The 56,889-nt window shown below is 66.5% G+C and carries 48 protein-coding genes, 5 tRNA genes and 1 pseudogene (1 of these 54 running past the window's edge); 26 read left to right on the forward strand and 28 right to left on the reverse strand.

Going from position 1 to position 56,889, the window contains the following annotated elements:
* The first annotated feature begins 214 nt into the window (after positions 1-214).
* The 6 genes from lexA to ACM0PY_RS05475 all read left to right on the forward strand — a co-directional run bounded on the left by lexA (position 215) and on the right by ACM0PY_RS05475 (position 5,974).
* Positions 215-850 (forward strand): transcriptional repressor LexA, encoded by a 636-nt coding sequence (lexA, locus tag ACM0PY_RS05450; RefSeq protein WP_005416045.1) that lies wholly within the window; start codon positions 215-217, stop codon positions 848-850.
* Positions 851-1,054: 204 nt separating this feature from the next.
* Positions 1,055-2,092 carry a recombinase RecA gene (gene recA / locus ACM0PY_RS05455; RefSeq protein WP_005416046.1) on the forward strand — a complete coding sequence of 346 codons (1,038 nt, stop codon included), beginning with the start codon at positions 1,055-1,057 and terminating at the stop codon, positions 2,090-2,092.
* Positions 2,093-2,202: 110 nt separating this feature from the next.
* Positions 2,203-2,694: a recombination regulator RecX gene (gene recX / locus ACM0PY_RS05460; protein ID WP_061480154.1), complete on the forward strand. Its 492-nt coding sequence runs from the start codon at positions 2,203-2,205 to the stop codon at positions 2,692-2,694.
* 109 nt (positions 2,695-2,803) lie between these two features.
* Positions 2,804-5,452: an alanine--tRNA ligase gene (gene alaS, locus ACM0PY_RS05465; protein WP_180885894.1), complete on the forward strand. Its 2,649-nt coding sequence runs from the start codon at positions 2,804-2,806 to the stop codon at positions 5,450-5,452.
* 147 nt (positions 5,453-5,599) lie between these two features.
* A complete protein-coding gene (gene csrA, locus ACM0PY_RS05470; RefSeq protein ID WP_004152909.1) occupies positions 5,600-5,803 on the forward strand; it encodes a carbon storage regulator CsrA in 204 nt (67 codons plus the stop codon).
* A 78-nt stretch (positions 5,804-5,881) separates the two neighbouring features.
* Positions 5,882-5,974, forward strand: a tRNA-Ser gene (locus tag ACM0PY_RS05475).
* A gap of 119 nt (positions 5,975-6,093) precedes the next feature.
* On the opposite strand, the gene ACM0PY_RS05480 is transcribed toward ACM0PY_RS05475, so the two are convergent.
* On the reverse strand, positions 6,094-8,424 hold the full coding sequence (locus tag ACM0PY_RS05480; RefSeq protein ID WP_180885892.1) for a TonB-dependent receptor: 2,331 nt from the start codon (positions 8,422-8,424) through the stop codon (positions 6,094-6,096).
* Positions 8,425-8,647: 223 nt separating this feature from the next.
* On the opposite strand from ACM0PY_RS05480, the gene ACM0PY_RS05485 reads away from it, so the two are divergent.
* Positions 8,648-9,130 carry a LuxR family transcriptional regulator gene (locus ACM0PY_RS05485; RefSeq protein WP_414609422.1) on the forward strand — a complete coding sequence of 161 codons (483 nt, stop codon included), beginning with the start codon at positions 8,648-8,650 and terminating at the stop codon, positions 9,128-9,130.
* Positions 9,131-9,198: 68 nt separating this feature from the next.
* On the opposite strand, the pseudogene ACM0PY_RS05490 reads toward ACM0PY_RS05485, so the two are convergent.
* Positions 9,199-9,536 (reverse strand): annotated as a pseudogene (locus ACM0PY_RS05490) (pyruvate dehydrogenase E1 component-related protein); the annotation flags it as partial.
* A gap of 328 nt (positions 9,537-9,864) precedes the next feature.
* Between ACM0PY_RS05490 and ACM0PY_RS05495 the strand changes: the two are divergent.
* From ACM0PY_RS05495 to ACM0PY_RS05510, 4 genes are all read left to right on the forward strand, one after another.
* Entirely contained in the window at positions 9,865-10,380 is a 516-nt protein-coding gene (locus ACM0PY_RS05495) for an RNA polymerase sigma factor (protein ID WP_134970145.1), read from the forward strand.
* Positions 10,377-11,399 carry a FecR family protein gene (locus ACM0PY_RS05500; protein ID WP_134970146.1) on the forward strand — a complete coding sequence of 341 codons (1,023 nt, stop codon included), beginning with the start codon at positions 10,377-10,379 and terminating at the stop codon, positions 11,397-11,399. The genes ACM0PY_RS05495 and ACM0PY_RS05500 overlap by 4 nt, the downstream gene beginning before the upstream one ends.
* Positions 11,400-11,539: 140 nt before the next feature.
* Positions 11,540-14,473, forward strand: coding sequence for a TonB-dependent receptor (locus ACM0PY_RS05505; protein ID WP_180885886.1), 2,934 nt, complete (start codon positions 11,540-11,542; stop codon positions 14,471-14,473).
* Positions 14,474-14,483: 10 nt separating this feature from the next.
* A complete protein-coding gene (locus tag ACM0PY_RS05510; protein WP_180885885.1) occupies positions 14,484-16,079 on the forward strand; it encodes an alkaline phosphatase D family protein in 1,596 nt (531 codons plus the stop codon).
* Positions 16,080-16,188: 109 nt separating this feature from the next.
* On the opposite strand, the gene ACM0PY_RS05515 is transcribed toward ACM0PY_RS05510, so the two are convergent.
* From ACM0PY_RS05515 to ACM0PY_RS05530, 4 genes are all read right to left on the reverse strand, one after another.
* Positions 16,189-18,297: a phosphocholine-specific phospholipase C gene (locus ACM0PY_RS05515; protein ID WP_414609423.1), complete on the reverse strand. Its 2,109-nt coding sequence runs from the start codon at positions 18,295-18,297 to the stop codon at positions 16,189-16,191.
* An 8-nt stretch (positions 18,298-18,305) separates the two neighbouring features.
* Positions 18,306-20,684 carry a TonB-dependent receptor domain-containing protein gene (locus tag ACM0PY_RS05520; protein WP_134970150.1) on the reverse strand — a complete coding sequence of 793 codons (2,379 nt, stop codon included), beginning with the start codon at positions 20,682-20,684 and terminating at the stop codon, positions 18,306-18,308.
* A gap of 115 nt (positions 20,685-20,799) precedes the next feature.
* A complete protein-coding gene (locus ACM0PY_RS05525) occupies positions 20,800-21,726 on the reverse strand; it encodes a c-type cytochrome (RefSeq protein WP_111202121.1) in 927 nt (308 codons plus the stop codon).
* Positions 21,723-23,069 (reverse strand): c-type cytochrome, encoded by a 1,347-nt coding sequence (locus ACM0PY_RS05530; protein ID WP_235646679.1) that lies wholly within the window; start codon positions 23,067-23,069, stop codon positions 21,723-21,725. The genes ACM0PY_RS05525 and ACM0PY_RS05530 overlap by 4 nt, the downstream gene beginning before the upstream one ends.
* A gap of 182 nt (positions 23,070-23,251) precedes the next feature.
* On the opposite strand from ACM0PY_RS05530, the gene ACM0PY_RS05535 reads away from it, so the two are divergent.
* A complete protein-coding gene (locus ACM0PY_RS05535) occupies positions 23,252-24,370 on the forward strand; it encodes an alpha/beta hydrolase (RefSeq protein ID WP_180885882.1) in 1,119 nt (372 codons plus the stop codon).
* Positions 24,371-24,451: 81 nt separating this feature from the next.
* On the opposite strand, the gene ACM0PY_RS05540 is transcribed toward ACM0PY_RS05535, so the two are convergent.
* Both ACM0PY_RS05540 and ACM0PY_RS05545 read right to left on the reverse strand, forming a co-directional pair.
* Positions 24,452-25,591, reverse strand: a complete 1,140-nt coding sequence (locus ACM0PY_RS05540) for an MFS transporter (RefSeq protein ID WP_134970152.1) — start codon at positions 25,589-25,591, stop codon at positions 24,452-24,454.
* A 169-nt stretch (positions 25,592-25,760) separates the two neighbouring features.
* Positions 25,761-26,462, reverse strand: coding sequence for a pirin family protein (locus tag ACM0PY_RS05545; protein WP_134970153.1), 702 nt, complete (start codon positions 26,460-26,462; stop codon positions 25,761-25,763).
* A 140-nt stretch (positions 26,463-26,602) separates the two neighbouring features.
* On the opposite strand from ACM0PY_RS05545, the gene ACM0PY_RS05550 reads away from it, so the two are divergent.
* Positions 26,603-27,523, forward strand: a complete 921-nt coding sequence (locus ACM0PY_RS05550) for a LysR family transcriptional regulator (RefSeq protein WP_134970154.1) — start codon at positions 26,603-26,605, stop codon at positions 27,521-27,523.
* 578 nt (positions 27,524-28,101) lie between these two features.
* Here ACM0PY_RS05550 and ACM0PY_RS05555 read toward each other — a convergent pair.
* The 10 genes from ACM0PY_RS05555 to ACM0PY_RS05600 all read right to left on the reverse strand — a co-directional run bounded on the left by ACM0PY_RS05555 (position 28,102) and on the right by ACM0PY_RS05600 (position 34,041).
* Positions 28,102-28,178 (reverse strand) — tRNA-Arg (locus tag ACM0PY_RS05555).
* 32 nt (positions 28,179-28,210) lie between these two features.
* Positions 28,211-28,287 (reverse strand) — tRNA-Arg (locus tag ACM0PY_RS05560).
* A gap of 58 nt (positions 28,288-28,345) precedes the next feature.
* Positions 28,346-28,422, reverse strand: a tRNA-Arg gene (locus tag ACM0PY_RS05565).
* Entirely contained in the window at positions 28,413-29,339 is a 927-nt protein-coding gene (locus ACM0PY_RS05570; protein WP_088496464.1) for an alpha/beta hydrolase family protein, read from the reverse strand. Before ACM0PY_RS05570 ends, ACM0PY_RS05565 begins: the two co-directional genes overlap by 10 nt.
* Complete coding sequence (gene thiD / locus ACM0PY_RS05575) at positions 29,336-30,145, reverse strand: bifunctional hydroxymethylpyrimidine kinase/phosphomethylpyrimidine kinase (RefSeq protein ID WP_111201581.1); 810 nt, start codon at positions 30,143-30,145, stop codon at positions 29,336-29,338. The genes ACM0PY_RS05570 and thiD overlap by 4 nt, the downstream gene beginning before the upstream one ends.
* A 107-nt stretch (positions 30,146-30,252) precedes the next feature.
* Positions 30,253-30,921: a YoaK family protein gene (locus ACM0PY_RS05580; RefSeq protein WP_111201580.1), complete on the reverse strand. Its 669-nt coding sequence runs from the start codon at positions 30,919-30,921 to the stop codon at positions 30,253-30,255.
* Between the two features lie 12 nt (positions 30,922-30,933).
* Positions 30,934-31,440 (reverse strand): hypothetical protein, encoded by a 507-nt coding sequence (locus tag ACM0PY_RS05585; protein WP_180885880.1) that lies wholly within the window; start codon positions 31,438-31,440, stop codon positions 30,934-30,936.
* Positions 31,437-32,837, reverse strand: coding sequence for a PhoH family protein (locus ACM0PY_RS05590; RefSeq protein WP_005409049.1), 1,401 nt, complete (start codon positions 32,835-32,837; stop codon positions 31,437-31,439). Before ACM0PY_RS05590 ends, ACM0PY_RS05585 begins: the two co-directional genes overlap by 4 nt.
* An 84-nt stretch (positions 32,838-32,921) precedes the next feature.
* Positions 32,922-33,401, reverse strand: a complete 480-nt coding sequence (locus ACM0PY_RS05595; RefSeq protein WP_049411307.1) for a peroxiredoxin — start codon at positions 33,399-33,401, stop codon at positions 32,922-32,924.
* A gap of 79 nt (positions 33,402-33,480) precedes the next feature.
* Positions 33,481-34,041, reverse strand: coding sequence for a glycine cleavage system transcriptional repressor (locus tag ACM0PY_RS05600; RefSeq protein ID WP_005409051.1), 561 nt, complete (start codon positions 34,039-34,041; stop codon positions 33,481-33,483).
* 164 nt (positions 34,042-34,205) lie between these two features.
* Here ACM0PY_RS05600 and dapA point away from each other — a divergent pair, with 164 nt between their 5' ends.
* On the forward strand, positions 34,206-35,099 hold the full coding sequence (gene dapA, locus ACM0PY_RS05605) for a 4-hydroxy-tetrahydrodipicolinate synthase (RefSeq protein WP_180885878.1): 894 nt from the start codon (positions 34,206-34,208) through the stop codon (positions 35,097-35,099).
* Positions 35,100-35,131: 32 nt separating this feature from the next.
* Positions 35,132-35,647 carry a hypothetical protein gene (locus ACM0PY_RS05610; RefSeq protein WP_005416115.1) on the forward strand — a complete coding sequence of 172 codons (516 nt, stop codon included), beginning with the start codon at positions 35,132-35,134 and terminating at the stop codon, positions 35,645-35,647.
* 198 nt (positions 35,648-35,845) lie between these two features.
* Here the strand turns inward: ACM0PY_RS05610 and fdxA are convergent, their stop codons facing one another.
* Positions 35,846-36,169, reverse strand: a complete 324-nt coding sequence (gene fdxA / locus ACM0PY_RS05615) for a ferredoxin FdxA (RefSeq protein ID WP_005409054.1) — start codon at positions 36,167-36,169, stop codon at positions 35,846-35,848.
* 194 nt (positions 36,170-36,363) lie between these two features.
* On the opposite strand from fdxA, the gene ACM0PY_RS05620 reads away from it, so the two are divergent.
* Positions 36,364-37,788 carry a sugar porter family MFS transporter gene (locus ACM0PY_RS05620; RefSeq protein ID WP_235646616.1) on the forward strand — a complete coding sequence of 475 codons (1,425 nt, stop codon included), beginning with the start codon at positions 36,364-36,366 and terminating at the stop codon, positions 37,786-37,788.
* A 261-nt stretch (positions 37,789-38,049) separates the two neighbouring features.
* On the opposite strand, the gene ACM0PY_RS05625 is transcribed toward ACM0PY_RS05620, so the two are convergent.
* Positions 38,050-38,124: transfer RNA gene (locus tag ACM0PY_RS05625), tRNA-Glu, on the reverse strand.
* A 52-nt stretch (positions 38,125-38,176) separates the two neighbouring features.
* Here ACM0PY_RS05625 and pcnB point away from each other — a divergent pair.
* The 6 genes from pcnB to pgi all read left to right on the forward strand — a co-directional run bounded on the left by pcnB (position 38,177) and on the right by pgi (position 43,778).
* A complete protein-coding gene (pcnB, locus tag ACM0PY_RS05630) occupies positions 38,177-39,550 on the forward strand; it encodes a polynucleotide adenylyltransferase PcnB (protein ID WP_095377484.1) in 1,374 nt (457 codons plus the stop codon).
* Positions 39,551-39,553: 3 nt separating this feature from the next.
* Positions 39,554-40,039 (forward strand): 2-amino-4-hydroxy-6-hydroxymethyldihydropteridine diphosphokinase, encoded by a 486-nt coding sequence (gene folK / locus ACM0PY_RS05635; RefSeq protein WP_180885874.1) that lies wholly within the window; start codon positions 39,554-39,556, stop codon positions 40,037-40,039.
* Positions 40,040-40,073: 34 nt separating this feature from the next.
* Positions 40,074-40,889, forward strand: a complete 816-nt coding sequence (panB, locus tag ACM0PY_RS05640; protein WP_014646749.1) for a 3-methyl-2-oxobutanoate hydroxymethyltransferase — start codon at positions 40,074-40,076, stop codon at positions 40,887-40,889.
* Positions 40,886-41,725 (forward strand): pantoate--beta-alanine ligase, encoded by an 840-nt coding sequence (panC, locus tag ACM0PY_RS05645; protein WP_134970159.1) that lies wholly within the window; start codon positions 40,886-40,888, stop codon positions 41,723-41,725. The genes panB and panC overlap by 4 nt, the downstream gene beginning before the upstream one ends.
* Positions 41,726-41,886: 161 nt before the next feature.
* Entirely contained in the window at positions 41,887-42,267 is a 381-nt protein-coding gene (panD, locus tag ACM0PY_RS05650) for an aspartate 1-decarboxylase (RefSeq protein ID WP_006432456.1), read from the forward strand.
* Positions 42,264-43,778 (forward strand): glucose-6-phosphate isomerase, encoded by a 1,515-nt coding sequence (gene pgi, locus ACM0PY_RS05655; protein ID WP_134970160.1) that lies wholly within the window; start codon positions 42,264-42,266, stop codon positions 43,776-43,778. Before panD ends, pgi begins: the two co-directional genes overlap by 4 nt.
* Positions 43,779-43,880: 102 nt before the next feature.
* Here pgi and ACM0PY_RS05660 read toward each other — a convergent pair whose 3' ends face one another.
* Together ACM0PY_RS05660 and ACM0PY_RS05665 are read right to left on the reverse strand one after the other, a co-directional pair.
* Complete coding sequence (locus ACM0PY_RS05660; RefSeq protein ID WP_005409063.1) at positions 43,881-44,444, reverse strand: response regulator transcription factor; 564 nt, start codon at positions 44,442-44,444, stop codon at positions 43,881-43,883.
* The gene (locus ACM0PY_RS05665) at positions 44,441-45,667 is read right to left on the reverse strand and encodes an ATP-binding protein (RefSeq protein ID WP_180885872.1); all 1,227 of its coding nucleotides are present in this window, start codon (positions 45,665-45,667) and stop codon (positions 44,441-44,443) included. The genes ACM0PY_RS05660 and ACM0PY_RS05665 overlap by 4 nt, the downstream gene beginning before the upstream one ends.
* A gap of 114 nt (positions 45,668-45,781) precedes the next feature.
* Between ACM0PY_RS05665 and ispG the strand changes: the two genes are divergently transcribed.
* The 3 genes from ispG to ACM0PY_RS05680 all read left to right on the forward strand — a co-directional run bounded on the left by ispG (position 45,782) and on the right by ACM0PY_RS05680 (position 48,625).
* Positions 45,782-47,047, forward strand: a complete 1,266-nt coding sequence (gene ispG / locus ACM0PY_RS05670; RefSeq protein WP_134970161.1) for a flavodoxin-dependent (E)-4-hydroxy-3-methylbut-2-enyl-diphosphate synthase — start codon at positions 45,782-45,784, stop codon at positions 47,045-47,047.
* Positions 47,028-47,807 carry a phosphatase PAP2 family protein gene (locus tag ACM0PY_RS05675; RefSeq protein ID WP_134970162.1) on the forward strand — a complete coding sequence of 260 codons (780 nt, stop codon included), beginning with the start codon at positions 47,028-47,030 and terminating at the stop codon, positions 47,805-47,807. The genes ispG and ACM0PY_RS05675 overlap by 20 nt, the downstream gene beginning before the upstream one ends.
* A gap of 170 nt (positions 47,808-47,977) precedes the next feature.
* The gene (locus ACM0PY_RS05680; protein ID WP_005416124.1) at positions 47,978-48,625 is read left to right on the forward strand and encodes a response regulator; all 648 of its coding nucleotides are present in this window, start codon (positions 47,978-47,980) and stop codon (positions 48,623-48,625) included.
* A 117-nt stretch (positions 48,626-48,742) separates the two neighbouring features.
* Here the strand turns inward: ACM0PY_RS05680 and eda are convergent, their stop codons facing one another.
* From eda to zwf, 5 genes are all read right to left on the reverse strand, one after another.
* Positions 48,743-49,402, reverse strand: a complete 660-nt coding sequence (eda, locus tag ACM0PY_RS05685; RefSeq protein WP_134970163.1) for a bifunctional 4-hydroxy-2-oxoglutarate aldolase/2-dehydro-3-deoxy-phosphogluconate aldolase — start codon at positions 49,400-49,402, stop codon at positions 48,743-48,745.
* Positions 49,403-49,685: 283 nt separating this feature from the next.
* Positions 49,686-51,602, reverse strand: coding sequence for a phosphogluconate dehydratase (gene edd / locus ACM0PY_RS05690; RefSeq protein WP_111201953.1), 1,917 nt, complete (start codon positions 51,600-51,602; stop codon positions 49,686-49,688).
* 58 nt (positions 51,603-51,660) lie between these two features.
* Positions 51,661-52,383, reverse strand: a complete 723-nt coding sequence (gene pgl, locus ACM0PY_RS05695; RefSeq protein WP_049413491.1) for a 6-phosphogluconolactonase — start codon at positions 52,381-52,383, stop codon at positions 51,661-51,663.
* Positions 52,380-53,387: a glucokinase gene (glk, locus tag ACM0PY_RS05700; protein WP_061480283.1), complete on the reverse strand. Its 1,008-nt coding sequence runs from the start codon at positions 53,385-53,387 to the stop codon at positions 52,380-52,382. The genes pgl and glk overlap by 4 nt, the downstream gene beginning before the upstream one ends.
* Complete coding sequence (gene zwf, locus ACM0PY_RS05705) at positions 53,384-54,820, reverse strand: glucose-6-phosphate dehydrogenase (RefSeq protein WP_005416129.1); 1,437 nt, start codon at positions 54,818-54,820, stop codon at positions 53,384-53,386. Before zwf ends, glk begins: the two co-directional genes overlap by 4 nt.
* A 352-nt stretch (positions 54,821-55,172) precedes the next feature.
* Here zwf and ACM0PY_RS05710 point away from each other — a divergent pair, with 352 nt between their 5' ends.
* Complete coding sequence (locus ACM0PY_RS05710) at positions 55,173-56,255, forward strand: ABC transporter ATP-binding protein (protein ID WP_072168333.1); 1,083 nt, start codon at positions 55,173-55,175, stop codon at positions 56,253-56,255.
* A gap of 74 nt (positions 56,256-56,329) precedes the next feature.
* Here the strand turns inward: ACM0PY_RS05710 and ygfZ are convergent, their stop codons facing one another.
* Positions 56,330-56,889, reverse strand: the 3' portion of a protein-coding gene (gene ygfZ, locus ACM0PY_RS05715) for a CAF17-like 4Fe-4S cluster assembly/insertion protein YgfZ (RefSeq protein ID WP_180884522.1). The gene runs 316 nt beyond the window's last position; only the last 560 of its 876 coding nucleotides appear in the window; the start codon falls outside the window, past its right edge; the stop codon is at positions 56,330-56,332.

A 56,889-nucleotide genomic window follows, 5' to 3' on the forward strand; every position in this document is an offset into this window, starting at 1 on the left:
CCCCCCCCCCCCCCCCCCCCCCCCCCCCCCCCCCCCCCCCCGCCGGTTCCCCCACGGAAAAACCGCGGAATCGCTGCGCGATTCCTGTAGGGCCAATCGCTGGTCGGCTGCTTTTTGCCTTTGCCGCCCGGCCATTGGCCCAACTGCCGAGCATGGCGCGGCACTACAGACCCGGCACTTGCAGTTGTGTGAGTTAGTAGTAATACTACTAACCATGGACCTGACCGACACCCAGCAGGCGATCCTGCAGTTGATCGCCGAGCGTATCGAGAGCGAGGGCGCACCGCCGTCGCAGACTGAAATCGCACGCGCGTTCGGCTTCAAGGGCGTGCGCGCGGCCCAGTACCACCTGGAAGCCCTGGAGCAGGCCGGTGCGATCCGTCGCATCCCGGGCCAGGCTCGCGGCATCCGCCTGGTGCAGGCACCGCCGGTCGAAAAGCTCGCCGAGCCGGGCCTTCCGGACAGCGTGCTGCGCTTGCCGGTGCTGGGCCGGGTCGCTGCTGGCCTGCCGATCGGTGCCGACATCGGCTCCGACGATTTCGTGGTGCTGGACCGGGTGTTCTTCTCGCCGGCGCCGGACTACCTGCTGAAAGTGCAGGGCGACTCGATGATCGATGAGGGCATCTTCGACGGTGACCTGATCGGCGTGCACCGTACCCGCGACGCCCGTTCCGGGCAGATCGTGGTGGCCCGCATCGATGACGAGATCACCGTCAAGCTGCTGAAGATCGCCAAGGACCGCATCCGCCTGCTGCCGCGCAATCCCGATTACAAGCCGATCGAGGTGCTGCCGGACCAGGATTTTGCGATTGAAGGCCTCTATTGCGGCCTGCTTCGGCCCAATCGTTGACCCGCTCCATAGTGCATTACCCCGCGGTCTTTTGTGGCGATTCTCTGGTTCCACTGAGGTTGGTACGGATGTCCGATAATTCTTTTCAGAGCGCCGGGCAGAATCTCAGCCTGTGCGATACGTCCGACTTAAAGTGAACCCATGGCAAAGAAGACCCCCAAAGACAGCACCCCCAACGACATGACCTCTGCAAGGACCAATACGATGGACGAGAACAAGAAGCGCGCCTTGGCTGCTGCTCTGGGCCAGATCGAGAAGCAGTTCGGCAAGGGCTCGGTGATGCGCATGGGCGACCGCGTGGTCGAGCCCGTCGAAGCCATCCCGACCGGTTCGCTGATGCTCGACATCGCACTGGGCATTGGCGGTCTGCCGAAGGGCCGTGTCGTTGAGATCTACGGCCCGGAATCCTCGGGCAAGACCACCCTGACCCTGCAGGCCATCGCCGAATGCCAGAAGATGGGCGGTACCGCAGCTTTCATCGACGCCGAGCACGCGCTTGACCCGATCTACGCCGCGAAGCTGGGCGTTAACGTGGACGACCTGCTGCTGTCGCAGCCGGACACCGGTGAGCAGGCGCTGGAAATCGCCGACATGCTGGTCCGTTCGGGCTCGGTCGACATCCTGGTGGTCGACTCGGTCGCCGCGCTGACCCCGAAGGCCGAAATCGAAGGCGAAATGGGTGACCAGCTGCCGGGTCTGCAGGCCCGCCTGATGAGCCAGGCGCTGCGCAAGCTGACCGGCAACATCAAGCGTTCGAACACCCTGGTGATCTTCATCAACCAGCTGCGCATGAAGATCGGCGTGATGATGCCGGGCCAGAGCCCGGAAACCACCACCGGTGGCAACGCGCTGAAGTTCTATGCCTCGGTCCGCCTGGACATCCGCCGTATCGGTGCGATCAAGAAGGGCGATGAGATCATCGGCAACCAGACCAAGATCAAGGTCGTCAAGAACAAGCTGGCGCCTCCGTTCAAGCAGGTGATCACCGAGATCCTGTACGGCGAAGGCATCAGCCGCGAGGGCGAACTGATCGACATGGGCGTGGATGCCAAGCTGGTCGAGAAGGCCGGCGCCTGGTACAGCTACGGTGAAGAGCGCATTGGCCAGGGCAAGGACAATGCCCGCGGCTACCTGCGCGACAACCCGACCGTCGCCGCCAAGCTCGAGGCCGAGCTGCGTGAGAAATTCCAGCCGGCCGAAGCGGCCCGCGAGGAAGGCGACGACGAAGGCGACGACGAGTAAGGCTTGCTGTGGGGCAGGGCGGCGCCGTCAGTGACGTCGCCCTGTCCCGCAGGTTCGAATCGCCCAGGGATGGGCAGGGCGCCAAGGACGGCGCCACCCTTGGAGCACCGATGTCCGACGCCGAAGACATTCCCACCGGCCGCAAGCGCCGGCAGCGTGAGCAGACTCCCGTCCAACGGGCGCTGGGCCTGCTGGTCCGCCGCGAGCACTCGCGCAAGGAACTCACCCGCAAGCTGACCGCCCGTGGCATCGAAGACGAAGCCGCGCAGGCCGCTGTCGCCAAGCTGACCGAGGCGGGCTGGCAGGACGACACCCGTTTTGCCGAGAACCTGGTGAGGATGCGCGCCAACACCGGTTATGGGCCGATCCATGTCCGCGCCGAGCTGGGGACCCACGGCCTGGACAGTGCCGCGATTGCTGCAGCGATGGACAGCTACGAAGGCGACTGGCAGGAGAACGCCCGTGATCTGGTCCGCCGACGCTTTGGCGAGGCCGGTCCGCAGGACCTGACGCAGCGGCGCAAGGCCGCCGATCTGCTGGCCCGACGGGGCTTCGACGGCGACAGCATCCGCCGTGCGACCCGCTACGACCCGGATGACTGAGACTGGCGGCGCCGGGCCTGATACCCTTTAGGTTTTCGGCGGTCCCTCGCGACTATGGCCAACACGGCCAGTGGTCCGGGTCCGCCGGCCCGCAGACTGCCAGCCCCCAATGAACGCATCCGCCAAATTCACGACATCCCAGATCCGCAGCGACTTCCTTGAATTCTTCAAGGGCAAAGGCCACACCATCGTGCCCTCGGCGCCGCTGGTGCCGGGCAATGATCCGACCCTGCTGTTCACCAACTCCGGCATGGTGCAGTTCAAGGACGTGTTCCTCGGCGCGGAGAAGCGTAGCTACGTGCGCGCGGCCGACGTGCAGCGCTGCCTGCGCGCGGGCGGCAAGCACAACGATCTCGACCAGGTCGGCTACACCGCACGCCACCACACCTTCTTCGAAATGCTGGGCAACTGGTCGTTCGGCGACTACTTCAAGAAGGACGCGATTGCCTGGGCCTGGGAACTGCTGACCCAGGTCTGGAAGCTGCCGGCCGAACGCCTGCTGGTCACCGTCTACCAGACCGATGACGAAGCCTATGCGCTGTGGCGCGACATGGTCGGCGTGCCGGAAGAGCGCATCGTGCGCATCGGCGACAACAAGGGTGCGTCGTTCGCTTCGGACAACTTCTGGCAGATGGCCGACACCGGTCCGTGTGGTCCGTGCACCGAGATCTTCTACGACCACGGCGACCATATCGCAGGCGGCCCCCCGGGTTCGCCGGATGAAGACGGCGACCGCTTCATCGAAATCTGGAACCTGGTGTTCATGCAGTTCGACCGCCAGCCCGACGGCACCCTGGTGCCGCTGCCGGCGCCGTGCGTGGATACCGGCATGGGCCTGGAGCGCCTGGCTGCGATCCTGCAGCACGTGCACACCAACTACGAGATCGACCTGTTCCAGGCGCTGATCCGCAAGGCCTCCGAGCTGACCGGCACCGCCGACCTGGAGAACAAGTCGCTGCGCGTGATTGCCGACCACATCCGCGCCTGCTCGTTCCTGATCGTTGACGGCGTGCTGCCGTCCAACGAAGGCCGGGGTTACGTGCTGCGCCGTATCATCCGCCGCGCCCTGCGCCACGGCTGGATGCTGGGCGTACGCCAGCCGTTCTTCAGCAAGCTGGTGCCGACGCTGGTCGAGCAGATGGGCGAGGCCTATCCGGAACTGCCGGCGGCGGTGGACACGGTCACCCGTGCGCTGCAGGCCGAGGAAGAGCGTTTCGCCGAAACCCTCGATGCAGGCATGAAGATCTTCGAAGACGTGGCCGGCAAGGCCAGCAATGGCGTTATCCCGGGCGTTGACGCCTTCCGTCTGTATGACACCTATGGCTTCCCGCTCGACCTGACCCAGGACATCGCCCGCGAGCGCGACCTGACCGTCGACATCGCCGGCTTCGATGGCGCGATGGAGCAGCAGCGCGAGACCGCGCGCGCGGCCGGTAAGTTCGGTGGCGGCGTGACCCTGCCAGCCGAGCTGGTGGCGACCCTCAGCCCGACCCAGTTCCTGGGCTACGACCGCCTGCAGGCCGACGGCCTGAGCGTGCTGGCCCTGCTCAAGGACGGTCGTCCGGTGCAGTCGGCCGATGCGGGTGACGCAGTTATCGTCATCACCAACCAGACCCCGTTCTACGCCGAGTCCGGCGGCCAGGTCGGCGACACCGGCGTGCTGACCGGCAACGGCGTGCGCATGGTGGTGGAAGACACCCAGAAGTTCGCCGGCCAGTTCCATGGCCACGTCGGCACCCTGTCCGACGGCGGCCTGAAGGTCGGCGACGTGCTCTCCGGCCAGGTTGATGGCGACCGCCGCAGCGCCACCATCCTCAACCATTCGGCTACCCACCTGCTGCACGCCGCCCTGCGCGAAGTGCTGGGCACCCACGTGCAGCAGAAGGGCTCGCTGGTCGCCCCGGACCGCCTGCGTTTCGATTTCTCGCACTTCCAGCCGATCAGTGCCGACGAACTGGCGGTGATCGAGCGCAAGGTCAACCAGCAGGTGCGCGCCAACAACGCCGCCGAAGTGCACACCATGGGCATGCAGGAAGCGCTGGACTTCGGCGCGATGGCCCTGTTCGGCGAGAAGTACGGCGAGCACGTGCGCGTGCTGAAGATGGGTGACTACTCCACCGAGCTGTGCGGTGGTACCCACGTCAACCGTACCGGCGACATCGGCCTGTTCAAGATCACCTCCGAGGGCGGCGTCTCCGCGGGCGTGCGCCGCATTGAGGCCGTGACCGGCCAGGGCGCGCTGGACTACGTGGACGCCGAAGAGGCCCGCCTGGCCGAGGCCGCTGAGCTGCTCGGCGGCAGCGCCGCCGACGTGGTCGAGAAGATCCGTGCCCTTGGCCAGCGCCAGAAGCAGCTGGAGCGCGAACTGGAGGCCGTGAAGGCCAAGGTTGCTGCGGGTGCCACGGCCGACCTGTCCGGCCAGGCCGTCGAGGTCGCTGGCGTGAAGGTGCTGGCTGCCCGCCTGGAGGGCTTCGACGCCAAGGCCCTGCGTGACGCCATGGATCGCCTCAAGCAGCAGCTGGGCGACGCGGTGATCGTGCTGGCCGGCGCCCAGGACGGCAAGGCGGCCCTGGTCGCAGGCGTGAACGGCAGCGCAATGGGCAAGGTCAAGGCCGGGGAACTGTTGTCCCATATCGCCGGTCAGATCGGGGGCAAGGGCGGCGGACGCCCGGACCTCGCCCAGGGTGGTGGCGAGGACGGGCCCGCCCTTGCCACTGCGCTGGCTGCAGTCGTCGAATGGGTCAGCCCCCGCCTGTGATGAACCTGGCCGTCCCCCTCCTTGTAGGAGCGGGACGGCTGACGGTACCATTGCGAATCTTTTCCCTTTGTCGTGGTAGCGCTTCTTGACGGAGCGTCAAGCCGGTGGGGGATACCCTTCCACACGGTTCCATGGAGACTTACAAAAATGTTGATCCTGACTCGCCGCGTCGGCGAAACCCTGATGATCGGAGACTCGGTGAGCGTCACCGTGCTTGGCGTCAAGGGTAACCAGGTGCGTATCGGCATCACTGCGCCGAAGGACGTCGCTGTGCATCGCGAAGAGATCTATCAGCGCATCCAGCGTGGTGATGAAGCCGGTGGCACCGGTAGCGAAAATTCTGCCGAATAACGCTTTACCTTCGCACTCGATTAACGTTATGATTCACGCCCCGCTGAGGTGCGACGCACCAGACGCGGAGAAAACCCCGGAGTGATGCCCGAGTGGCCGAAGGGGCTCCCCTGCTAAGGGAGTATAGGGTCAAAAGCTCTATCGAGGGTTCGAATCCCTCTCACTCCGCCAGATACAAAGAAGCGCCTGCAGATCCTCGATCTGCAGGCGTTTTTCTTTGCGCGGATGCAGGGTCCCGGCGTGCCATCCAGCGATCATTGATCGCTGATGGCGACCGAATCAGGCTCTCCTCAGAGCTTTACCGTCACACCCACCTGGAAGCCCCGCCCCGGCAGCGGCGCGATGTACTTCAGCGGCGAGTTGTGTGGACGCGCTTCCTCATTGAGCAGGTTGCTGCCGCTGACGAACACTTCCATGCCGGCGATGTAGCTGCTGCGCACCGGCAGTTCGCGGCTGACCTGCAGATCAACCAGGTTGAACGCGTCCAGCGGGATTTCCTCGCTGACGTTGCGGCCGAGGTACTTCTGCGTGTCGTAGTAGGTGCTCGACAGCTGCGCCTTCCAACCTTCGCGCTGCCATTGCAGGTTGGCACCGTAGCGGTTGGTCGGCATGTTCGGGAGGTACTCGCCATCGTTGTGGGCGCGCAGCGGATCGGGGTGGTCGGCCTTGTTCTTCACCAGATCGGCGAAGGCAGAGATGTTCAACGTGCCATACCGGCCCAAGTCCAGCACCTGAGATGCGTCGATCTCCAAACCCTTCACCGTGGTGTCGGTCTGCTTCCAGTACTTGAGCGGCAGACGGTTGGCGGTCTGCAGGCCGGAATGGCCGAGGTAGAGATAGTTCTCGTACTTCATCCGGTAAGCGGTGGCCGACAGCTCGAAACCGCCGATGTGGAACAGGCCGGTCAGCTCCAGGTTCTTCGCGCGCTCAGGCTTGAGGTTCTGGTTGCCTTCTTCCTGGGTCATCACCGAATAATGTGCGTTGCTGGCATACAGCTCGTTGATCTCCGGTGCGCGCTGCGAGGATGCGTAGCGCACCTTGGCGGCGAACAAGGGGCCTAGCTCGACATACGATCCGAGGGTGTAGCTGTTGAGCCGGTAGTCGCGGTCCTGCAATTTCGTGTTGGCGGCATTGCGCGCTGTCTTGAAGCGGCTTGGTTGCAGGTCATGGTCAACGCGCTCGTGGCGCACGCCTGCATCGAAACTGGCCCAGCCGAAGTCCAGCGTCTCCTTCAGGAACACCGCGTTGCTGCGGGTGTCGACGTCGGGCAGGTAGCGCAGTGAACCGCTGCCGGTGACCTGGCGCGACTGGTGGCTGAAGCCGAGCAGGCCGCTGAGCAGACCGACGCGCTGATGGCTCAGAAGCAGCTCGGCCTGGGAGCTTTCGAAGTCGTAGTCATTGGCCTTGGATGCACCGAGGCGCTCGCCCGACGTGTTGTCCAGCCTGGAAACTCGCAGCTCCGCGCGCTCGAACCACGGCAGCGGATCGCGCAGCAGGGCGTCCAGCGCGTAGCGTTCCTGCTTGATCACCACGCCCACCGGCAGGCCATCGGCATCGTTCGAACCGAACGACAGGTTCTGCATCGAGAATCCCGGCACGCCGTATTCGCTGTCCTTGGCATCGATGCTGACACCCACGTAGCCACGGTCGAAAAACAGCGTCGAGCCGAAGGCCACCTGCGAGTTGCGTGCGTAGCTGTTGCCCAGCCGGTGATGGTAGTCGGGCGTGACATCGTTGTTGATCTGCTTCTGCACGTACGACGGCGTGCCGGGCACGTAGGCCGGGTTGGCCGGATTGATATAGGTGCGGCGCTGCCAGACCGAGGTCGGATGGTTGGTGTAGAACGAGAAGTCACCATCGGCCCAGTCCGGATTTTCGGTCATGAACTGGTCGATGTACGGCTGCGAGGCCTTGTTGTAGATCTGCTGGACGCGCGCCTCTTTCTGGCAGCTGTCGGCCAGCGCCGAGTTGACGCCGCCGGTCGGCGGGAACAGGCGGGTGTTGCAGACGTCGGCCTTGCTGTTGCCCGGGATGTCGTAGTGCGAGATGCGCTGGCGCGAGACCTGCAGGTTGGTCGAGAGGTTGCGCTGGTTGTTGAAGTTCATGCGGAAGCCCTGCGCGTCGGCGGCATTGAAGCCCTGGCGCAGGACCAGCTCCATCGACTGCTCCGTGTCTTCCATGCTGCGCGGGATGAGGCCCGAATCGATCTCCACGCTGCCGCCGATCGCATTGCCGCCATAGCGCACGGTATCGGAGGACTTGTTGACGATGACGCTGCGCACGAACAGTGGATCGAACGGAATGTTGATGTCGCCGCTGATCGCGTTCATGCCGAGAATGGACTGGCCATCCTGCAGGATCTGCACGCGGTTGCCGCTGAGGCTGCGGATGACCGGGGCGCCCGCGTTCGGCCCGAAGGCGCTGCTCTGCACGCCGGAGACATGTTCGAGCAGGCTTCCGAGGGTACGGTTCTGCGCCTGTGGATTGTCGACGGTGACCCGGCTGTCGACGCGCGAGGGCGGGGAGGCCTGGACCTGGAGGGTGGGAAGGGTAGGTGCGTCCTCAGCGTGGGCGGTGTGGACAGCGAGCAGGATGGCGGCAGCAAGCAGGTGGCGACGCATGGCAGGACTCGTGAAATAGGCGTGAAATGTTATAACGTAACTATTTATATCGACAAGAACGTGATGAGGCCTTGCCGCCAGACCTGAATCGCGGGAGGCGCGAACGAGGATGCCGCGCGTTCAGCGCCCTGCCTTGTGCGGGGCCTAGATGCTGTGCACGATCCGAAGCGCTGCGCCCCACAACGCGTCACGCAGCACCTTCTTCACTGGAACGGAGCAACGTATGAAGCTGTTGTCCGCTGTGTTGTTGTGTGCGTGTTCGCTGCCGGCCGGGTTGGCGCTGGCGGTGGAAGCGTCCCCGTCGCCGCTGCTGGGGCGCTGGTCGCTGGACACCGCGACCTCGGCACTGCCCGAGGCGCAGCGTCCGAAGCGGGTGGTGCTGGAGTTCAAGGACGCCGGTGGTGGCCGCTGGAGCTCGCACGTGGATATCGTCCTGCGTGATAGCAATACCATGAAGTCCGACGGCACGCTGGCGCTGGACGGTACGCCGGGCCCTTTGTCGGGCACCTATGGCGCGGACAAGGCCAACCTGAAGCTGCCGGCGCCGAACACCCTGGTGATGCAGCTGGTGGACCACGGTACGCCGGCCTCCACCCGTATCTACACCGTGGCCGATGACCAGGCGACGATGACCGAGACCAAGGCGTTCTACGCTCACGACGGGACGCCGATCCTGCAGACCAACCTGTTCAAACGCATGCCGTAGCGATCCTGCGTTCACCACGCCCGCACAACGGGCGTGGTGAACACCGCCGCCTTACACCGGGGCCGGGTCGCGCTTGCCGGTGTCGATGCCATACCTGCCCATGGCGTCCTGCATCCAGCACGCAGCACCATGACCATCACGTTCCAGCGGATCATCGCGTTCAGGCGGCGCTCGACGGCCAGGTCGCCCGGATAGGCCGGCTGGCGTTCGGGCGGGATGGTATTGACGTAGGCCGTCCATGCGCGGGTATGCAGGTCGCCGTGCTGCTGGGCGTCCAGCCCGCTCAGCTGGTCGATCAGGTAGTGCGCGCGTGGCCGGCCACCGGCCTGCAACACCGCCTGCAGCGATTCATGCCACTCCCGCGTTTCCAGCGGGTCGGTATCGAAGGGATCAGGGATTGGTTCATGACTGTCTCCAGAGGGCGCCGGTCGGACGTCTGCCTAGGCGACAACACCATCAGGGCGCACAGCATTGGAGCGGGGGGCGCCACCGCAATGCCGTGACGCGAAGGGTGGCCATGGCGGCCACCTAGGAGGCAAGCGTAGGCCCGTCCTCGCGCCTTCGATAGGCGGGCCCGGCTTCGGTTTCTGGCAAGCAAGAGTTGGAGCAGCGCGCCGTATCGTGCGCCGACGTGCCGGGCGGGGAATGCCTGGTACGTTCGTCTGCTGCAACGCCCCTGTCATCAATGGCCGTCACCCTGCTGGGCTTTCCAGCCTCGGGGTGGTTGGCCGGCCGTGAACAGCGTCAGGATCTGGGAGAAGAGCTACGAACTGCGGCGCCGGCTGCTGCGTGGCTTCTTCCTGCGCCGCGGTTCGGCCAGCGAAGATGCCGAAGACCTGGCGCAGGAGGTCTACCTGCGACTGCTGCGCAGCACCGGCGAGGATGCCGACGCGGTCGAGAACCCGGAAGCCTACCTGTTCACCGTGGCGGCCAACCTGGCGCGCGAGCACGCCCGCGTGCGGTCGTCGCTGCCGCCGCTGGAAGACGTCGATCTGCTGGCCGAAGTGCTGAAAAGCGAAGAAGACATCGAGGGCGAATTCGAGCGTGCGCAGCGCTGGAACGATATCCGCAGCACCATCGCGCGGTTGCCGGCGACCACGCGCCGGGTGATGGAGCTGCATTACCGCGACGGGCTGGACTGCCCGGGAATCAGCCAGCAGCTGCAGGTGTCGGTGCACATGGTGCGCAAGCATATCGGCAAGGGGCTGGACGCCTGCAGGAAGGCGCTGGGCGGCAGGGAGCTCACATGAATCGGTATCCATCACGCAGGCCTGACGACACGATCGAACGTGAGGCGGCGCACTGGTTCCTGTGCAATCGCGAGGGGGTGCTGGACAAGGCCGGGCGTGTCGCGTTCCTCGACTGGATGAAGCGCTCGCCCGAGCATGTTCGCGCCTACATGCGCGCGCTCGCGTTGCACCGGCAGGTGGGCGAGGCGCTGCAATCGCCGTTGGCTGATGCGGCGCTGGTGCCACCGCAGCAGGTCGCCGCCAAGGTGGTGCCGCTGTTCGGTCGTGCGCACGCGCCGCCCCGCGCTGTGCTGCGTCGCGGTCGCGTGCGCTGGTGGACGGTCTCTGCCGCGGCCTGTGTTGCCCTGCTCGGCGTGGGCCTGGTTTCGCAGATGATGCCCACCCAGCAGCTCTACAGTGCCGGGCATGGTGAACTCCGCGACCTGGTGCTGCCCGACCAGACCCAGGTGCGGCTCAACGCGGACAGCCGACTGCGGGTACGCATCAGCTGGTTCAGTCGAAGGGTGGAGCTGCTGCAGGGGGAGGCCACGTTCGACATCGCCCGCGACCGCCGTCCGTTCGAGGTGGAAGTGAACGGCCTGGAGATCCGGGATATCGGCACTGTATTCGATGTATCGCGACGGCTGCAGAGCACCCGCATCGGCGTGGTCTCCGGCGAGGTCGAGGTCTGGAGCCAGGGCGCGGGTGCCCGCCGCCTGGCCCAGCTGGAGCAGGGCCGGGTGGTGCAGGTCGACGCGCGAAGCCATGCCGTCGAGTCAGTGGACATGCCGCTGTCGATGCTGTTGGACTGGCAGCAGCGCAAAGTGTCCTTCCTCGATGAGCGGCTCGATGAGGTGGCAGCTGCCTTCAACCGGCACAACCAGGTGCAGGTGCGCGTGCTGGACGAAGGCGCAGCATCGGCACGGTTGTCCGGCAGCCTTGATGCGCATCGCATCGGTGCGCTGCAGGCCTTCCTTGAACGCGACCCACGCTTCGTGGTGAGGCGCGAAGGCGACACAGTGCGGGTCGGCAGTCGCTGAGGCCCGTGTGGTCGTGGACTGTCAGAAAAAATTCATCGAATCCGTGTTCTCCACTTCGGTGGAAGCGGGCTCTTACTTGGGAGAAGCCGCTGCCAAGTCACGCGGCGACCTCGCAGCCTTTTCTCTTCCAAGGACCCGTGATGCGCAACACGCTCTACCTGTCGATCATCCTCGCCCTGTCTCCCTGCAGCGTGCCAGTGGCGGCCGCGGCCACTGCCGATGGCCTTGAAGCCCGCGTGTCGGCGGGGATCGCGGCGCAACCGCTGGCACGTGCGCTTGAGCAGTTGTCGCGCAGTTCCGGCGTGCAGTTCCTGTACTCGGGCAGCGGTGAAGCGCACATCGCCGGGGCTGTGCCGCGGGGCGCCACCGTCAAGCAGGCGTTGGACGCACTGCTGGCGGGTACCGGTCTGGGCTATACCGTGGTAGATGGCAATGTCATCGCCATCGATCCGGCACCCGCACGCAACGCGCCGAAGCCAGCCGCGCCGATGCCGCGCGAGGCCGGGGCGGTGCTGGCGCCGACCCTGGGCACGGTGAAGGTGATTGCCGCGCATGAGGTCATCGACCAGAAGAAGTCGTCGCCGGTGATCAAGGATTCGGTGGTCTACGACGAGATGGACAGCTACGGCGACGAGACCCTGGCCGAGAGCCTGATGGCCGCTCCAGGCCTGAGTGCGGTGGAGGATGCCGGCGAACCACGCTACGTGACCGTGCGCGGCGTGCAGGCCAACCTCAACTACACCACCATCGATGGCATCGCGATCGCCAGCGTGGGGGGCAGTGGCTCCGGGGAGCGCATGAACAACCTGCAGCTGATTCCCAGCGACATCGGTACCCGAACCGACATCTACAAGAGCTTCAGTGCGGAGCAGGCACCGGATGCGATCGGCGGTGTGATCGACATCATCAGCCGTAGTGCCTTCGACCGGTCCGGCAGGTACGTGTTTGCCGATGTGGCAGGCATCTATTCCACTGCCGAGACCAACGTCGAGCGCAGCGCCGGCGGCAACCACGAGACCCTGGGCCATTTCGGCAAGAGCGCCAAGATGGTGTTCTCCAACCAGTTCGGCGCCGACCAGGAATTCGGCATCGTTGCGGTGGCACGCTATGAGCAGCGTTCACGCAACAGCGTCAAGCGCTGGGTGGAGTCGAACTACTACTACAACGACGCTGGCAAATACCTCACCGACGGCACCACCGGTCCGGGCGAGGCCAAGGGCTGGAACGGGCTGCGTGCGCCTGGCAACTTCAGCACCGGCACCTATACCAACTTCATCACCAACTTCGGTGGCTCCGCCAAGCTTGAGTGGAAGCCCTCGGATGATCCGTTCTACGCATCGCTGCTGCTGTACTCGTACCGGTTCTACGAGAACTCGACGATGAACAAGACGGATCTGTATGGCAACGCCAAGTTTCCGATCCGCAACCAGACCGAGGACAGCGGCACCACCCAGATCAACAGCATCTACATCAAGAACCGTCACGACCGCTGGGACCGCAGCAACCGTGGCGCCATCGCCAGCTTCAACTGGGACGTCGGCGACCGTTCGCGCCTGACCCTGCGTGGTGGCCACACCGAAGAGACCTTCCACAACAACCAGGTCTACTGGGGTGTGCGCGCCTATCCAAGCAATCTGTTCGTCGACTACGAGAATGACAGTCACGGGTTCCCAAACGCGGTAGCGGTTTCTGATTCCAGCCTGCTGACCAGCTCCGCGTTCAAGCTCAATCCGGCGCAGGCCTATGTCTCCCCGCGCGATGCCAAGGAGAGCATCGACAACCTGCGCGCGGACTTCAGCTACAACATCGACGCCGACGCGCGCGGCTTCGGCCTGGCCACCGGTGCCGAGTACCGCCACCTGAAGATCTGGCAGGACATCGACTTCGACTACTTCAGGAGCAGTGCCACGCTCAACGACTACCTCTACCCGGGGTCGACGCTGCTGGGCAGCGTGCCGGGCTTCCCTCTGATCGACAACCGCAAGTGGAACGAGGAACTGCTGCCGAAGCTGGGCAACAACAATGCGGCGTATCCGAATGCCAACTTCACCAGCGACTACAAGTACGTGGAGGACATCACCAATGCCTATGTGTCCGCTCACTACGCCTGGGACCGGCTGCTGCTGATCGGCGGCCTGCGTTACGACCACACCCGCTTCGATGCCTACAGCCCGTTCAGCGATGATGGCGGCAGTACGTATACCTCCGCCTTCCGCAACACGAGCGGTGGCTACAACAACCTGCTGCCTTCGTTGAATGCGACGTTCAAGCTGAGCGAGGACCAGCGCCTGCGCTTCTCCGCCAGCCGTACGCTGGGCCGGCCGACGCCGAGCAACATCGCCCAGGCCACCAGCACCAGCTGTGGCGATGACGAGGAGGGCAGGGGCTTCTGCACCATCAAGCAGGGCAATGCCAACCTGCAGCCGCGCCGTTCCACCAACGTCGACCTGGCGTGGGACCTGTATTTCAACGGCAACAATGGCCTGGTCTCGGTGGCGCTGTTCGACAAGGTGATCAAGGACGATATCTACACCCTGACCACGTTCGAGAACGTGGGGGACACCCGCTACCGGGTCACCCAGCCGATGAACACCGACGAGTCGAAGCTGCGTGGCGTTGAGTTCGCGGTGGCCAATCGCAATCTGCAGTGGGGCCGCCAGCGCTTCGACATGTACTTCAACGCGACGCGTCTGGAAGGCCAGACCAACTACCGCATCACCGATGGCACCGAGCGGCACCTGGACCGCCTGCTGTACCAGCCGGACTGGTCGCTCAATGGGTCGGTGATCTGGCGCATGCCGTGGAAGAGCTCGCAACTGCGCCTGTCCGGAACCTACCGCAGCCGGATGCTGGTCGACTTCGGTGACACCGAATGGCTGGATTCGTACTACGACCCATACATGACGTTCAACATGGCTTTCAGCCACAAGGTCGGCAAGCACGTAACGCTGAAGTATGAGGCCAAGAACCTGTTCAACACGCAGCCAACCTACAGCACCGGTCCGAACGGGCGTTTCCGAACCGAGATCGACGACTACGGCCGCTTCTTCTATTTCCACATCATCTACAACTGAGGGGTCATCCGTGGAGACGATCAATCGCAGGCGATTCCTGGCCTTGGCCGGCCTGTCGGCCGCAGGGGCCTGGATGGGCACGGCGCGCGCACTGGCCGCGCAGACCGACGCCACTGCACTGAACCCACGCAACCTGCTGACCTCGCCGCGCTTTGCCAGCACGCCCTTCACCCTGGGCGTGGCCTCGGGTGATCCCTCGGCCGATGGCATGGTGCTGTGGACACGGCTGGCGACCGAGCCGCTGGTGTTCGGTGGTGGCATGCCGGCCCGGCCGATGGTGGTCGAATGGCAACTGGCAGCAGACGAAGGCATGCGCAAGGTGGTACGCCAGGGTTCGGCCCTCGCGCATCCCGAACTCGGCCACGCGGTGCACGTGGAGCTGGACGGGCTGGCGCCCGGACGGCCCTACTGGTACCGCTTCACCGTAGGCGGCCACGCCAGCGCAGTGGGTTGTACGCGCACGCTGCCGTCAGCCACGGCAGCGGTGGACCGGGTGCGCTTTGTGGTGGCTGGTTGCCAGCACTACGAAGAAGGCCACTACACCGCGTGGCGGCGCATCGCCGAGGAACCGCTCGATTTCGTCTTCCACTATGGCGATTACATCTACGAAGGCGAAAGCCAGCCGGGCCCGCGGAAGATGAACGGCCAGCCGTTCACCAACCTGCGCAACCACGTCGGCCCGCAGATCTATACGCTGGATGATTACCGCCGCCGCTACGCCCAGTACAAGAGCGACGCCGACTTGCAGGCCGCGCATGCGTCGGCACCATGGTTCGTCACCTTCGATGACCACGAAGTGGACAACAACTGGGCCGGCGCCGAAGACCAGGACGATACGCCCAGCGAAGTGTTCCTGCTGCGGCGCGCGCAGGCGTTCCAAGCCTACTACGAGAACATGCCACTGCGCCGTACGGCATTCCCGCGCGATGGCCACATACAGATGTACCGGCGCGCACGCTACGGCACGCTGATGGATCTGCACCTGCTCGACACCCGCCAGTACCGCAGCAAGCAGGTGAACATGGCGCTGCGTGAGGAGGTGGAATCGCCGGAGCGCAGCATTGTGGGGGCGAAGCAGGAGCGCTGGCTGCTCGACGGCCTGTCCGATGCCGGGCCGCGCTGGCATACCATCGCCCACCAGGTGGCGCTGGGCAATTACATGCGCGAGAAGGACGGGGTAGTGCAGTCGTCCGACGACCAGTGGTCGGGCTATCTGGACAGCCGCCGACGCCTGCTCGATCACATCCAGAAGGTGGGCTTCGGCAACGTGGTGACCGCTTGCGGCGACGCGCATCGCCACTACGCCAGCGATCTGGTACAGGACCACCGTGACTCGGGTGTGGTCTCCAGCGAGTTCCTCGCCACCTCGATCACTTCCGGTGCCGACGGCCAGGGCGTGGACGCGTATGCCATGAACCAGCTTGCGCACAGTCCCTACCTGAAGGCGACCACCGACAAGCGTGGCTACGTGCTGTGCGATGTCACCCGCGATGCGTGGATCGGCGACATGAAGACGCTGGATACCGTAATGCAGCCGAATGGCGCGCTGCAGAGCTGGAAGCGCTACGCGGTGGAGCACGGCCGGCCGGGGCTGCAGGAGGCCTGAATCTGCCGATCTGCCCCGTAGAGCCGAGCCCATGCTCGGCTGCTTCTCGCCCTGGTCGCATTGCCCCGACAAAGCAGCCGAGCGTGGGCTCGGCTCTACAGAGGGCTCCTCAATCGTGCTCGAACCGCAATGGCTCGCTGCCCATTGCCGGGTCACTGGTGCCGGGGCGCCCATCCTCGGCGCGGCCGGCCAGTCGCAGTGCACTGTCGCCCGCACCGATGCGCAGGTCGTACCACCCTGCGGTGGGCGCCGCGTCCCACGCCACCGTGGCCTCAGCATGCGCCGGCAGCACCAGCGCCTGCTCCGGCATGTGCCCGGCATAGGCGCCGGCCTGCACCCGCACATTCTGCGCGCTGTTGTGCAGATTGCGCAGGTGCAGCCGTAGCTGGCCGTCCGCGCGCTCGATCGAAGCCTGCACGGCAGGCGCCTTGACCGCACCCTGGAAGTGGCGGTGGAAGCCGTTCGGACCAAGCAGCCAAAGGTCATAGCGGCCCTGGGCGTCCAGCGGCCAGCGCTCGCGCAGTGGCGTACCTGGCAGCAGCGTGTAGCGGCGTGGTACCGCATCCAGCCGCAGCCGATCGTAGACATGCAGTACGGCCGCCGCGGCTTCGCAGGACAGCGTCAGATCCACACCCGAGGCATCGACTGCGGCAATCGATGCCTGCGGACGATAGGGTAGGGCGCGCGCCGGGCGTACACCGCTTTCCTGTTTCGCTGGTTTCAGCCCCTCTGGCAGCGTGGGCACGGTGCGTCCCGGCAAGGCAGCGGCGCGTCCGGCAACCGCACTCACGTCGGGCAGGCCGCGGACGAACGGGCGGGTATCGCGCTGGGCAAAGTCGAACGCATTGCTGAGGTCGCCGCAGACCGCGCGGCGCCACGGCGAGATGTCCGGTGCGGCCACGCCAAAGCGGCGCTCGATCAGCCGTATGACCGAGGTGTGGTCGTACACCTGCGAATCGACCCAGCCGCCGCGACTCCACGGCGAGATCACGTACAGGGGTACGCGCGGTCCCAGACCGTACGGGCGCCCGCGCAGTTCGGCGAGATCGTACTTTTCGTCACCCGGTGCCGGGTGACGGTGGTACTCGCCTTCGGTGCTGACCGAGGACACACCCGCCCAACCACCGTCCACCGGCGAAGGCGGGGCAGGGGGCGGCATGTGGTCGAAGAAGCCATCGTTCTCGTCGAACATCAGCAGCAGGGCGGTGCGGCTCCACACGTCCGGATCGGCGGTCAGCGCATCCAGCACGCGTGCGGTATAGGCCGCGCCCTGTGCCGGGCTGGACGGGCCGGGATGTTCGCTGCCGGCCGCGTCGGCGATGATGAAGCTGACCTGCGGCAGGCGCCCGTCAATGACGTCCTGGCGCAGCTGCGTCAGGCCCCGCGTGCTGACCCCGCGCGCGCGCAGCTGCGGGTCATGCCCTGGCGCCGCGCGGTGGGCCTGACGGAAGGCCTCGAAACCCGCCAGCGGGTTGTCGGTGAAGTTGTCGGCCATGTCCTGGTAGATCTGCCAGGACACGCCGGCCCTCTGCAGGCGCTCGACATAGCTGGTCCAGCGGTACGACGCCGGATGCCCACCCTGTTCAGGGAAATTGTCGTGCGAGTTGGCGATCACCGGGCCACCGGCGTGGGCCTGCGGATCGTTGTGGCCGGTCCACAGGAACACCCGGTTCGGGTTGGTGCCGGCCTGCATCGCGCAGTGGTAGGCATCGCAGATCGTGAAGGCATCGGCCAGCGCGAACTGGAACGGCAGGTCGCTGCGCTGGAAGTAGCCCATCGAGTGGTTCTGCTTGGCCTTCGGCCATTGCCCCATGCGACCTTGGTCCCAGGCGCGCTGCGCATCGGGCCAGGTATGCGGCGTGCCTTCCACGCGCATGTAGCCGAAATGCGCGGCGGTATCCAGCGGGAACGGCGCGATCGCGCGCTTGCCGCTGGCATCGGGCTGCAGCCACAGGCTGCGGACGCGGTCACCAGCTTGCAGCGCGGCGGCCGGGGCGACGAACCGATCACCGAAGCCACGTACGCCCGGCAGCGTGCCGAAGTAGTGGTCGAACGAACGGTTCTCCTGCATGAACACCACGATGTGCTGCAGGTCTTCCAGGCTGCGCGTCTGCGCGGCGGGGGCGATCGCGGCGGCCCGGGCGATGCTGGGCAGCAGTGGAGAAAAGCCGGCGGCAACGCCGGCCTGCAACAACCGGCGTCGGCCGATATCGGTCACGGGCTCACTCACAGGTCCACGCGGAAAGAGATCCCGACGGTGCGCGGAGCGCCGATGAAGGCGTTGTCGCGGCCGTCCACCCCTGCAAGATACCGCTTATCGGTGAGGTTGCTCACCACCAGGTTGGCGCCCATGCCCTTCAGGCGCGGCGACAGGCCCTGCAGGTCGAAGCCGATGTTGGCGTTGAACACGGTGGCCGACGGCAGCTTGTTGACGTTGGCGGCGTCGAGATAGCGCGTGCCCAGGTAACGGCCGGACAGGCCGAAGTTCCAGTTCTCACCCTGCCAGTCCGCCGACAGGACGAGGGTCTGTTCGGGCTGGCCGATCACCTTGGCGCCGTCGACGATGCCCAGCTGGGTATCACGCGCGGCATCGCCACTGCCCAGGTACTTGGAGCGGTTGTAGGTATAGGCGGCGTTGAGGCGCCAGCCGTTGTCCCAGCCATAGCCGAACGCCGCTTCCAGGCCGTTGCTTTCCACGCCGCCGAAGTTCTCGTAGACACCGTCGGTCTCGCCCAGGTAGTCAATGCCGCTGACGAAGCCGGCCGGCAGGTAGACGATGCGGTTGTCGAACTTGATGTTGTACAGCGTGACCGAGGCGGTCAGCGGCCAGCGGCTGATGCGCATGCCCACTTCAATGTTGTCGGCGGTCTCCGGCTCGACGTTGCGGAAGCGCTGCGGGTCGGTCTCGCCGAGCACGCCGGAAGGAATCGCGGCGAAGTTCTGCGAGAAGCCGGCGAACAGCTCCATGCCTTCCACGCCCGGCGCCCAGGTCAAGCCGGTGGACAGCAGCGGGTCGGACCTGGAATCGGATCTGACCTGCTCGCTGGCACCGATCACGCGGCGGCGCGACTGGTCGACGAAGAACTGCTTCACGCCCAGGCGTGCGCTGAACGGCCCGAACCTCGCCACGTCCTCGACGTAGTACATCTGCTCGTCAACCTTGTACTTGTCCTCGAACTGTACCCAGTACGGTTGATGGTCGAAGGCGATATCCTGGCCGACGTTGAGCAGGCGATGCCAGTCGCGGCGTGCCGATCGGTCCAGCTTCTCCACCCACAGGCCACCACGGATCGTGTTGTCGACCGTGCCGAAGGTCTGCCGCCACTCGACGTCGGCGGTCACGCCCATGCGGTCGTTGTCGTAGTGCGTGTGGCGATACGACTGCGCGCCCAGCACGTTGCCGGCGTAGCAGTTCGGATCATATTCGGCAGTGAAACCCAGCTGCGGTGTGCAGTTGGCCAGGCGCTGCGCGGCGCTGCCGTCGGGACTGACGAAGAAGATCTGGCCACGGTTGCTGCCGCCGTACACGGTCTTTCCTCCGACGTACTCCGACTCGGGGCGGCCCGCTCCGTCATCGCTGACCTGCGCAAGGTACGGTGGCAGCCAGTCGCCACGACCTTCCATGCGGTGTCCGTAAGCCGCCACCGAGGCCTTGAAGCCGTTGCCACCGTCGAAGGCCGCGCGCAGGTAGCCGAAGGTGTTCTCGCGCAGCGCACGCGAGCCGGAACGGTAGTTCTGGTCCAGGTAGGGAATGCCGGTGAGGGTGCCGACCAGGTTGTCACGATCAGGATTGGTGGCGAAGCCCTTCGGTGAGACGCTGGTGTATTCCGGCTCGTCCGCATCGTTGTAGGACAGGTAGCCGGTCAGGGTCCAGCGATCCAGTTCGGTGATGAACTTGCCGGCGATGTGGTCGTTGCTGGCGTGCCCGGTGCCGTCGATCCAGTCGTGCACCTTCGACGAGGAGGCGCTGACCCAGGCGCGGGTGTGGCCGCCGAGCAGGCCGGTGTCGTAGCGCACGTAGTACTTGCGCGCCTCGTTGTCACCGGCGCCGACCACGAAGCGCAGGCGGCTGTCCTGCAGCGGATCGCTGGTGAGGAAGTTGAGGGTGCCGCCCAGCGCTTCGTTCGAGCGCGAGGAGATATCAGCGGTGCCCTGGCTGACTTCCACCGTTTCCAGGTCGAGGGTGTCGATGTAGCGGTTGGCCAGCGAGCCGCCGCCGTAACCGGAACCGCCGTTGGGCAGGCCGTCGATGGTAGTGCCGATCTGCTGTGTGTCGCGGTTGGTGACGAAGCCACGCATGCTGATCTGCGTGCCCCACACCGATGAGCCGGTGGCATCGGCTTCGCTGACCACCACGCCGGGCACTTCATTGAGCGCGTCGTTGACGCTGCTCATCACGGTCTGCCGGTTCAGCGTTTCCGCGCGCACCGCCGTCTTGGCGTAGCTGGTGGCCTGGCCGATCACCTGCACCTGGTCCAGGGTACGGGCATCAGTGCTGCGCGCCTCGGCCGCATCGCCCTGCGGTGCTTCGGCCAGGGCGTCCAGTGCAGGGGCGATCAGCAGGGCAAGCAGCGAAACACGGGGAAAGCACGCAATCGTTCGCATCGAAACCGGACCTTCAGCAGAGGGAAGCCCCGGAGTGTCGGCAGCGCCAATGACATCGGCATGACGCGAAGATGCAGGAACCGTGTTGTGTGACGGCCCGCAGCTGCTGCCGGCATCAGTACCGCGCGTCCTTGGGTTTCGGGTCGCGCGGCCAGTCCTTGGCCTTGTTGGCGAAGTCCGGCCGCGGCTGGTTGATGAAATAGCTGGCGATGTCCACCGCATCCTGGTCGGGCATCACCTGTTGCCCCAGCGGAGGTTCGCGGGTCACTGCCGGTGGCATGTTGTGCTTGACGAAACCGGCCGCCTTGTACAGGCGCGCCATGCCGGCGCCGATGTTGAAGCTGTGGTCGCCCCACAGCGGCGGGAAAGCGATGTCACCACTGGCGTCGCGCCGGCCTTCGCCGTTGTCGCCGTGGCAGGCAGCGCACTGTACGGCGTACAGCGCCTGGCCGCGGATCGGATCCGGGGCCAGCGTGCTGTCGATGGGCCCTTCGCTTGGCGCGGCGACTTTTGCACCGTCCGGCACTGCACTGTTTAGCCACGCCATGTAGTCGAGCATCGCGCGCATCTGTGACGCGTCCTTCGGCAGCGGCCTGCCGTTCATCGAACGCTGCAGGCAGCCATTGATGCGTTCGGTCAGGCCGATCACCTTGCCAGGCCGCGGCATGTAACGCGGATAGGCGCCGCCACCGGTGTTGAAGTAGTGGTTGCCGAAGGGACGCTTGCCCTCGGCCATGTGGCACGAATTGCAGTTCAGATCGTTGCCGACGTTGTCCGGCAGCAGTCGTGCGGTTTCGTTGAGGATGCGGCGGCCGAGCATCACCGACTCGGCATTGCCGAGCCCGGCGATTTCTTCGGCGCTCGGCGCATGGTAGGCGCCGACCACCTTGCCCTGTGCATCGAGGATATCGATCGTGCCGGTCACGGCGGCATCCAGATCCGGGTACAGATGACGGTAAGCGAGGGTACCGGCGCCGGCCAGCAGCACCAGGGTGATCGCACTACCGATCAGCAGGCGGGAACGCGTGCGCGAACGCTTCATTGTGCGGCCTCCTGCGGAACGTAGTGCACCGGCTTGTCGCGCACCACCCGGCGCATGCGCGCCACGTCGACCTCGCTCACTGCGCTGGCCTGATTGCCCCAGCTGCTGCGGATGAAGGTCAGGATCTGTGCCAGCTGCGCGTTCGGCAGCTGCTCGAAGCCTGGCATGGTGAAGGCCATGCGGTCGTGCGGGGTCTGTGGCGTGCGGCCGCCGATCAGGGTCACCTGCACCAGCGAGCTGGGATCGTCGGCGAACACGATCGAGTTGCCGGCCAGGGCCGGATAGACGCGCGGCATGCCGCGGCCGTCGGCGCGGTGGCAGGCCTGGCAGTGCTCGGCATAGGCCAGCGAACCGGCCACGCGGTAGTCGCCGCTGCGCAGTGCGGCGGTGGTGGTGTCAGTACCGGGCGACCACTGTGCGCTGCGTCCTTCGCGGGCGGGCAGCTGCTTCAGGTAGCGTGCCATCGCCAGCAGGTCCGCGTCGGACAGGTACTGCGTGCTGTGCTCGACCACATCGGCCATGCCGCCGAAAGCCGCCGAACGATCGGTGCGGCCAGTGCGCAGGAAGTCGACGATCTCGCCTTCGCTCCAGCTGGCCAGGCCGGTCGATTCGTTGCGCAGGTTCTTCGCGTACCAGCCTTCCAGCACCGAACCGGACAGGAACTGGCGGCTGCCATCATCGGCCATCGCCTTTTCCTGGAACGCCAGCCCGCGTGGCGTGTGGCAGGCACCGCAATGCGCCAGGCCTTCCACCAGTTCGGCACCACGCTGCTGGCCGGCGTCCAGCGACGGATCCGGGCTGAAGCTGCGTGGGCGTGCGAACAGCAGTTGCCACCATGCCAGAGGCCAGCGCATGTTGGCTGGCCATGGAATCGTGCTGTCGGCGTTGTCCTGCTTCACCGGCTGCACCGAGCCCATGAAATAGGCGTACAGCGCCTTTATCTCGGCGTCGCGGGCAATCACGTACGAGGCGTACGGCATTGCCGGATACAACGGCTGGCCATCGTGACGGATGCCGCGACGTACCGCGCGTTCAAAGTCGGCGTAGTCGTAGGCGCCGATGCCGGTTTCCGGATCGGGGGTGATGTTGGTCGAGTAGATCGTCCCCATCGGCGTCTGCATGCCGAGGCCACCGGCGAACGGCTTGCCGCCCGGCGCGGTGTGGCAGGCCGCACAGTCGGCGGCGCGCGACAGGTACTGCCCCTGTGCGATCAGCGCCGGGTCGTGGATGTCGACCTGCGCGGCCTGCCGAGGTGCGAACCAGTAGGGCGCGCTGCGGGCGATGCCATAGGCGGCGGCCAGCGTGGCGGCCAGGGCAATGGCGAGCTTGAACGAGGTGCGCATGGGGGCACTGTGGGCAAGCATGCCGGCGTATTCATTGATCCGGATCAATGCCGAGGTCGATCGCGCCATTGTGACAACCTGAATCGATCCCGCATTGTCATCAAGCCGTCATCCACGCGCGATAGATGGCCCACGCCCGCGTCGTTAACCTGCCACGCTGTCGCATCCTTTCCCGATTGCCCATGAAGCGCCTGCTGCTGTTGTTGCTGGCGTGCGCCGGCCTGTGGCTGGCTGCATGCTCATCCTCGATCAACGCCTCGTCCACCTCGCTTGCCGACCGGCTGATCGCGCCAGGCGGCGTGTCGACCCTGCTCGATCGCCCGCGCATCGCCGCGGCCATTGCCGGGCTGCCCAACCGGCATGGCTTCGCAGCGGGTCGCGATGGCGTGCCGATCTTCTGGCGCGTGTTCGACCCCGGTGACTACGGCGCGCGGTACCACTACCTTCCGCAGCGTCATGAGAACGGCCTGCCTCTTGATACCGGCCTGAGTCTGGCCGTGCCACAGCCGTTCCGCGCGCAGGCGCCACGCGGCACCGTGGTGCTGCTGCATGGGTGGATGATGAATGGTGATTCTATGCTGCCATGGTCGCTGCAGCTGGCCGAGTCCGGCTACCGCGTGGTCACGCTCGACCTGCGCAACCATGGCCAGTCCGGTGCAGGACCGTCCGGCTATGGCACCTATGAATCGGATGACGTGGTCGATGTCATCGGCGAGCTGCGCGCGCGCGGCGAAGTGACCGGCCCGCTGTACCTGTTCGGTGTGTCCTATGGTGCGGCCACGGCGGTGTTCACCGCCGACAAGCTGGGTGACCAGGTGGCCGGCGTGGTGGCGATGGAATCGTTCGCCAATGCCGGTGCGGCGATCCGCACGATGATCCCGCACCTGATGGGACTGCAGCCGGAGGGCCTGAAGGCGCAGGCGGTGGCGTCGTACGTACGCTGGCGCTATGGGGGCCAGGACATCAACCAGGTGATCGCCGCCGCCAGCCGTCGTATCGATGTCGATCTGGACCGCGTCGACGTCGCGCGTGCGCTGGCCGATACCCGCGCCTGCGTGCTGTTGCTGCACGGTCAGGGTGACCAGCACATTCCGGTCAGCCAGGGCCGGCAGCTTGCGCAGGCCAACCCGCGCGCGCACTACATCGAAATGCGTGGAGAGGATCACATCACCCTGCCGCTGCGGCTGGACCTGCTGGCCGGCGTGGTCGACGACTGGATGGCGCGCGACCAGCACCACCCGCAGAGCGCGTGCCCAGCCCCACAGCTGCCGGCCCAGGCCGAATGGCTGGCGCACGGCTGAAAAAAGGGGACGGAGGGGATTAAGTCGTTTGCAGCACACTCGGGGCAGATGCGACTTAATCCCCTCCGTCCCCTTTTTCTGTCAGGCCACGCGTCGGGCCAGTGAGCGGGCGGAGGCGGCTACGCCCAGCAGCAGTACGGCGACGCACATGAAGGCAAAGCCGAGGCTGGTGGCGTGCGCCACTGCGCCGATCGCCGCCGGACCAGCGAGGATGCCGGCGTAACCCAATGTGGTCACGGCAGTGATGGCGATGCTTTCCGGCATCACCCGCTGCTGGCCTGCCATCGAGAACAGCGCCGGCACGATGTTGGCGCAGCCCAGCCCGACCAGTACGTAGCCGGCCAGCGCCACCGGAAACGAGGGCACCAGCGTGGCCAGGGTGAAGCCTGCCGCGGCCGTGATACCGCCAAAGACCAGGGTGCGGGTGCGGCCGAGGTGCTCGACGATACCGTCACCGAACAGGCGCATTGCCGTCATCGCCAGGGTGAACAACGCGAAGCCGGCCCCGGCCTGGTCACGCGGCACCTGCCGCACTTCGGCCAGGAACACGGCGCTCCAGTCCAGCATCGAGCCCTCGGCGAGGAACACCACGAAGGCCAGTACGCCGATGAACAGCACCACGCCATGCGGCAGTGCCAGCAGCGGGCCTTCGTGCAGGATCCGTTGCGGACGCCAATGCGGCGCCGACAGCATCGCAACCAGCAGAAGTGCCCCCACCGAAACCAGCGCGGCCAGCCACAGCGGCGTGCCGAGGATCAGCAGCCCGGTGATGCAGCCAGCACCGACAAATCCACCGATGCTGTAGAAGGCGTGGAAGCCGGACATCATCGCGCGCCCGGCATCGCGCTCGACCGCCACCGCCTGCATGTTCATCGCACAATCCAGTGCACCGACGCCGGCACCGAACACGAACAGCGCCGCGCCCAGCCACACCGGCGAGGGCGCAAGCACCAGCAAGGGCAGGGCGCACAGCATCATCGCGCAGGTGATCACCATCACCCGGCGGCAACCCAACCGCCCCGTCAGTGCACCTGCCAGCGGCATCGCCAGCAGCGAGCCGAGCCCGAGGCACAGCAGCACGGCGCCGAGGCTGGCGTCGGTCAGCCCGGCCTTGGCCTTGGCGTAAGGCACCATCGGCGCCCACGCGGCGGTGGCGAATCCAGGAATGAAGAAGGCGGCACGGGTGGCGTGCTGCTGGGCACGCGGAGATGAAGGCGTCATGCGAGGGCGGGTCCGGATAAACGCTGCCATGAAAGCGTTTCCAGTCGCATCGAGCAAGAGGCATTCGGGTCACCGAAGGCCGAATACGATTGCGGGCCGTCCATCAGGCGCAGCGGGCCCGGCGATGCCTTTCCGCATCGCCGGGCCACGTCTTCAGGACAGGGCGTGTTTACAGCGGCAGGTCGAACACCAGCACTTCGGCGTCGTTGCCGTTTTCCAGGGTCAGCTGCGCTTCGTCACTGACCTGCAGCGCATCACCGGCTTCCAGGGTGATGCCGTTGACCTGCAGCTGGCCACGCGCCACCTGCACATAGGCGCCACGACCGTTGCCGAGGGCGTGATGCAGCTTCTGGCCGCCATCAAGAATGGTGGCGAAGATGCGGGCATCCTGGTGGATGCGCAGCGAACCGTCGGCACCGTCAGGCGAAGCGATCAGGCGCAGCTGTCCACGCTTGCTGTCCGGCGAGAAGTGGGTCTCTTCGTACGACGGCACGATGTTCTCGCTGTCCGGGAAGATCCAGATCTGCAGGAAATGCACGGTCTCGTCGGCCGAATGGTTGAACTCGCTGTGAGTGACGCCGCTGCCGGCGCTCATGCGCTGTACGTCGCCGTAGCGCAGCACCGAGCCGGTGCCCATCGAGTCCTTGTGTTCCAGTGCACCGCCCAGCACGTAGGAGATGATCTCCATGTTGCTGTGGCCGTGGGTGCCGAAGCCCTGGCCGCCGATCACCTTGTCTTCGTTGATCACCCGCAACGGGCCGAAGCTGACGTAACGGGGGTCGTAGTAGTTGGCGAAGGAGAAGGTATGGCGCGAGGACAGCCAGCCATGCTCGGCCAGGCCACGGGTAGCGCTCTTGCGGATCTGCAGCATGAGGGAATCTCCTTGTTCGATGGTTTCGATGGGGCGGGGTGGACCAGTGACCGCTGTGTTTCCCCGTTGGAGAGAAGTATCCGCTTGCGTCCGGGGTTTGAAAAACGGATAGTTTTGACGACCATCATCGAAAAATTCGAATGCTCAAGCTCAGCCTCGATGCCCTGCAGATCCTGGATGCCATCGACCGCCGTGGATCGTTTGCCGGTGCCGGCAAGGCGTTGCACAAGGTGCCTTCGACCATCTCCTATACCGTGGCCAAGCTGGAGGAGGATCTGGGCGTGCAGCTGTTCGACCGGGTTGGCCCGCGCGCCGAGCTGACCGCAGCTGGCCGAGCGCTGCTGGACGAGGGCCGGCACCTGCTGCGTGCAGCCCGCGAGCTGGAACTGCGGGTGCGGCGGGTGGCCTCGGGCTGGGAGACCGAACTGACCCTGGCGGTGGACTCGGTGTTCCCGACCTGGCTGCTCGGCCCGGACATCGCCGCGTTTCGTGAGGCCCAGGCGCCGACCCGGCTGCGACTGATCAACGAGGCCTTGTCCGGTACCTGGGAAGCTCTGCTGGACCGGCGTGCCGACCTGCTGGTCGGCGCACCAGGCGAGGGGCCCAGTGGCGGCGGTTACGTGGTCGAGCCGCTGGGCACGGTGGCGTTCGTGTTCGCGGTCGCGCCCGGTCATCCGTTGGCGGCAGTGCCAGGCGTGCTCGGTCGCGAGCAGCTGGTCGAACACTGCGCGATCGCGGTCTCCGATTCCGCGCGCAGGCTTCTGCCGCGCACGGTCGGCCTGTTGATGGGGCAGGAGATGCTGACGGTGCCGGACATGGCCAGCAAGCTGAAGCTGCAGTGCGAAGGCGTGGGCTTCGGCTTCCTGCCCGAGCCGTGCGCGCGCGCTGCGGTGGCGCGTGGCCAGCTGGTGATCCGCGAGGTGGAGGAGCACAAGCCGGAAGAGACCTTCTGGCTGGCCTGGCGCACCGGCGAGGACGGCGCCGCACTGCGTTGGTGGCGCGAGCGCTTGCGCAGGCCGGAGCTGCTGTCGCAGTGGTGGGAGGCAATGGCCAGGGGGTAGGGCTTTGGCAGGGCTGCGCCCTGCACCCGCCGAGGCCAAAGCAACAGCAACAGCGTGCATTCCGTGAGATGGCGGGGTGGGTCCGGTTGCGGGGGACGCCGTGAATCCGTCCATGGAGGCTCGGTCGCCGCATCCATGCGGCTCACGCCCCCGCAACCGGACCCACCCCGCCTTTGACAGTTTCCGGCGATCTGTCGGTGCTGGTGCGGTCGGTGGGTGTCGACCTTGGTCGACACGGTAGATCCACGCCATGCGTGGATGCTCTTCGATCAATTGTCGAAATGTTCGAACTCGATGGAGATTCATCCACGCATGGCGTGGATCCATCAGATCGCGGAAATCTGTCAGAGGTGGGGCGGTGTCGGAGTGCGGGGTGTCAGCCGCATGGATGCGGCTGCCAAGCCTACATGGACGTACTTGCGGCGTCCCCGCACTCCGACACCGCCCCGCCATCCCACGGAATGCGCGCTGTTGCTGTTGCTCCGGCTCTGGCTGTGGCCTCTGAAGGTGCAGGGCGCAGCCCTGCCGAAAAACACACATAAAAAAACAGCAGGCCGAGGCCTGCTGTTTCGGTGTAATGGTGCGCCCGGAGAGATTCGAACTCCCGACCGCCTGGTTCGTAGCCAGGTACTCTATCCAACTGAGCTACGGGCGCCAATTACATAAACTTGTTGTGCCGACTGTGTATGGTGCGCCCGGAGAGATTCGAACTCCCGACCGCCTGGTTCGTAGCCAGGTACTCTATCCAACTGAGCTACGGGCGCGCGGTACACAATCAAATTTTAAAACATTTCCAGCGGCGGATGCTGAAAACCTGTCGAGTGGTGCGCCCGGAGAGATTCGAACTCCCGACCGCCTGGTTCGTAGCCAGGTACTCTATCCAACTGAGCTACGGGCGCCCTGCGACAGGAGCGGAATTATGCGGATGTCGGCGCACACCGTCAACAGTTTTGTGAAAATTTTCATCCAACTGAATGAAAAAGCTGTCCGCCACGGCATCCGGTGCCTTCAGCCAGGCGAAATGATCGGCGCGCGTGCCCAGTTCCTGCGCGGACAGCACGCGCAGCTTCGCGTCCACATTCGGCAGCTTTGCCAGCAACGCCTGCATCGATCCGGTCGGAGCCAACCAGTCGTGTTCCATCAGTACGGCCTGTGCGCTGCCGTGCACGCGCGCCATCTGTGCGTCGAGGTCTTCACCCATGCCCGCGGCGGCGTAGTGGTTGTTCAGGCCGACGCGTGCCCAGTCGGCGATCAGTCCGCGTGCTTCGGTGCCACCGAAGCCGAGGCGACGGCCATGCAGCACGCCCTGGCGCTGCGCGATCCACGGCAGGAAGCGGTAGACCAGTGGCAGCAGCCAGCCGCGCGGTGGCGGGAATCCACGCCAGAACGGTGAGCCGCTGGCCGCCAACCACAAGTGATGGAAGTGCAGAGGGTTGCGGCCGGCATGCACGCAGGCCAGCTGCCCGCCCAGGCTGTGGCCACCGATGATCCAGGGCAGGGGGCCTGCTTCCTCGTCTGCGGCCGCCATGACCGCTTGGCTGGCTGGCAGATCCTGCTCGAGTACCTCGCGATAGCCCCAGTCCTGCGCGCGCGACGGGCGTAGTGAGCTGCTGCCGTTGCCGCGCCACTCATGCAGGTAGACCGCCACGCCCTTCGCTGCCAGCGCTTGTGCCAGCGGCAGGTAGTGGCGCGCGGCCACACCCAGCGCTGGCAGCCACAACAAGCGGGCGATGGGCTGAGCGGGCATGCAGGCCATCACTTCGTAGCGATGCCCGTCGCTGCACTGCACTGGAAGGAGGGCCGGCGTCAGGTTCATGCGTGCGGTGCCGCGCCGAAGTGGTCGAGCACGAGCACCTCGCTGCAGCCGGGGGCATAGCCCTGCTGCAGGCCGCGCGCAACGTAGTCGATGCCGGCTTCGCAGGCGTTGGCCAGGCTCAGGCCGTTGCACAGCTGCGCGGCGATGGCCGAGGCCAGCGTGCAGCCAGTGCCGTGCGCATCCAGCGGCAGGCGGGCGTGGATGAATTCTTCGCTGCTCACGCCGTCGAAGTAGCGGTCGATTACGCGGTTGCCTTCCTGCAGGTGGCCACCTTTCAGCAGCACCGCACCGGCACCCAGGTCGAGCAGGGCGGAGGCCACCTGTTCGGCGTCATCGCCGTTGCCGATCTTCCGTCCGGCCAGCAGCTCTGCTTCCGGCGTGTTCGGGGTGATCAGCGTGGCCAGCGGGATCAGCCGCTCACGCATTGCCTGCAGAGCGTTGTCTTCCAGCAAGCGCGCGCCGCTGGTGGCGACCATCACTGGGTCCAGCACTACGTGTGGCGGGCGATGGCGCTCCAACGCATCGGCGACGGCATTGATCACCTCGGTGTTGGCCAGCATGCCGAGCTTCACCGCATGGATGTCGAAGTCATCGAAGCAGGCATCCAGTTGTGCACGCAGGAAATCGATCGGCGGCACGTGCACGGCGATGACGCCACGGGTGTTCTGTGCGGTCAGTGCGGCGATCGCGGAGAGTCCGTGCACGCGATGTGCTGCAAAGGCCTTCAGGTCGGCCTGGATGCCTGCACCACCGCCGGAGTCGGAGCCGGCGATGGTGAGGGCGGATACGGGAGTGGTCGGGCTCATCAGGCGATTGTGCCGTGGTCACCGCAAAGGCGGTAGCGTCGCTGCCGGTAGATGGGGTCAAATTCCTTTCCCGCAGGAAAAGGGACCTGGCCCCCGCAGCGCGGCCCTCAATGCCGCCAACGCGCCCACTGCTGGTACACCACATAGCCCAGGCCGGTCAGGCCGGTGAGCAGGGCGGGAGCAAGCAGGGCGTCGTACTGCCAGCGCGTGAACAGCCAAGCGCCGATCACGCCGCCGGCGAGGAAGCCACTGATGATCAGGCCGCTGAGGGTCAGTCGTCGTACCTGCAACGGCAGCCCGCGCAGCAGGTGGCCCAGGCCGATGCCGAGATCGGTGAACATGCCGCTGAGATGGGTGGTGCGCACCACCGCGCCGCTGAAGGTCGTGGCCATTGCATTCTGCAGGCCGCAGGCCATGGCGGCGGCCAGTGCGCCCCAGATCTGGTGCTCTTCAAACAGGGGAATGGCCACCAGCAAAAGAGCCGATTCCAGCGCCAGTGCCACGCCGTAGCGCCGGCCCAGCTGCAGGGTGCTGTCCTGGATCAGCAGGCCGCTGAGCATCGCGCCCAGCGAGAACGCGATCAGCAGGCCCCACAGGTGGCCGACCGCGCGCCAGTCGCCCTGGGCCAATGCCATGCCGAGCTGGCTGGTGCTGCCGGTCATGTGGCTGACCGCCTGATGCTCGAACCCGAGGAAGCCGACCACGTTGACCATGCCGGCCACGCACGAGAGTGCGACCGCGCCGATCCAGACCCAGGTGGGCAGGCGTATTCCCATCGGCGAGGCCCCTCAGGGCCCGCCGAAGCCGCCGTTGAACTGCAGCTCGCTGAAGGTGTTGCTGGCCGGGTCGAACACGGCGCCCCAGAACTGTGCGCCGCCATCGCAGACGCGGATCGCTTCGCGGGCCGGATTGATGCCGCTGTCGTCGGGCAGGTGGAAGGCGTTGATGTAGATCAGCCGCTTGCCGGCGCTGTCGATGCCGACGTACTGGCGGTCGAAGCCCAGCACCTTCGGGACCTGCGCTTCCAGCGACGACAGCTTCGCCTCCAGCTGGTCGACCTGCTGCCGGCTGGGCGCCCAGTAACCCGACACCCGCCCGGCCTCGCGGCCGGGGCTGGGGCGCGAGCAGGTGTCGAGCACCTGCGCGGCGATGATCGGGCGGGTGACCACCCAGGACTGGCCGGTGCGCTCGGCGGTGGGCACGCTGGCCGGGCCGCGCGTGGTCGTACAGGCACCGAGCACGGCGGCGAGGGTGATCGCAGCCGTGGGCAACAACAGGCGCGTGCAGCGGTTCACAACACCTCCGAAGCGTAATCGGCCAGGCGCGAACGCTCGCCACGGCGCAGGGTGATGTGCGCACTATGCGGCCAGTTCTTGAAGCGGTCCACCGCGTAGGTCAGGCCCGAAGTGGTCTCGGTCAGGTACGGGGTGTCGATCTGCTCGACGTTGCCCAGGCACACGATCTTGGTGCCGGGGCCGGCGCGGGTGATCAGCGTCTTCATCTGCTTGGGGGTGAGGTTCTGCGCCTCGTCCAGGATCAGGTAGCGCGACAGGAAGGTGCGGCCGCGCATGAAGTTCATCGAGCGGATCTTGATGCGGCTGGCCAGCAGGTCGTTGGTGGCCTGGCGGCCCCATGTGCCGCCTTCCTGGTTGTGCGTGAGCACTTCCAGGTTGTCGGTCAATGCGCCCATCCACGGCGTCATCTTCTCTTCCTCGGTACCGGGCAGGAAGCCGATGTCTTCGCCGACGCTGACCGTGGCGCGGGTCATGATGATCTCGCGGTAGCGCTGCTGGTCCATTGTCTGCGCCAGGCCGGCGGCCAGTGCCAGCAGGGTCTTGCCGGTGCCGGCGGTGCCCAGCAGCGTGACAAAGTCGATCTCCGGGTCCATCAGTGCGTTGAGGGCGAAGTTCTGCTCGCGGTTGCGTGCGCTGATGCCCCACACGGCGTGGCTGCCGTGGCGGAAATCATCGACCAGCGACAGCACCACCTTGCCATCGCCGACCACGCGGCTGACGCGCAGCTCGACTTCATCCTCGCCCGGCAGGTAGACGTACTGGTTCGGATACCACTCCTCGCCGTCCTGCGCCTGGATTTCGTAATGCGAGCGGCCCTTGTCGCTCCAGCTGCGCAGGTCGTCGCCGTGGCGTTTCCAGAAGTCTTCCGGCAGCTCGGTAGCGCCGGTGTAGAGCAGGCTGAAATCGTCCAGCGCGCGATCGTTCTCGTAGTCCTCGGACACGATGCCGGCGATTGCGGCCTTGATCCGCAGGTTGATGTCCTTGGAGACGAACACCACCGGCAGGTCGGGGGTTTCTTCCTTCAGGGCCAGGATCGCGCCGAGGATGGCATTGTCCGGAATGACCTTGCCAAAGCTCTTGCCCGCGTCGAAATGGCTGGTCTGGAAGCGCAGCTTGCCGGCGCTCTGCTTGCCGCGCAGCTGCAGGCCGTTGGGGCGCTGCAGCGGAATGCCGTCGGCCAGGTTGTCCAGGCCGGATTCCTGTACCAGCTCGTTGAGGAAGCGGCTCACCTGGCGGGCGTTGCGGCTCGCTTCGGAGGTGCCCTTCTTGCCGTTGTCCAGCTCCTCGATCACCTGCATGGGCAGGTAGATGTCGTGCTCCTCGAATTTGAACAGCGCGGTCGGATCGTGCATCAGCACGTTGGTATCCAGCACGTAGATGCGCTTGCCTCGGGTCATCGTCGATTCCTGGTTACGGACAGGGAAAAACCACCACGGCCTGCTGCGGGGCAGGGTGATGGCAGACACAGTAGGCAGTGGGACTCACTTGGACTGGGAGGCCTTCAGTTCGGCGAGAACGGCATCGGCATGGCCGGCAACCTTGACCTTGCGCCAGGACTGCACGATGCGGCTGTCGGGGGAAATCAGGAAGGTGCTGCGTTCGATGCCACGTACCTGCTTGCCGTACATGTTCTTCATCCTGATCACGTCGAAGGCGCTGCACAGCGCTTCGTCGCCGTCGCTGACCAGCGGGAAGTTGAAGCCCTGCTTGGCACAGAAGTTGTCGTGCGACTTCACCGAGTCGCGCGAGACGCCCAGCACGACGGCGCCGGCTTTCCTGAACTTCGGCAGCAGGGCGTTGAAGTCGATGCCTTCGGTGGTGCAGCCCGGGGTGCTGTCCTTGGGATAGAAGTACAGCACCAGCCATTGGCCGGCATAGTCGCCGAGGGTGGCCTGGTCGCCGCCGGACAGGGCCAGCGGCAGGGAGAGGGTGGTGCTGTCCAGGGTGTCGCCGTTGTTCATGAGGTCCTTCTGTCGAGCCTGGGTTCTTGCCATTACAGCTACATGAAACGCCACGCGCCCGTGAGAGACGCGCGAAGAATCAGAACTTCATCGGATCCATGATCGCGTCCAGGTTCAGGTGGTCGCAGAACTCGAGGAAATCGTCGCGCAGCGCGGCGATATGCATGTTGGCCGGCACGCCGATGGTGACCTGTGCGCTGAACATTTCCGCGCCGGTCTGCATGGCGCGGTAGCGCGTGCTCTGCAGGTTCTCGATGGTGATGCCCTGGCGGTCGAAGAAGTCGGCCAGCTGGAACAGGATGCCCGGCTTGTCGGCGGCGATCACTTCGACGATGTACGGCAGCAGGTTGGACTGCGCCTGCTTGGCGGCGGTGCGGTACCAGACCAGTTTCAGGCCCTCCTCGCGCTCCAGCCGGGTCAGCATCGCCTCGAGCTTGGCCACCGAGTCCCAGGAGCCGGTGGCCAGGGCGGTGACCGAGACATCGCGGCCGACCGTGGCCAGGCGTGCATCCACCAGATTGCAGCCGCTGTCGGCGATGCGGCGGGTGACGGACAGCAGGGGGGACTCCGGATGCGTCGTATAGGCGTTGATCAGGAGGTGGTTTTCGCTCGGCGCGGGGCGCGGGGTGGTGTCGGTCAAGGCGATTCCGGGTAATGCATGCGTTAGTCTGAATGCCCGCCAGAGGCGGGGATCCACCAGTGTCCAGCATACTTGCCCGTGCTTTCGCGCCGCAAGTAACATTCAAGTCGCCCCCGGCCTTTCGTGGCGGGCGTTTTCCATTCCCAGCCAAGAGCAGCACGTCCTTGTCCCTTTCCGGCCTCATCACCGCGCTGGCGACCCCGTTCCGGGCCGACGGCGCCCTCGATCCCGACGGTTGGCAGCGCCTTCTGCACCTGCAACTGGAAGGTGGCGTCCATGGTGTTGTCGTAGCCGGCTCTACCGGTGAAGCGGCAACCCTCACCGACACCGAGTACGACCTGCTGCTGGCCAGCGCGGTCGAGCGCATCGGCGGCCGCATTCCGGTCATGGCCGGTACCGGTCTTTCGGGCACTGCCAAGACCATTGAACAGACCCGTCGTGCCGCCGCCCTCGGCGCCAGCCACGCGCTGGTGGTCACGCCACCGTACGTGCGCCCCACCCAGGCCGGCCTGATCGCGCACTACCGTGCGGTGGCCGACCAGGGCGGGCTGCCGGTCGTGCTGTACAACGTGCCCGGCCGTACCGGTTGTGACATGCAGCCTGAGACCGTGGCCGAGCTGGCCAGCCACCCCAACATCGTCGGCATCAAGGAGGCGGTGGGTGACACCGGCCGGGTGCAGGCGCTGCTCGCTCTGCGCAGCCCACAGTTCGCCGTGCTCAGCGGTGACGACGGTACGGCCGCGCGTTCGATCCAGGCCGGTTTCGATGGCCTGATCTCAGTGGGTTCCAACGTGCTTCCCGGTGCCTACCGCCGGATGTGCGAGCTGGCCGCCGCACACGACCACGAAGCCACCGCGTCATGGGATGCGCGCCTGCATCCCTTCCATGATTTCTGCGGCGTCGAACCGAACCCGATCCCGGTCAAGGCGCTGCTGCGCCGCATCGGCATCGGTCACGACCTGCGCCTGCCACTGCTGCCGTTGTCGGCAGCGCATCATCCGGCTGCCGACCATCTTGCCGGCGACATCGCCGCCCTCGAAACCCTTTCCAGCCACTGACCTTCCGTCTTGGTCTGACCCAGGAGATTCACATGCGTCAATCCGTTTCCACCGTCCGCGTGCTGTCCTATGCCCTGCTTGCTGTGGCGGTCGCTGCCGGCACCACCGGGTGCTTCAAGCGCGGCGCCAAGGGCGACTACGCCCTGGCCCCGGAAATGCGTCCGCTGGAAGTACCGCCGGACCTGAACCTGCCCAATGCCACCACCGACAACAAGGTGCCGACGTTGGCCTCGGCCACCAAGCCGGCGGCGCCGGTTGCTGCGGCTCCGGCAGCCGGCAGCACCGGTTTCACCATTGCCGGCGGCAAGGATGAAGCCTTCGCCAAGGTCGGTACCGCACTGGAAGGCGTGGAGGGCGTGACCATCGCCAGCCGCGCGCAGTTGCTGGGTTCGTACGACGTGGCCTACGAGGGCAGCAACTTCCTGGTCCGCGTAGTGGCCGTCGATGCCGGCGCCTACATCTCCGCGGTTGACCCGCGTGGCCTGCCGGCCACCGCCGAAGCGCCGGTGAAGCTGATCGCCGCGCTGAAGGCGAAGCTCGCCCAGTAAGGGCTGGTCGGGTGGCTGCGGGCCTTGGTCCGCACCCGCTCTGGTAGCGGCGACCTTGGTCGGCGCTTCTGTGCCAACCAAGGTTGGCACCTGCCAGGTCGCGCGGTTGGCACCTGCCGGAGCGCACGGTTGGGGTCTGCCGAAGAACAGAAAAGGGCGCCCATGGGCGCCCCTTTTCGTTACCGCCGTGGGCGCTTCTCAGCGCTCCAGCAGCTTCAGCTTGTCCGGCTTGCCATCCCATTCGCCGGCGTCGGCGGGCGGGTCCTTGCGCACGGTCAGCACCGGCCACTCCTTCGCCAGCTCGGCGTTGAGGGCAACGAAGCCTTCCTGTCCGGCAGGAACATCGTCCTCCGGGAAGATCGCATTGACCGGGCACTCCGGCTCGCAGAGGGTGCAGTCGATGCACTCATCCGGGTCGATCACCAGGAAGTTCGGGCCTTCGTGGAAGCAATCCACGGGGCACACTTCCACGCAATCGGTGTGTTTGCACTTGATGCAGTTTTCGGTGACGACAAAGGGCATGGGCTTGGGGGTGGATCGATTCCTGAACCTGCCAATTCTAGAACAGGTTGGCCCCCGCTGTCGGCGCGGGGCGGAGAACGGGCGTCTGGCAGGCGCGACCGTGGGAGTCATTGGCGGCACGGCAGGGGCTGTGCGACGCTGCGGGGCACTCGGTCGCCCACCGTGGCCGGACTCCCTTCCCAGCAGGATCGTCCATGTCCCAAACCCAGCCCAGCACCGCGCCCCAAGGCGGCGAGAACACTGCATTCATCGTCCTGATCAGCTGCGTGGCCACCCTTGGTGGATTCCTGTTCGGTTTCGACAGTGGTGTCATCAATGGCACGGTCGATGGCCTCCGCCAGGCCTTCAACTCCAGCGAGGCGGCGCTCGGTTTCGAAGTCGCCTCGATGCTGCTGGGCTGCGCGATCGGCGCCTTCCTGGCCGGGTGGCTGGGTGATCGCCTGGGGCGCCGCGGTGTCCTGATCGTGTCCGCGCTGATGTTCCTTGTCTCGGCGCTCGGTGCCGGCGCGGCCCACGCGTCCTGGCTGTTCATCGCCGCCCGCGTGCTGGGCGGTTTCGCGGTGGGCGCGGCCAGCGTGATGTCACCGGCCTACATCGCCGAAGTCGCCTCGGCGCGTTACCGCGGCCGGCTGGCCACGGTGCAGCAGATGGCGATCATCTGCGGTTTGTTTGCGGCCTTCCTCAGCAATTACCTGCTGGCGCGTGCCGCCGGCGCCTCGACTGCGCCCCTGTGGCTGGGCCATGAGGCCTGGCGCTGGATGTTCTGGATGCAGGCGCTGCCCTCGGGGCTGTTCCTGCTGTTGTTGCTGGTGATCCCGGAAAGCCCGCGCTTCCTGGTGTTGAAGGGGCGGCAGGGGCAGGCGAGGGCGGTGCTGGCGCGGCTGTACGGCGAGGCCGCGGCCACCGCCAAGCAGGCCGAGATCGAAGCCAGCCTGGCCCAGGACCAGCACAAGCCGCGCTTCGGCGACCTGCGCAACAAGGCTACCGGCAAGTTGCGCCCGATCCTCTGGGTGGGTATCGGCCTGGCCATCTTCCAGCAGCTGGTCGGCATCAACGTGGTGTTCTACTACGGCGCGGTGCTGTGGCAGGCGGTGGGTTTCTCGGAAAGCGACGCGCTGCTGATCAACGTGTTGTCCGGCGCGCTGAGCATCGGTGCCTGCCTGCTGACGGTACTGCTGATCGACCGCATCGGGCGCAGGCCGCTGCTGTGGATCGGTTCGGTCGGCATGTCGGTGGCGCTGGTGCTGATGGTGGTGGCGTTTGCCAGCGGCAGCCTCGTCGATGGGCGCCTGCAGCTGTCCGATGGCATGGGGCGGCTGGCGCTGGTGGCAGCCAACGTCTACGTGGTGTTCTTCAACATGTCCTGGGGCCCGGTGATGTGGGTGATGCTGGGCGAGATGTTCCCCAACCAGATCCGCGGCCCGGCGCTGGCGGTGGCGGGTGCGGCGCAATGGACCTCGAACTTCGCGATCACCGTGACGTTCCCGATGCTGCTGGCCGGCATCGGCCTGGCCGGCGCCTATGGCATCTACGCCGTCGCGGCGATCCTCTCGATCGTCTTCGTGGTCCGCTACGTGCGCGAGACCAAGGGCAAGGAGCTGGAGCAGATGGAAGGCTGACGGCGACTGGCTTCGGTTGCATTCGTTGGCGCCTCGGTGTCATCGAGGGCGAAGGCGGGGCAGCCCAATCCGGGACACGCCGTAAACCCATCCATCGAGCACCATGGATGGGCTCTTGCGTGTCCAGAAAAGGGTGGCCCGCCCCCTCCCACGCAGGAACAGGGGGGCGCTACTGCGACCAAACCGATCGATGCCAATGCAAATCCCGGAAAACAGAAAAGCCCGCACAAGGCGGGCTTTTTCGGTTCCTGCTGCGGCGACTGGCGCTCCCTAGGGGACTCGAACCCCTGTTTTAGCCTTGAGAGGGCCACGTCCTAACCACTAGACGAAGGGAGCGTAACTGTGTCGCTGCCGAGGCAGGAGCGCTAGTATATGCACCTCGATGCCATTGGGCAATCCCGAAACTTCAACCGGAAGCGCCAACATCATTTCCCCTGCTACATCACCGTTCAGCCTGCGCGTCATCCCGCGCGACCAGCACACGATCTCCCGCAAGGACATCAGCCCGAACGCCCTGCGCGTGCTTTATCGCCTGCGCGATGCCGGCTTCGGCGCCTACCTTGTCGGCGGCGCGGTGCGCGACCTGCTGGTCAATGGCCAACCCAAGGATTTCGACGTGGCCACCGATGCCACGCCCGAACAGGTCAAGCAGCTGTTCCGCAACTGCCGCCTGATCGGTCGTCGGTTCCGCCTCGCCCACGTAGTGTTCGGCCGCGAAATCATCGAAGTCGCCACCTTCCGTGCCAACAGCGATGACGGCAGCGGCGACCGCGAGATGGAAAACGGCATGCTCGTGCGCGACAACGTGTACGGCACCATCGAAGACGACGCCGTCCGCCGAGACTTCACCTGCAATGCCCTGTACTACGCCATCGAGGACTTCTCGGTGCGCGACTACACCGGCGGCTTCGAAGACGTCCAGGCGCGCCTGATGAAGCTGATCGGCGATCCCGAGCAGCGTTATCGGGAAGACCCGGTGCGCATGCTGCGTGCGGTGCGCCTGGCGGCCAAGCTCGGCTTCCAGATCGAAGAGGGGACCGCTGCGCCCATCCCGCACCTGGCCGGCCTGCTCAATGAAGCCGCGCCGGCGCGCCTGTTCGAGGAAGTGCTCAAGCTGTTCCTGTCCGGGCACGGCGTGGCCAGCTTCGAAGGCCTTGAGCGTTACGGCCTGCTCGACGTGCTGTTCCCGGAGAGCGCCAGGGCGCTGAAGTCCAACCGCACCGGCGCGCTGCGCCGCATGCTGGTCGAAGGCCTGGCCAACACCGATGCCCGCGTGGCCAACGACGAGCCGGTCTCGCCGGCGTTCCTGTTCGCGTTGCTGCTGTGGCCGGCGTTCTGCCGCGCACAGGCGACCCTGCTCAAGCAGGGGGTGGCACCGGAAGAGGCGCAGCGCCGCGCCGCCGACCGGGTCACCGTGCAGCAGCTCAGCACCATCGCGCTGCCGCGCCGATTCTCGCTGCCGATGCAGGAGATCTGGCTGCTGCAGTCGCGCTTCAGCTCGCGCCAGCGCAAGCGCGTGTTCCGTACCCTGACCCACCCGCGCTTCCGCGCCGCGTTCGATTTCCTCAGCCTGCGCCAGGTCGCTTCGTCCGAGCATGCAGTGGATGTCGAGTTCTGGCGCGAAGCACAGGCGCAGTCCGGTCGCGAGCTGGAGTCGTCGCTGGATGCAATGCACAGTGAAGACGGCGATGACGAGAGCGGGGCACCGCGCAAGCGCCGCCGTCGCCGTCGACGTCCCGGTGCTGCTGCGGCGGGCGAGTAAGCGATGACCCTCGCCTGGATCGGCCTCGGCGCCAACCTTGGCGACGCAGCCGCGACCGTGGGCGCGGCGATTGCCGCGCTGGATGGCCTGCCGGGAACGCGCCTGCGACAGGCCTCGCGGCTCTATGCAACCCCGGCCTGGGGCAATGAAGACCAGCCGCCGTTCGTCAATGCCGTGGCTGCGGTCGAAACCACCTTGGCGGCCGATGAGTTGCTGCATGCCATGCTGGCGCTGGAGCGGGGCTTTGGCCGCGTGCGCGATCCGGCGGTGCACTGGGGGCCGCGCGCGCTGGACCTGGACCTGCTGCTTTATGGCACGCAGGTGATCGACCTGCCCGGCCTGCAGGTACCTCATCCCTACCTGCACGAGCGTGCCTTCGTGTTGGTGCCACTGGCCGAAATCGCGCCTGATCTGGCCATTCCCGATCATGGCAGCGTGCGGGATGCAGTGGTGCGGGTGGATGCCTGCGGGATTGCGCCGATAGGGTGATAATGACCGGGTTATCTCCCCCGGTTATCAGCACATGAGCACCCACGCAGACAGCAAGCCCTGGACCGTTCCCGCCCTGGCCGAGGCCAAGCGCAATGGCCAGAAGCTGGTCATGTTGACCGCCTACGACGCCGGCTTCGCCCGCACCTTCGATGCCAACGGCGTCGATCTGATCCTGATCGGCGATTCGCTGGGCATGGTCGTGCAGGGTCATGATTCGACCCTGCCGGTGACCGTGGCTGACATGGTCTACCACACCCGCGCCGTGGCCCGCGTGCTGCAGCGTGCGCTGCTGGTGGCCGACCTGCCGTTCGGCGCTGACGCCACCCCGGAACGCGCGCTGGATGCATCGCTGCAGCTGCTGCAGGCCGGTGCCGAGATGGTCAAGATCGAAGGTGCCGGCTTCAAGGTCGACATCATCCGCTACCTGGTCGAGCGCGAGATTCCGGTCTGCGCGCACCTGGGCCTGACCCCGCAATCGGTGCTGCGCCTGGGCGGCTTCAAGATCCAGGGCCGCGGCGATGCTGCGCGCCAGCTGGTGGAGGATGCCAGGGCCGTGGCCGCCGCAGGCGCCAGCATCATGGTGCTCGAATGCGTGCCGACCCCCGTCGCCGCCGAAGTGACCGCTGCGGTGGATGTGCCGACCATCGGTATCGGTGCTGGCCCGCAGTGCGATGGCCAGGTGCTGGTGCTGCACGATTTCCTCGGCCTGGACAGTGGCCATCGCCGTCCCAAGTTCGTCAAGGATTTCCTTGCCGAAGGCGGCTCGGTGGCCGGTGCCACCCGCGCATTTGCCGACGCCGTGCGCGACGGCAGCTTCCCCGACGAACAGCACGCGTACGCCCAATGATCCAGACCTTCAACGAGCTCGGCGCGCTGCGCGGGCAGATCGCCCAGTGGAAGCGCGAGGGCCTGCGCGTGGCGCTGGTGCCGACCATGGGCAACCTGCATGGGGGCCACCATTCGCTGGTGGCCCTGGCCCGCCAGTATGCCGACAAGGTGGTGGCGAGCATCTTCGTCAACCCGACCCAGTTCGGGCCGAACGAGGACTTCAGCCGCTACCCGCGCACGCCCGAGGCCGACGTGGCCGGGCTGGAGCAGGCTGGCTGTGATGCGGTGTGGCTGCCCAGCGTCGAGGCGATGTACCCGCTGGGCGTGGACAAGACCACGCGCGTGCACGCGCCGGGCGTGAGTGAAGTGCTGGAAGGTGCGAGCCGTCCGGGGCACTTCGATGGCGTCTGCACGGTGGTGGCGCGCCTGTTCCTGCAGGTGCAGCCGGACGTGGCCGTGTTCGGTCGCAAGGATTACCAGCAGCTGGCAGTCATCAGGCAGATGGTGGCCGAGCTGTCGTTCCCGATCCAGATCGTCGGTGCGGAGATCGTGCGCGACGAGGATGGCCTGGCCAAGAGCTCGCGCAACCAGTACCTGAGCGCTGAACAGCGCCCGGTCGCGACCACCATCCACCGGACCCTGCTGGGCATGCGCGAAGGCTACGTGGCCGGGCAGGCACGTGAACGCATCGAGGCCGAGGCCACTGCCGCATTGCAGGCGGCCGGTTTCCAGGTTGACTACGCGGTGCTGCGCACTCCGGAGCTGGCCGAGCCGACCTTCGACGGCGGCGGCCGGGTGGCGCTGATCGCCGCGCGGCTGGGTACCACCCGGCTGATCGACAACCTGGAGTTCTGAGTTCCGGCGATGCCGCGCGATGCATGGGGTCAGATCCCTTTCCCAGGGGAAAAGGGATCCGCCCCCGGTTTCACCGCCTACCTGAACAGGTTGCCGGCCGTAATGCCCGGCGCTGTGCGGGTGCTAGAATCCGCTCTTTCCTTTGCCGTTGCAGCGCCACCATGCACCTGTCCCTGCTCAAGACCAAGATCCACCGCGCCACCGTCACCCATTCCGAGCTGAACTACGAAGGCTCGATCGCCATCGATGACAACCTGCTGGCTGCCACGGGCATCCGCGAGTTCGAACAGGTGCACATCTGGGACGTGACCAACGGTGCGCGCTTCTCGACCTATGCCATCCGCGCCGAAGCCGGCAGCGGCGTTGTCTCGCTCAACGGTGGCGCCGCGCGCCACGTGCAGGTCGGTGACATCATCATCATCGCCGCGTTCGCCAGCATGACCGAGCAGGAAGCTGACAGCTTCAAGCCGAAGCTGGTGTACGTTGATGGCAACAACCAGATCACCCACACCAACGACACGATCCCGACCCAGGCCGCATGACAACGAACAACGGATTCGACTCGCTGCACTCCCACGCCCAGCGCCTGAAGGGCGCAAGCATTCCCAGTCTGCTCGCCGCCGAACCTGGCCGCGTGCAGGACCTGGCGCTGCGGGTCGGTCCGTTGTACGTCAACTTCGCCCGTCAGAAATACGATGCCGCGGCGCTGCAGGCGTTGCTGGCGCTGGCTGCCGACCGTGATGTCGGCGGCGCCATCACCCGCCTGTTCCGCGGCGAGCAGGTCAATCTGACCGAAGGCCGCGCCGCGCTGCATACCGCGCTGCGTGGCGACGTGGTCGATGCGCCGGTGGCGGCCGAGGCCTATGCCACCGCGCGCGGCATCCGCCAGCGCATGGGCGTGCTGGTGCGCGCACTGGAAGACAGCGGCGTGACCGATGTGGTCAGTGTCGGCATCGGGGGGTCCGACCTCGGGCCGCGCCTGGTCGCCGATGCGCTGCGCCCGGTGAGCGGTGCGCGCCTGCGCGTGCATTTCGTGTCGAACGTGGACGGCGCCGCCATGCAGCGCACGCTGGCCACGCTGGATCCGGCGAAGACCGCCGGCATCCTGATCTCCAAGACCTTCGGTACCCAGGAAACCCTGCTCAACGGCCAGATCCTGCACGACTGGCTGGGTGGCAGCGAGCGCCTGTATGCGGTCAGCGCCAATCCGGAGCGCGCCGCCAAGGCCTTCGCGATCGCCGCCGATCGCGTGCTGCCGATGTGGGACTGGGTCGGTGGCCGTTATTCGCTGTGGTCGGCGGTCGGTTTCCCGATCGCGCTGGCAATCGGCTTCGAACGTTTTGAACAGCTGCTGGAAGGCGCTGCGCAGATGGATGCGCATGCGCTGGATGCACCGCTGGAGCGCAACCTGCCGGTGCTGCACGGCCTCACCGACATCTGGAACCGCAACCTGCTGGGCCATGCCACGCACGCGGTGATGACCTACGACCAGCGCCTGGCGCTGCTGCCGGCTTACCTGCAGCAGCTGGTGATGGAAAGCCTGGGCAAGCGCGTGCAGCGCGACGGCCAGCCGGTCACCGTCGACACCGTGCCGGTGTGGTGGGGCGGGGCAGGGACCGACGTGCAGCACAGCTTCTTCCAGGCGCTGCACCAGGGCACCAGCATCGTTCCGGCCGACTTCATCGGCTGTGTGCACAACGATGATCCCTACACGATCAATCACCAGGCCCTGCTGGCCAACCTGCTGGCGCAGACCGAAGCGCTGGCCAATGGCCAGGGCAGCGAAGATCCGCACCGCGACTACCCGGGAGGCCGGCCGAGTACGCTGATCCTGCTCGACGCGCTGACCCCGCAGGCGCTGGGTGCACTGATCGCCATGTACGAGCACGCTGTGTACGTGCAGTCGGTGATCTGGAACATCAACGCCTTCGACCAGTTCGGTGTCGAACTGGGCAAGCAGCTGGCCAGTGGCCTGCTGCCGGCGCTGCAGGGCGAGGATGTGGCGGTTGCCGATCCGATGACCCGCGAGATCCTGGCGCAGCTGAAGGGCTGATGCCCGGGTAGTGCCGGCCGCTGGCCGGCATCCAGGCGATGCTTCAATCGTTCACGAGGTTGCCGGCCAGCGGCCGGCACTACCGGTGCATGGCGTGGCGTCTTACCGGCTCGGATCGCGTTCCGGGCTGGGCCGCTTGGCCAGCTTGCGCTGCAGCGAGCGCCGGTGCATGCCGAGCAGGCGTGCGGCCGCTGACACGTTGCCGCCGGTCTCGTGCATCGCCTGCTGGATGTGTTCCCACTGCAGGCGGCTGATCGGCGTCATCGCGTCCGGCACTTCCATTTCGCCGTCGTCGGCCGGGCCGTCGTCCTCCTCGCCAAGCGCGCGCAGGATCATCGGCACCGTGGCCGGCTTCGGCAGGTAATCATCCGCGCCCAGCTTGATCGCCTCCACTGCGGTGGCGATGCTGGCATAGCCGGTCACCAGCAGGATGCGCATGTCCGCGCGCAGTGCGCGCAGCGGCTGGATCAGCGCCAGGCCGGAATCGCTGCCCAGCTTCAGGTCGATCAGCGCGAACGCCGGCGGATGCTGGCGGGCCAGTGCCAGGGCACTGGCGGCATCCTGTGCGGTCTGTGTTTCCAGGCCCTTGCGGGCCAGGCTGCGCTGCAGGGTGCGCAGGTACAGCTCGTCGTCGTCGACCAGCAGACCAAGGGTTGAGGCGCTCATGGGGTTTCCTCGCGTGGGGCCAGCGGCAGGCGGAAGCCGACGCGGCTGCCGGCCCCCTGGGCCGGGCGCATCCACATCTCGCCGTCGAGGCGTTCGATGGTGGCATGGGACAGGGCCAGGCCGACGCCCATGCCCTCGCTCTTGCTGCTGCCGAACAGCTTGCCCGGCAGCACGGCGGCACGGGCGTCGAAACCATGGCCGTAGTCGCGTACTTCGCCGATCAGGTCGTCGCCCTCGATGCGCAGGTCCAGGTCCACGCGCGGCCGGCCGGCCTTCTCGCCGGCATCGGCGGCATTGTTGAGCAGGACCATCAGCAGGTGGCCTACGCCCGGGTCGAGCGGCAGCCGCAGCGGCGCATCGTCGTTGCGATGCAGGTTGATGGTCGGTCGCACCAGGCGCCATTGCTCCAGCACCTGCTGGGCGCTGGAGTGGCTGCGACCCGGTGCATCGGCCGAAGCCGGGGCGGCCAGTGCCAGCACGCGCTCGCGGCACTGCACCAGCAGCTCGCGCAGGGTTTCCATGTCCTCGCGCACTTCCGGCTCTTCGCTGCGCTCGGCGACATCGTCGGCGAGCAGGGTCATGGTCGCCAGCGGCGTGTTCAGTTCATGTGCCACCGAGGCGGCATGGGTGGCCAGGGCGACGATGCCCTCGTTGCGGGCGAAGCGCTCACGCAGTGCCGACAGTTCCAGTTCGCGCTCCCGCAGGGCCAGTGCCAGGCGGGTGGAGAAGGCCAGCACCACTGTGGCGGAAATCAGGAAGTTGGCGACCACGCCCCAGCGATTGAGGTCCTGTGCGCGGAAGTAGCCGTCCGGCAGCGCCTGCCCGAAGATGCCGCTGGCAGCGTAGCCGAGCAGGCAGGCCAGCGCGACCGCCAGTGCCCAGCGCAGGGGCAGGGCGAAGGCGGCCAGCGCGATCAGGATCAGGAACAGTGAACTGAACGGGTTGGCCATGCCGCCGCTCCAGCCCACCATCCAGGTCAGGATGATCACGTCCACCAGGATATGGCCGAATGCGGTCAGCGGCGCAGTGTCGGCCGCTTCCGGGCGCAGCTGGGTGTAGACGTTGAACAGGGCCAGCACCGCCACGCCGGCCCACAACGGCAGCTGCGGCAACGGCAGGCCCAGCACCCAGGTCGCGACCAGGATGGTGGCGGCCTGGCCGCCTACGGCAAGCCAGCGCAGGCTGCACAGGGTACGGAGAAACGGGGCGTCGGGACCGGTCATTCACGCTCATCGTATGCGTTCATGCGTGCACATGCCTGCGACAATCGGCCGCAGCCGTGCCGCAGGCTGAATGCGAGTCACCCCGAATGCGGGAGTGGGCGGTAGAATGCGCCCATGCACGACGCCGTCACCCGCCCGACTCCCCCCTCCGATGCCACCGCCTGGCCCCGTCGCCAGACCCATGCCGTCCAGATCGGCGGGGTCACCGTAGGCGGCGGCAAGCCGGTGGTGGTGCAGTCGATGACCAACACCGATACCTCCGACGTGGCCTCCACCGTGAAGCAGGTGGCCGAGTTGTGGCGTGCCGGCTCGGAGATGGTGCGGTTGACCGTCAACACCGTGGAAGCCGCTGCGGCCATTCCGCGCATCGTCGACAAGCTGGCGATGATGGGTATCGATGTACCGCTGATCGGTGACTTCCACTACAACGGCCACCAGCTGCTCACCGCCGAACCGGCATGTGCGGAAGCGTTGGCCAAGTACCGCATCAACCCGGGCAATGTCGGCTTCGGCAAGAAGAAGGACCTGCAGTTCGCCCAGTTGATCGAGTTCGCGATCCGCTACAACAAGCCGGTGCGCATCGGTGCCAACTGGGGCTCGCTGGACCAGGCCCTGGCGGCCAGGCTGATGGACGAGAACAACCTGCGCGAGCAGCCCTGGGACGCCGGCCGCGTGCTGCGTGAGGCGCTGATCCGTTCGGCGCTGGATTCGGCCGAGCAGGCCGTGGAACTGGGCCTGCCGCGCGATCGGATCGTGCTGTCGGCCAAGGTCAGTGGCGTGCAGGAACTGATCGCGGTGTACCGCGACCTGGCCCAGCGCTCGGACTTCGCCCTGCACCTGGGCCTGACCGAAGCCGGTATCGGCAGCAAGGGCATCGTCGCCTCGTCGGCAGCGCTGAGCGTGCTGCTGCAGGAAGGCATCGGTGACACCATCCGCATCTCGCTGACCCCGGAACCGGGCCAGTCGCGCACGCAGGAAGTGATCGTCGCCCAGGAACTGCTGCAGACCACCGGCCAGCGCGCCTTCACGCCGCTGGTCACGGCCTGCCCGGGCTGCGGCCGCACCACCTCCGAGTTCTTCCAGGAACTGGCCAAAGTGGTGCAGAACCATGTGCGCGAGAAGATGCCGCTGTGGAAGATCCACCACCCGGGGGCGGAGAACATGACCCTGGCGGTGATGGGCTGCATCGTCAATGGGCCGGGTGAGTCGCGCCATGCCAACATCGGCATCTCCCTGCCGGGTACAGGCGAGACGCCGGCAGCACCGGTATTCGTCGATGGCGAGAAGAAGGTGACCCTGCGTGGCGACAACATCGCCCAGGAGTTCGTCGCCCTGATCGACGATTACGTCGAACACAAATATGTCCGAAGCGCCGGATAAGCCTGCGATCCTCGCCGCACCGGAGTCGGCCTCCGGTTTCCGCCACTGGATGGCGCGCAACGCCTGGCGCCTGGTCCTGCTGTTCGGCGGCGTGCTGCTGCCGCTGGCCGGCTTCGTCGCCCTGGCGGACGAAGTGCACGAATTTGAATCGTTCCATTTCGATGCGCCGCTGCTGTGGCAGATGCATGGCCTGCATTCGCCATGGCTGGACCGCTTCTTCGTGCTCATCTCGAAACTGGGCTACGAGTGGTTCCTGATCCCTGCTGACGTGCTGATCATCGGTGCGCTGCTGGGCTACAGGCGCTGGCGCGAGGCGACCTTCGTCGCGGTCAGTTTCGTGGGATCGGCGTTGCTGAACATGGGCAGCAAGCACTTCTTCCAGCGCCAGCGCCCCAGCCTGTGGGAGTCGATTGCGCCGGAATCGACGTTCAGCTTCCCCAGCGGGCACGCCATGGGCTCGATGACCCTTGCCGCGACCCTGGTGCTGCTGGCCTGGAATACACGCTGGCGCTGGCCGGTACTGCTGCTGGCGCCCCCGTTCAGCCTGCTGGTGAGCGTCTCACGGGTCTATCTGGGCGTGCATTACCCCTCGGACATCCTGGCCGGATGGTGTGCCGCGCTGGTTTGGGTGGTAGGGTGCTATCTGGTCATGTTCAGTCGCCGGCATCCTTGGCGACGTCGGGATTCGCCGCCAGCGACGGCCAGCGAAGCATCATCACAGGGGGGTGACGTGGATGGCCCTTCCGGGGCGTCTACGTAATAGATCAGTTGTTTCGTTGCAGCAGGTTCTGCAAGACAGGGGGCAAGCACAACGCGCGTTACTGTGATGCGCAAGGCAGAACGCCTGGATCGCGTCCCGAACGCGCTTGCAGGGGTATCGGCGTCCTGCCTAGCTTGACCTGCAATGGCCGCATTCGAAGAGGTACGTGAATGACGATTCGAGTCTACCTGGTGGATGACCATGCGCTGGTCCGCACCGGGATGAAGATGATCCTGTCGGGGGAGACCGACATCGAGGTGGTGGGCGAAGCCGAGACGGGCGAAGACGCACTGCGCGACGTCCGCCAATTGTTGCCGGACGTGGTGCTGTGCGACCTGCACCTGCCCGGTGTGAGTGGCATGGAAGTGACCGAGCGCATCGTCCGCAGCCACCGCAACACCCGCGTGGTGATCGTGTCGGTGCTGGAAGACGGGCCGTTGCCGAAGCGCTTGCTGGAGGCGGGGGCCGCGGGCTACATCGGCAAGGGCTGCGATGCACAGGAGCTGCTGCGCGCGGTGCGCGATGTGGCCATGGGCCGTCGCTACCTGGGCACCAGCATCGCGCAGAACCTGGCCTTGTCGACGGTGGAGGGCAATGGTTCGCCGTTCGACAGCCTGTCGCCGCGAGAACTGGAAGTAGCATTGCTGCTGACCCAGGGCCTGCGCCAGGAAGACATCGCGCGGCGCCTGAGCCTGAGTGCCAAGACGGTGAACACGCACAAGGCGCGGTTGTTCGAGAAGATGGGGATCCACGACAACATCGCGCTGGCGCGCATGGCCAGCCAGTACGGGCTGGTGGATCCGGCGCGGCCGTTGTAAGGGTTTCGGCCAACGGCTGAGCCTTCCGCAGGGCCACGGACAGATTCCGTGGGCCGTCACTGCCGATCGAGGCAATGTGGAGCCGAGCATGGGCTCGGCTCTACACCTGCTTCGGGCTCAGAGGCCGCGCACGCGCTTGATGATCTTCGCCGCGTCGGCGGCGCTGGCGCGCACCTTGTCCCATTCGCCGTCGGCGATCCAGTTGCCCGGTACCATCCACGAGCCGCCGATGCAGACCACGTTCTTCTGCTCAAGGTACTCGGCGGCGGTGTTCTCGGTGATGCCGCCGGTCGGGCACAGCTTCAGGTCCGCCACCGGGCCGGCCAGTCCCTTGATCATCGCCAGCCCGCCCACGGCTGTGGCCGGGAACAGCTTGCACACGCGGAAGCCGCGGGCGTAGAGCGACAGCAGCTCGGTCGGCGTCGCCGCACCTGGCACCACCGGCAGCGGCGCAGCGGCAAGTGCATCAGCCAGCGCCGGCGGCGTCCCCGGGGTCACCAGGAAGTCCGCACCCGCATCGATCGACTGCTGCATCTGCTCCACGGTCAGCACCGTACCGGCACCCACCACCACATCGGGCAGCTCGCGCTTGAGCATCGCCAGCGCTTCCATCGCCACCGGCGTGCGCAGCGTCAGCTCGATCGCCGGCAGACCACCTTCCAGCAGCGCCGCACTGACCGCCCGCGCCTGGTCCAGCGTATGAATCGTCACCACCGGCAGGATGCCCGCCGCATGCAACAGCTCCGCCGCCTTCACCTGATGTTGTTCGATACCCATGCTTTTGCCCTTGCCTTTGCTCTTCTTGATTCAGTGGCCGCAGCGCAAATGACGCGCCGGGAATTGTCCAAGGGCAGTAGAGCGCCCTGGCCGGGACCGTGAGCGGCATGGATGCCGCGATCGAGCCCCCATGGGTGAGGGCGCTTTGCTTGCGAAGCACCGCTTTGCAAGCGCCCGAACGCCCAACCGCCAGCGGTTGGGCCGGCCCCGTAGGGGGTTTACGGCGTGTCCCGGCCAGGGCGCTCTACTGCCCAAGCCGGGAAGCCTGCCGCGGCTTTTCGCATCAGGCGTCTTTCGCCTCATGCGGTGCCGCCGCAGCCGCCGCATCGTGCCCCAGCTCGTACTCCGCATCGTAGTCCCACGGCCCACCATCGGCCGCCGCCGGCCCACACGAAATCGAAATCGCGCCCTGGTCCGCCGGACCCACCACGCGACGGTTGATCGCAAACAGATTGCGGCCCAGGTCATGCGCGGCCGGCGCGGTGTTCGGCGCCAGCGGACGTGCTGCCCATTCCGCCGCGTCCACCAGCACTTCCAGCGTGCCGGCCTCGCCGTCGAGGCGGATCATGTCGCCCTCGCGGACCTTGGCCAGCGGGCCACCGCGCGCCGCTTCCGGCGTCACATGGATGGCCGCTGGGATCTTGCCCGACGCACCGGACAGGCGGCCGTCGGTGACCAGCGCCACGCGCCGGCCCTGGTTCTGCAGCAGGCCCAGCAGCGGTGCCAGCGAATGCAGTTCGGGCATGCCGTTGGCACGCGGGCCCTGGTAACGCACCACCGCCACGAAGTCCTGCGGCAGCAGGCCACCGGCGTGCAGCTTGTTCAATACCTGCGGTGCATCGACCACCACCGCCGGTGCTTCGATCGTCCGGTACTGCGGTTTCACCGCCGACAGCTTGATCAGCGACTTGCCGAGGTTGCCGCGCAGCAGGCGCAGGCCACCCTGGTGCTCGAACGGATTATCGACCCCACGCACCACTTCGTCATCGGCACTGTGTTCCAGGCCCGGCAGGTAGACCAGCCGGCCGTCACGCAGTTGCGGCTCGCGCGCATAGTCGGACATGCCGCCACGCGCGACGCTGACCAGATCGCCGTGCATCAGGCCCGCCTTGATCAGCTCGCCGAACACGAAGGCCGGGCCGCCAGCGGCCGCGAAACGGTTCACGTCGGCCTCGCCGTTCGGGTAGACACGGGCCAGCAGCGGAATCAGCTGCGACAGTTCGTCGAAGTCGTCCCAGGTCAGCACGATGCCGGCCGCACGCGCCACCGCGATCCAGTGGATGGTGTGGTTGGTCGAACCGCCAGTGGCCATCAGCGCGATGACCGCGTTGATGATCGCGCGCTCGTCGATGATCCGGCCCAGCGGGCGGAAGTCGTCGCCCAGTGCGGTGATGTCCAGCGCGCGTTCGGTTGCCTCGCGGGTCAGGGCGTCGCGCAGCGGCGTGCCCGGATTGACGAACGAGGCGCCCGGCAACTGCACGCCCATGGCTTCCAGCAGCACCTGGTTGGAGTTGGCCGTGCCGTAGAAGGTGCAGGTGCCCGCACCGTGGTACGACGCGGACTCGGCTTCCAGCAGCTCTTCGCGGGTGGCCTCACCGGCGGCGTAGCGTTCGCGCACTTCGGCCTTCTGCTTGTTCGGGATGCCCGGGGTCATCGGGCCGGCCGGTACGAACACCGCCGGCAGATGGCCGAAGGCCAGCGCACCGATCAGCAGGCCCGGCACGATCTTGTCGCACACGCCGAGGTAGACGGTGGTATCGAACATGTCATGGCTGAGGCCGATGGCCGTGGCCTGGGCAATGACATCGCGCGAGAACAGCGACAGCTCCATGCCACCACGGCCCTGGGTGACACCGTCGCACATCGCAGGGACGCCACCGGCGACCTGTGCGGTGGCGCCCAGCTCGCGGGCGATGTCGCGGATCTGTTCGGGATAGGTCTCGAACGGCTGGTGGGCCGACAGCATGTCGTTGTAGGCGGTGATGATGCCCAGGTTCGGCGTCACGCCGCCGCGCAGGCGGCTCTTGTCGGTGCCGCCGCAGGCGGCGAACCCGTGGGCGAGGTTGCCGCAACTCAGGCGGCTGCGGAACGGGCCCTCACGCAGGGAGGCATCGATCGCGGCCAGATAGGCGGCGCGCGAGGCGGCGCTGCGGCGGATGACGCGCTCAGTGATGGCTTGCAGTTGAGGATGGAGGCTCATTGGCTACCGGCGTTCGTGGTGGCGAGAGGCAAGCGGCGGCAGGGCGCCGCCGCCGACATCAATCAGCCCAGTGGACGCGCAGGCGCGCGCCTTCCAGGTTGATCGCATTGAGGATCGGGTACTGCTGGGCGTCGTTGCTGTCCAGCGCCTGGCGCAGTACCTGCAGCTTCTGCTTGCCACGCAGCAGCAGCAGGCGCTGGCGGCACTGGCGCAGGCCGTGCGGGGTCAGCGTGATGCGCAGCGGCCACTGGTTCGCGCCTGGGCAGCCAGTGGCATCCAGCGCGGCGTAGGGCAGGGTGCTTTCCAGTGCGCGTGCGAGGTCTTTCGAGCCCGGGAACAGCGAGGCGGTGTGCCCGTCGTTGCCCATGCCCAGCGCTACCAGGCTCGGCGGCTGGCTGTGCTGCGCCTGCAGGTTGGCGGTGTACACGCATTCGGGCAGTGGCTTGCCGATCCGTACCAGCGGATCGAAGTGGGCGCCCTCGGTACGCTTGAGCAGGTGCTCGCGCACCAGCCAGGCGTTGCTGTCGCGATCCTGCGGCGACAGCCAGCGCTCGTCGGCCAGGCTCACTTCAACCCGGTCCCAGTGCACGTCCAGCTCGGCCAGTGCCTGGTAGACCGGGGCCGGCGTGGTGCCGCCGGACAGCAGGATGCGGGCGCGGCCCACTTCATTGATGTCGTGGTTGAGGGTGCGTGCCATCTCAGCGGCCACCGCTTCGATCCAGCCGTCGGCGTCGCCGTGCTGGATGAACTCGATGCGGTCGTCGTGGAAGCTGGGGTTCATGCGGCAACTCCTGGTGCGTCACGTTCGGCGTCGGTGGCATAGGCGGCGGCGCCCAGCAGTCCGGCGTGGGGATGCATCACCGCCAATGAGGGCACGCGCGCCATGATCGAGGAGAAGCGGCCCTTGTGTTCGAAGCGCTGGCGGAAACCGGAGTGCTGCAGCGAATCGAGCATCTTCGGGGTCAGGCCGCCGGTCAGGAACACGCCATCCCAGGCGCCCTGGGTGAGCACCAGGTCACCGGCGATGGCGCCGAACACGGCGCAGAACACGTCCACGGTGCGCATTGCCTGCGGATCACCGTGCAGGGCGCGGGCGGTCACGTCCACCGGCTGCAGCTGGCCCGGGTCGATACCGGCCATCTCGCACACGGCGCGGTGGATGTTGACCAGGCCGGGGCCACAGATCAGGCGCTCGTTGGAGACGCGGCCGAACTGTTCGGACAGGATCTCGAGGATGCGGATCTCTTCCGGGGTTCCTGGCGGGAAGCTGACATGGCCGCCTTCGGTTTCCAGCGGGTAGCAGCGGCCGTGGCGCATGATCAGGCCGCCCACGCCGAGGCCGGTACCCGGCCCGATCACTGCGTAGTTGCGCGGCTGGCCCGGCTTGCCCGGTACCCAGGCGGCACCGCCGACCTGGACCACGTCCTCGGGCTGCAGCAGCGAGATCGCCATCGCCTGTGCGGCAAAGTCGTTGATCAGGTGCAGTTCGTCGAAACCGAGCATCGCTGCGGTGCGGCTGCGCGAGATCACCCACGGATGGTTGGTGATGCGTGCTTCATCACCATCAACGCGACCGGCCACTGCGAACACGCCGCGGCTTGCGGTGGCACCGATCTGTTCCAGATGGTGGCGCGCGGCATCACCCAGCGAAGGGAACTCCGTCACCGCGTACTCGCGGATGCTGTCCTTCTGCAGAGGTGCGTCCTGCGAGGTGTCAGCCAGGGCGAAGCGGGCATTGGTGCCACCGATGTCGGCCACCAGCACCGGCTGCGAACTGGCCCTCATGCCGACGCTCCACTGTCCGGTGCGTCCACGCCCTGCGGCAGGAACTCGCCGGCATTGCTCGGGCCCCATTGGCCGGCGGGGTAGGGTTCCAGCGGCAGCTTGGCGTCCTTCCAGGCGTCGGCCACGCTGTCGATCCAGGCCCACGCTGCACGCACTTCGTCGTCGCGCACGAACAGCGTGTGATTGCCATTGAAGGCGTCCAGGAACAGGCGCTCGTAAGCGATGCGGCGATGCAGGCCGGTTGGCACTGACAGTTCCAGTTCCAGCGGATGCAGTTCCAGCGCGCCCCATTCCGGGCCGGCCAGGCTGCTCATCAGGCCCAGTTCGATGTTCTCCTGCGGCTGCAGTTGGAACACCAGGCGGTTCGGTGCGGCCTGCGCGCGCTGCGGGCGCTCGAACAGCCAATGGGTGACCGGCTTCAGCGTGACCACCACGCGGGTGGTGCGCTCGGGCAGGCGCTTGCCGGTGACCAGATGGAACGGCACGCCGCTCCAGCGCCAGTTGTCGATATGCGCGGTGACACCGGCGAAGGTTTCCACGTCGCTGCCTTCCGGCGGCTGGTAAGCCTGCGCCGGCTGGCCGTTGATGGTGCCGGCGGTATAGCGGCCGCGGATGCTGTCACGCGCGGCGTGCTTCGCGTCGAGCGGGCGAAGGGCGCGCAGCACCTTGACCTTCTCGTCGCGGATGCGGTCGGCCTCCAGCGACGCCGGCGGCTCCATCGCCACCATGCACAGCAGCTGCAGGATGTGGCTCTGCACCATGTCGCGCAGCGCGCCGGAGCGGGCATAGTAGGCGTCACGGCCGTCCACGCCTTCGCTCTCGGCCACCAGGATGTGCACCGATTCGATGTAGTTGCGGTTCCACACCGCTTCCAGCAGCGTATTGCCGAAGCGCAGCGCGATCAGGTTCTGCACTGCCGCCTTGCCCAGGTAGTGGTCGAGGCGGAACACGCGGTCCTCGTCGATCCACTGGCCGATGGTGCTGATGATTTCCTCGGCGCTCTCGCTGTCGCTGCCGATCGGCTTCTCCAGCATCAGGCGTGCCGGCGCGGCGAGGGCGCCGCCCTTGGCCAGGCCTTCGCAGGTGGAAATGTACAGGCCCGGCGGAATGGCGAGGTAGCTGACGCACTTGCGGTGCACCAGGTCGGAGACCGCAGCGGCAACCGAGTCGACGTCGCGCAGGTCCACCGAACGGTAGTCGATGCGGCGCAGCAGGGCAGCAATGTCGTCCTGCGTGGCCATCGGCATGGCCTGCTGCAGGCGCGGCCGCAGGATGTCATGGAAGGCTTCGGTGTCATGCCCGGACAGGGCCAGTGCGCGGATGCGGAAGTCCTCCGGCAGCAGGCCGTCGCCAAGCAGGCGAAGCAGCGAAGGGAACAGGTAGCGCTGGGCCAGATCACCTGTGGCACCGAACAGGAAGAGGGTGTCGTGCATCGCTCGAGTTTCAGATCCGGGTGACATCGTTGTCAATCGCTTCATGGCTGGGTTCGGGGGACATCCGCGCAACTGCCTGTCCGAGGTTCGTCAGGGGCGATCTCCGGGGTTGCGGAAGACCGTTCCATTCGAAACCACTACCTCGGCGGAACCTTCGTTCAACCGCCGACGCAGATCGGTGCGCACCGATCATCGGATAGTGCCACGTGAAAACGTTTACATGGCAGAATGGGCAACTGTATTCGATTGCAGTGCTCGCCGTCATGCGGCAAGCGCGCAATCATCACTGCCATCGGGAGGGCCGAGGCAGTCCCAAAAGACAGCCCGGCTTCGGGCGGACCGGATAGGTGATATGGCAAAAGTGCAGTTGCAGGGTGTGCGCAAGGTCTATGACAACGGCCAGGTCGCGGTGAAGGACGCCAGCTTCGAGGTCGCCGATGGCGAGCTGATGGTGCTGGTCGGTCCGTCCGGCTGTGGCAAGTCGACCCTGTTGCGGATGGTGGCGGGCCTTGAAGAAATCAGCGGCGGCACGCTGACCATCGGTGATCGCGTGGTCAACGACGTGGCGCCGAAGGATCGCGACATCGCCATGGTGTTCCAGAGCTACGCGTTGTACCCGCACATGACCGTGGCCGAGAACCTGGCCTTCGGCCTGAAGCTGCGCGGGCATGACAAGGCGACCATCGACAAGCGCATTGCCGAGGCGGCGCAGACGCTGGGCCTGACCGAGATGATGGACAAGCTGCCCAAGGCGATGTCCGGTGGCCAGCGCCAGCGCGTGGCACTGGGCCGGGCGCTGGTGCGCGAGCCGGCGGTGTTCCTGCTCGACGAGCCGCTGTCCAACCTCGACGCCAAGCTGCGCCACAGCGTGCGTACCGAGATCGCGCAGCTGCACCGCAAGCTGGGCACCACCATGATCTACGTGACGCACGACCAGGTTGAAGCGATGACCCTGGGCCAGCGCATCGTGGTGCTGAAGGACGGCATCATCCAGCAGATCGATACGCCGATGGCGCTGTACGATCGCCCGGCCAACCTGTTCGTGGCCGGTTTCCTCGGCAGCCCGGCGATGAACGTGCTGCGTGGCACGCTGCAGGGCGATGCCGGCGGCGTGAGCGTGGTCGACGGCGAATGGCGTGCACCGCTGGGCCAGGCGACGATCGATCCGGCATGGCTGCAGAAGCCGATCGCGGTGGGCGTGCGCCCGGAGCACCTGCAGCCGGCGGCTGCCGATGATGCGCATGCATTCACCGCGCGCATCGAAGGCATCGAGCCGGTCGGCAACGAGATCTTCGTCAATCTGAGCAGTGGCCAGCATGCGCTGACCATGCGCGTGGCACCGCAGTCGCTGCCAGCAGTGGGCGAGCAGATCCGCGTGGCGATTCACCCGCAGGGCCTGCATTTCTTCAACGCAGAGAGCGGCGAACGCCTGTAACCGGTAGTGCCGGCCGCTGGCCGGCAACCACACCTGGTTGAGGTTGCCGGCCAGCGGCCGGCACTACCACTCATTCAGCGCGCCAGCCCATCCAGCAACGGCACGCGCTGCGCGATGGCATCGCCCACCTGCAGGTCAGCATCACTGGCTTCCAGCGGCAGCACCGCCAGCGCCAGGTTGCCGGCCACGCTGGCGACCGTGCCCAGCGTCGCGCCGTCCTGCAGCACGCCATCGCCGGCCTGTGCCGGTGCCGCGGTATGCAGCAGCTGCACCGCGCGCTTGGCCTTGCCGAGGAAGTGGGTGCGGGCGACGATTTCCTGGCCCGGGTAGCAGCCTTTCTTCACGCTGTAGCCATTCAGGCGGTCCAGGCCCAGCTGCTGCGGGGTCCACACTTCGCGCTGGCTTTCGTCCAAGCGCGGCAATCCGTAGCGCAGGTCGGCCTGGCGCCAGGCGAGGGCGAAGGCGGCCTCATCGGTTTCGCTGCCGGATGCAACGGCAGCCGCCGCCCCGATGCGCAGGGTGCGCGGCAGGGCGTCGCTGCCCAGGTCCAGCTCCCAGCCGTCACCTGCAGCGAGCGCGATCGCGGCGCCGCTGGCAGCCTCGGGCGCAGTGAACGCACCGGCCACGGCCAGAT

The organism is Stenotrophomonas sp. BR163 (assembly GCF_047520985.2).
Lineage (GTDB): Bacteria > Pseudomonadota > Gammaproteobacteria > Xanthomonadales > Xanthomonadaceae > Stenotrophomonas > Stenotrophomonas sepilia.

Coding starts and splice junctions, on each gene's coding strand:
- lexA (WP_005416045.1), top strand. CDS start 215: ATGGACCTGACCGACACCCAGCAGGCGATCCTGCAGTTGATCGCCGAG.
- recA (WP_005416046.1), top strand. CDS start 1,055: ATGGACGAGAACAAGAAGCGCGCCTTGGCTGCTGCTCTGGGCCAGATC.
- recX (WP_061480154.1), top strand. CDS start 2,203: ATGTCCGACGCCGAAGACATTCCCACCGGCCGCAAGCGCCGGCAGCGT.
- alaS (WP_180885894.1), top strand. CDS start 2,804: ATGAACGCATCCGCCAAATTCACGACATCCCAGATCCGCAGCGACTTC.
- csrA (WP_004152909.1), top strand. CDS start 5,600: ATGTTGATCCTGACTCGCCGCGTCGGCGAAACCCTGATGATCGGAGAC.
- ACM0PY_RS05480 (WP_180885892.1), bottom strand. CDS start 8,424: ATGCGTCGCCACCTGCTTGCTGCCGCCATCCTGCTCGCTGTCCACACC.
- ACM0PY_RS05485 (WP_414609422.1), top strand. CDS start 8,648: ATGAAGCTGTTGTCCGCTGTGTTGTTGTGTGCGTGTTCGCTGCCGGCC.
- ACM0PY_RS05500 (WP_134970146.1), top strand. CDS start 10,377: ATGAATCGGTATCCATCACGCAGGCCTGACGACACGATCGAACGTGAG.
- ACM0PY_RS05505 (WP_180885886.1), top strand. CDS start 11,540: ATGCGCAACACGCTCTACCTGTCGATCATCCTCGCCCTGTCTCCCTGC.
- ACM0PY_RS05520 (WP_134970150.1), bottom strand. CDS start 20,684: ATGCGAACGATTGCGTGCTTTCCCCGTGTTTCGCTGCTTGCCCTGCTG.
- ACM0PY_RS05525 (WP_111202121.1), bottom strand. CDS start 21,726: ATGAAGCGTTCGCGCACGCGTTCCCGCCTGCTGATCGGTAGTGCGATC.
- ACM0PY_RS05530 (WP_235646679.1), bottom strand. CDS start 23,069: ATGCGCACCTCGTTCAAGCTCGCCATTGCCCTGGCCGCCACGCTGGCC.
- ACM0PY_RS05535 (WP_180885882.1), top strand. CDS start 23,252: ATGAAGCGCCTGCTGCTGTTGTTGCTGGCGTGCGCCGGCCTGTGGCTG.
- ACM0PY_RS05540 (WP_134970152.1), bottom strand. CDS start 25,591: ATGACGCCTTCATCTCCGCGTGCCCAGCAGCACGCCACCCGTGCCGCC.
- ACM0PY_RS05545 (WP_134970153.1), bottom strand. CDS start 26,462: ATGCTGCAGATCCGCAAGAGCGCTACCCGTGGCCTGGCCGAGCATGGC.
- ACM0PY_RS05550 (WP_134970154.1), top strand. CDS start 26,603: ATGCTCAAGCTCAGCCTCGATGCCCTGCAGATCCTGGATGCCATCGAC.
- ACM0PY_RS05570 (WP_088496464.1), bottom strand. CDS start 29,339: ATGAACCTGACGCCGGCCCTCCTTCCAGTGCAGTGCAGCGACGGGCAT.
- thiD (WP_111201581.1), bottom strand. CDS start 30,145: ATGAGCCCGACCACTCCCGTATCCGCCCTCACCATCGCCGGCTCCGAC.
- ACM0PY_RS05580 (WP_111201580.1), bottom strand. CDS start 30,921: ATGGGAATACGCCTGCCCACCTGGGTCTGGATCGGCGCGGTCGCACTC.
- ACM0PY_RS05590 (WP_005409049.1), bottom strand. CDS start 32,837: ATGACCCGAGGCAAGCGCATCTACGTGCTGGATACCAACGTGCTGATG.
- ACM0PY_RS05595 (WP_049411307.1), bottom strand. CDS start 33,401: ATGAACAACGGCGACACCCTGGACAGCACCACCCTCTCCCTGCCGCTG.
- ACM0PY_RS05610 (WP_005416115.1), top strand. CDS start 35,132: ATGCGTCAATCCGTTTCCACCGTCCGCGTGCTGTCCTATGCCCTGCTT.
- fdxA (WP_005409054.1), bottom strand. CDS start 36,169: ATGCCCTTTGTCGTCACCGAAAACTGCATCAAGTGCAAACACACCGAT.
- ACM0PY_RS05620 (WP_235646616.1), top strand. CDS start 36,364: ATGTCCCAAACCCAGCCCAGCACCGCGCCCCAAGGCGGCGAGAACACT.
- folK (WP_180885874.1), top strand. CDS start 39,554: ATGACCCTCGCCTGGATCGGCCTCGGCGCCAACCTTGGCGACGCAGCC.
- panB (WP_014646749.1), top strand. CDS start 40,074: ATGAGCACCCACGCAGACAGCAAGCCCTGGACCGTTCCCGCCCTGGCC.
- panC (WP_134970159.1), top strand. CDS start 40,886: ATGATCCAGACCTTCAACGAGCTCGGCGCGCTGCGCGGGCAGATCGCC.
- panD (WP_006432456.1), top strand. CDS start 41,887: ATGCACCTGTCCCTGCTCAAGACCAAGATCCACCGCGCCACCGTCACC.
- pgi (WP_134970160.1), top strand. CDS start 42,264: ATGACAACGAACAACGGATTCGACTCGCTGCACTCCCACGCCCAGCGC.
- ACM0PY_RS05660 (WP_005409063.1), bottom strand. CDS start 44,444: ATGAGCGCCTCAACCCTTGGTCTGCTGGTCGACGACGACGAGCTGTAC.
- ACM0PY_RS05665 (WP_180885872.1), bottom strand. CDS start 45,667: ATGACCGGTCCCGACGCCCCGTTTCTCCGTACCCTGTGCAGCCTGCGC.
- ispG (WP_134970161.1), top strand. CDS start 45,782: ATGCACGACGCCGTCACCCGCCCGACTCCCCCCTCCGATGCCACCGCC.
- ACM0PY_RS05675 (WP_134970162.1), top strand. CDS start 47,028: ATGTCCGAAGCGCCGGATAAGCCTGCGATCCTCGCCGCACCGGAGTCG.
- ACM0PY_RS05680 (WP_005416124.1), top strand. CDS start 47,978: ATGACGATTCGAGTCTACCTGGTGGATGACCATGCGCTGGTCCGCACC.
- eda (WP_134970163.1), bottom strand. CDS start 49,402: ATGGGTATCGAACAACATCAGGTGAAGGCGGCGGAGCTGTTGCATGCG.
- edd (WP_111201953.1), bottom strand. CDS start 51,602: ATGAGCCTCCATCCTCAACTGCAAGCCATCACTGAGCGCGTCATCCGC.
- pgl (WP_049413491.1), bottom strand. CDS start 52,383: ATGAACCCCAGCTTCCACGACGACCGCATCGAGTTCATCCAGCACGGC.
- glk (WP_061480283.1), bottom strand. CDS start 53,387: ATGAGGGCCAGTTCGCAGCCGGTGCTGGTGGCCGACATCGGTGGCACC.
- zwf (WP_005416129.1), bottom strand. CDS start 54,820: ATGCACGACACCCTCTTCCTGTTCGGTGCCACAGGTGATCTGGCCCAG.
- ACM0PY_RS05710 (WP_072168333.1), top strand. CDS start 55,173: ATGGCAAAAGTGCAGTTGCAGGGTGTGCGCAAGGTCTATGACAACGGC.